Below are 57,553 nucleotides of genomic sequence, written 5' to 3' on the forward strand. Positions count from 1 at the left end.
GAATCAATAGTTGTGTACACGGCATAGTTTATCTGAAACTGATAGGTGATGAGGTGCGTACATATCGGCTTTAACCGTCAAAGCGAAAGATGGTAAAATCCCGAATTCCTATCGTTCCATTATCACCCGCCGTGCAACCGCGGCGCATCCAAAATTTCATCATGTCTTTTCCACACTGTTCATCACGACATTTATTGACGCTGGCCGCCCTGTTGCTGACCGCCTGCGCGGAAACCCGCCAGATTGCGGTAGACGGGCCGGCAATGACCGCTCAGCCTTTGGAGCCGCTGGCCGGATTTCAAGCCATTGACGGCGACGACTACTACGTTCGGCTGGTTTCCGAATTCTCCGGCCAGGGCGACAATTTTCTGAAAGGCGGCTGTTCCGATCTCGCGCCCTACCAAAAAGGCGATCTGTCGGCCGCCCTGGTTTACCGAGTCCGGAACGACACGATCAGGTTTCAGGGCGAGGCCTCCGGCTTTCTGTACCAGGCCACAACCGGCAAGTGCAACTTCAGGTTCGACGCAAAAAAACTGTATCTGACGCCCTGGCTCCGCCTCGATACCGGCAGACAAACGCAGATGGATTACGATTTCTATACCAATGCGAACAGCGATCTGGACGTATCGAGCCTGGTCGGCGACGTGAATGCGGCAAGCGGCATTCTGGCCTTGACCGGCGCGGGGCTCGGCGTCGCGATCATGGGACAGATGGCCGGGCAATGGGTACAGAACAACCAACAAGCCGTTCCGGCGCAGACTCAATCCTCCGCCAAGCAAAGCTCCGAATCGCACTCGCTGCCGGCGCTGACCGCCTACGCCGGCAAAACCGGCAAACTGAATCAGGCCGTATTCGACGTTTTCGAGATCGACGAAGGCGGGCTTAACCCGTTCAAACTCGAAACCAGAACGCTGGGCAAACTGAAGGTTTATCCCGAAATCGCGCCGACCCTGCTCCTGCGCACCGGGTCCGACGGCGTGCCCGACGCCCGCGATATGTCCTTCGAAGAACTCAACCGGTCGACGATCAAATCCGCATCGGGCGACATCAGCCTGGCACAATTACTCGACCAGTCGCAGCCGCTCGACAAACCCAATCTGAAGCCGGACTGGAAAAATTACGCGGAGGTGGAAAACAACTGCCGGAAGCTGAAACTGACCATGAAGGCGCTGGGCTTCAACAAGTTCGACCGCAACGCGCTGCTGTATTACTTCCTCGCCAACAGCGGCGACTGGAAAAACTACAACACCGACCGGCGCCGGGCAACGGACAGCGGACTCCGCCCGAGAGCGATCGCCGAATACCGCGCAAAGAATTTCGACGCCTGCCTTGCGGAAGACGATTATACGGTGATGAAAACGATGGGCCTGGCGGTTAATACGCGGGCCGACTGGGATCAGCTCGGCGCCACGAGCCTCCAGCAGGAACAACTGTTCTCGCCGCTGCAATCGATCGAGCGGCAATTGCTGGCGGTGCTGCGAAATACCTCGGCCGCCGAAATGGAGCGGCAGCTGTATCCGCTGTTGATGACCGGCGACAAGGTGAACGGCAAGGTCTTGCTGCAAAACCATCTGGGCGATTTCGGGCTGGAAAAACTGCTGAATCCGCCGGCGGCGGCCGTTCCTGCCGCACCAGCATTGATCGATACCGCCCTCCCGCCGGCGCCTCCCGCACCACAGACCGTGCCATCCGTTCCGCCCGTTTCGCCAATTCCCGGGGAAGGAACTCAGGTCAGCGCGGCGCAGCTGACCCAGGTATTTCAAGGCCTGAAAATCGGCGAATTGAGCTGTGCGCGTCCGGCGCCGGGCCTGCAAGGCAAAGGCGTCGGCATCCTGCTCTTCACCACCCGCGAAGGCAGCCCGAGAGCCAAAGGCGGCGCGCTGGAATTCGAATTCGCGGACGGAAAAATCAGCCGGATCGCATTTCAGCTGCCGACGTTCCGCGATTTCGAACAAGACATTGCCGACCGCCCCGAAGTCGGCGGCTGCAGAATCGATCCGGCCTGGCTGACGAAACTGCATTAACCTCCACGCAGGGTTTGGCGGCCCGGTCGACCAAAATCCGGGCCGTTTTACCCTATCCGCTAAGGCACAGAAATGCGCATTTCGCCGTTATCCTGCGCAATCTTGAAATGGCGGAGAATGTTCATCCCCAGCAAGGGCTGGCCCAAATTCGGCACGATCATGCTCTCGGCGTTCTTGATCAGGAAATGCCCGAACCGGAGTTCCGGAATCACTGCCGTACAAGCTTCGGTCAGGCCGTTGGCCGTTTCCATCAGCGCCGTTTTTCTGCAGGCGATGCCGGCCGCCGATGCTTCATTGCTAGGCAACGATACGACCGATGCCCCGGTATCGATCACGAAAACCAGCGCCTTGCCGTTGATTGCGCCGTCGACAAAATAATGTCCGCTGCCGTGCTGCTTGACTAACAGCGGCGCCGACCCGGACTTGGCATCGGCTGATGGTGAAAGCGGAGCCTTATAAGTTTGTGTCCAGGAAGAAAGCGTTTCGGCAGTCGCGACGCAGGGTGTTTTCTGATACAGCAAACGGCCTTCCGCGTTTTTGCATTTGTAAATCTGATCGCCGAAAGACGCCTGTGAGGCTGTTACCAGCAACGCCGCCGACAAAGGGATAATGAATTTGCGCATAACTCCTCCTGATCAAGCGGATTCTCTGATGCGGTTGCAGTGTGTAAAGATCATCCGACACTATAGCCTTTCTTGCGAGAAATACCATGCCCCAATTCGTTTTTCCGGCAAACGCGAAGATAACGCGGCGTCAGCCCCAGGGCAGCCCAAAAAACGCGGCACCGCCGTTACCGTACAAGGTGTTCTGTTTCCGCTTCTGCAAATGTGTCTGTCCGACATTAACGCCGATGTGTTGCTGCAGTGGCTATCCCGTGAGAGCAAGACCCGAGCGACCGTCACCAAAAACGGATATATTCTGTTTCGGGCGTTCTGGCATTGGTGCGCCGGGCATAAGACCTACAAAAATGTGATCGATACCGACGCACTGACCAAACAGGTTAAAAAATCAGTTCCCAAAGCCGGGACCAAAAAAACGGACCTTCTCCATAAAGGCCAGCTAAAAGACTGGTTTGCCGCCGTGCGCAACCTGAGCAATCCGGTGGTATCCGCCTACTTGCAAGGATTGATATTGACCGGCGCCCGCCGTGAAGAGCTGGCCGGGCTGAAATGGGACGACATCGATTTTAAATTGGGCGCTCTCTGGATCAAAGATAAGGTGGAAGCCGAGGGTAGCGTGATTCCCTTAACCCCTTATTTACACAGCCTGATCGTGCAACTGCCACGGCGTAATCAATGGGTATTCTCAAGCCCCACAGCCGCCGACGGCAAACTGGCGGAGCCCAGGAAAGGCCATACCCGGGCGTTAACTGCGGCCGGACTGGAACATGTTACTGTACACGGCTTACGCCGCACATTCGCCAGCCTGGCCGAATGGGTGGAAATGCCGGTAGGCGTAGTCGCGCAAATCATGGGACATCGGCCAAACGCCACCGCCGAACGCCATTACAAGAGCCGGCCGCTCGAACTGCTAGCCATCTGGCATGGAAAATATGAAGCTTGGATATTGGAACAGGCCGGCGTCGAGTTTGCCGAAACCACGCAAGCGCACGGCTTACGTGTCGTTAAGTAATACCTACTGCTTGACATGCGTATTCCTTGAGATAGATTAAAACGATAGATGAAACTAACGACATTCCGGAAAAGTTCCGAAATCGAGTCATTGAGCAGGCGAGACAGGGCACATGCCCACTCCGTCCAAATACAACCCTTACGAGACCAGCCCCCATGCAAACCCTACTCATCAGCGACCAAGCCGCCGAACAACTCAACCTTATGGCTGCAAAAGAGCACATTTCAAGCCGCGATTTGATCGAGCGCTTGATCGTAAAGCATCGGCAAGAAATGGAAGCGCGAGCCACCGAGCAAGAACGGCAACAATCATTAAAGGCGTTCTTCGCGCCATACCGTAAAGACCTGGGCGGTTTTAAGTTCGACCGGGACGAAGCCAATGCCCGGTGAGTTCATCGATACCAACGTCGTGATTTACAGCTTGGCCAAGCAATCGACGGCCGGCTTGTGATCGCCAATCCGTTTTTGCAACCCATTTAAAATCATTTAAATATGAAGCCATCCGAAGCTTTCCACCATCACCGCGAAGAAATTCGTGCCATTGCGCTGCGCCACCGCGTGCAGAATGTACGGGTTTTCGGATCGGTTTTACATGGCGTCGACAACGACGAAAGCGACCTTGACTTGTTGGTCGACCCCACGGATCAAACTACGCTGCTCGACGTTGCCGCTATTCAGTACGAAATCGCGCAATTGCTCGGCGTTTCGGTCGATGTGCTCACCCCAAAAGCTTTGCCGGAAAAGTTCCGAAACCGGGTTATCGCCGAAGCGGTGCCTGTATGAGCAAGCAGGACATACTTCGCATTCCCGATTATCTCGAACACATCCTGGAAGCGATCGAACGCATCGAGCGCTATACCGAGGACGTTGACGACTTGGGTTTTCTCAACGACGAGAAGACGCCGTCATCCGCAATTTTGAAATCATCGGCGAGGCCTCGAACAATATTCAACGCCATCATCCCGAATTTGCAGACAGGCCCCCCGATGTGCCTTGGTCTCTGATGTACACCATGCGCAACCGGGTTGCTCACGGCTATTTTGCGGTCGATTTTGAGCTGGTTTGGAAAACCATTCAGCACGATTTGCCCGGACTCTACCAACTGATACGCCGCGCACTGGAGCAGTTATAATCTTTTTGCCAAGTCTAGGATGGCCCCCGAAAACCGGTTTCCTTCACCGGCTGGCTTGGCAACCCTTTGAAAGATAATGCTTTGAAGGAAAGCGAAAAATGGAGCGTGACTATTATCCGTTGGAAGATGCCGCCAAGATTTTGAATTGTTCCGTTGATGACATTATTCATCAGGGTGTCAAAGGCAATATTGAAATTCATATTCTTTTGGCAAATTGGAACACTCAAGTTTTTGAGGGGTTAGGCTTTGATGTAATCGATATTTCTGTGCTCTATAGCCCGCATTCCCGCAAAATAAGCAAGTCTTGCCTTGCTCGATTTGAAGCTGGCCCTGCTACAGCCGTGGTATCACTTGATCCTGAAGTGAGATACACCCACAATTACCGGCATCCACTGGCTTTGGTTGGTGAGTGTTGGGAATACGACGCCCAAGCGGAACAATGGAGGTATCCCATCTTTAATCATGTTGTGCTCTATCGGCCAAATGTTCGTTACCCGACTGAGAATATGTTGCAAGAACATCGGCAACGCGGCGGAAATATTGATGACATTATGCCGCCCCCCATCCTGTTATCAGAATGCAAAATGGTTGTATTGGCTGGAGAACTGGAACGACTCAAGCTGTCGCAACCAAAAACCACCACAGCGTCTTCAAGCTCTAAAACAGAACTTGTATATCAAGAAAGAGAGGAAGACTTTGATAACTGGCGCAACCAGACCGGCGTCGCTCTCGATGTGTTAAAGGTCGAAGAAACCCTTCAGCAAGTCCGTCAGTGGTCAAAAAATAAAAAACTTTGGAATATAAAGGCAACGTCATTCAGGCGGGGTTTCTGGTTGCCGAAGGTGCGTAATCATGAGTAATATCATTGAACTGCACGCCATCAAAAACGAAGCAAGGATTGATAGCCGCTTATTGGCTGACCGTCTCGGCAACCGGCATAAGAACGTTATCGCGTTAATAGATCAGTACCGTAGCGACTTCGAAGAATTGGGAAGGGTCGCGTTTCAAACGCGACCCTTTGAAACAAACGACGGACAGCAGAAACAGCGCGTTGCTCTGCTTAACGAAGATCAAGCTTATCTACTGCTGACGTATTCCAGAAACACGCCAATCGTCAGAGCGCTAAAGGTGGAATTAGTCAAAGCCTTTTCCAGATTCCGCCGGCATCGGCAGACCGAAGCCGATTACCTGCCGTTTTACCATGAACTGCATGATCAGATCAGCATTTTGGCCGAACGTGCGCGTCAGGCCGGCAGTTCGACAGATGAAAGGTGGTTTCATGTCAATTTCAACCGACTGATCAATCACACCTTCGGATTGGAAGCCGATCGGCGGGACCAGATCCCGGATGCGCTACGCGTTAAAATGACGGCCGCGCATGTGCTGGCCGGCGAATTACTCAAAGAAGCGCTGGCTTGCAATCTCGATCATAAAGCCGCTTTTTCGCATGTTAAGCAAGGATTGGCGGCATTCTGTAATGCAAGCGCGAAGCGGTTGGAAATGGCCAGAATGACTCATCAGACGACTTCTTCAAACCCAGCCCCATTAAAAAACGCCGCCGAAAAAAGAAATGGCGCGTTCAAAGTTTGACATCGATCACTCCGGCGGTTATGACTCGCTTGCACTCGCCAAAGGCGGGTGTCGGGATTTGCACCCCGCGCAACCAAGCCCCGCCCCCAAAGGCCACGTTCAACCGTGGTTTTTTTATGCCCATCAAAAACAGCGGCCGAATTGCGCCGTATTGATTCTGTTATGGTGGATTGTATTGGACAGCCCCTCAAGGAGGAGTCGGGCCTCGTGCCCGGCTTTTCCCTTCCTTCCAAACGATTTCGCTATCCGTGCCTAGCCGTTAGAAAGCCTGGACAGACAAAATGCTGGTTTCTCGCGGCCGTAATCACTCGCCACCGCGACAATGAGGCGTAGAGTCCGTCAAGAGTCACAATGCACTCCAGAAAACCGGGGCAACGCGTTTTTTTGTGCCGATCGGGCGTCCGGTCGCCGAACGGTTCGCCATCACGAGCGGAAAATATAAAAGACGCCACCGCCCCGCAAAACCGGCCGAGAAGCAGCCACCCCGCGGCCGGCCGAGCCGTTTGGCCGTTACCCCTTCGGCGTACCGAGCCGGGCGCAGGGAAGGATGGTTTTTTGCGAAATCTGCCTAATGCTGATGTGCTCAATAAAGGGCAAGAAAATGGAATCGATGGAAGTTAAAAAAGCGGCAGTTGAGCTAAATGTTGAACGATCGGTTACATGCGGGTTACATAAAACTTCAGCGCAATAAAAAAGGCCTTACGATTTCTCGTAAGGCCTTGAATTCGTGGTGGCGATGGGTGGGATCGAACCACCGGCCTTGGGGTTATGAATCCCACGCTCTAACCGGCTGAGCTACATCGCCTGCTTGATAGCTTCAATAGAAGCGGAATTATAAATAGGGTAAGACTCTTTGTCAAACGTTGAATCGAAAATGCATCACGTCGCCGTCCTTGACGATGTAGTCTTTCCCTTCGAGTCGCCATTTACCCGCGTCCTTTGCCCCTTGCTCGCCCTTGTAGGCAATAAAATCTTCGTAGGCGATCACTTCGGCGCGGATGAAGCCGCGCTCAAAATCGGTGTGAATCACGCCGGCCGCTTGCGGAGCGGTTGCACCGATCGGGATGGTCCAGGCGCGGACTTCCTTCACGCCGGCGGTAAAATAGGTCGCCAGGTTCAATAACTTGTAGCCGGCGCGGACCACCCGGTTCAGGCCCGGCTCTTCGAGGCCCAGATCTTCCAGAAACTCCTGCTTCTCTTCGTCTTCAAGCTGGGCGATTTCGGCTTCGATCGCCGCGCAGATCGGGACGACCGTCGCGCCTTCCTGCGCGGCAAACGCCTGCACGGCATCGAGCAGCGGATTGTTCTCGAACCCGTCGTCCTGCACGTTCGCGATGTACATGGTCGGCTTAATCGTCAACAGGCACAGTTCCTTGACCAAGGCTTTTTCGTCGTCGGACAACCCCATCGCGCGCGCCGGCTGCCCCGCATCCAGGTGCTGATAGATTTTTTCGAGCACCTCTTTCTTGGCCAGTTCGTCCTTATTTCCGGATTTGGAGGCTTTCGCAGCCCGGGTCAGCGCTTTCTCGACGGTCGCCATGTCGGCCAGCGCCAGTTCGGTGTTGATCACTTCGATATCGGAAACCGGATCGACCTTGCCCGCAACGTGCACGACATTCTCGTCATGGAAGCAGCGCACGACATGCGCGATCGCATCGGTTTCGCGGATATTGCCGAGAAACTGGTTGCCAAGCCCCTCCCCTTTCGAGGCGCCGGCGACCAGGCCCGCGATATCAACGAATTCGATCGTAGTCGGCAGCACGCGTTCGGGCTTCACGATCGCCGCCAGCTTGTCCATCCGTCCGTCCGGCACCGGCACGACGCCGACGTTCGGGTCGATCGTACAGAAAGGGTAGTTTTCGGCCGCGATCTTGGCCCGGGTCAACGCGTTAAACAGGGTCGATTTGCCGACGTTCGGCAGCCCGACGATTCCACAATACAATGCCATAGGTTGCTATTTTTCGAATCAGAGAGGGTATTTAAGGGCGGCAATTATACAGCAAACGGTTATTCAGGCGGCCGAGATTTTCAGCTTCACGGTCAAGCGGCGGAATTCGGTATCGGGCATCGCATCCTTTACGATCAGCAGCGCTTTCTTGCGGGCCGAGCGCGGCTCGTAGTGCAGCCAGATCGCAAACGGCGCCAGAACGGATGACGGGAGTATCTCCACCGGTTCGCCATCGATGACCCAACCCGAACCCTCCAGATAGCCGATCGCGACTTGACGGCTTCCCGCATCCCTCGCCGCAAAGTAAAAATGCACGGGAAGCGCAAGGCTCAGCAAGAGTTTTCCGGGCCAGGGCAAGGCGCTGATCAGGCAGGCGACCATCGCCAGGCCGTGCCCGGCCAATAAGGCATACTGCAACCAGCGGGACGGCCCGACCGCAAACCGGGCGGGATGAAGAGCATGATGATGGGGCACAACTGATCTCCTGAAAACCCGGCCCGGAATGATTGCACAGGAAAATGGAAACGACCGGATCATAGAATTATATACGGCAATGACTGTTCGCGGATTAGGATGAACCGTTATCAAAAGGAACTTCATGTTGCGGCCGGGTCCCTAATAAAACAATTCTTATAGATTTATAAGAAGAGCGCTAGGTGAATTTATACAGTAAATAAGGGAGGCGTTATGGCAAGAGCAAATCCTATTCAAGTGCAAGAGTGCTTATCCGGCATGGATTACCCTGCCGATAAAGAAGAGATTATCAACCACGCCAAAGATCAGGGCGCGGATGAGGATGTGATGCAGACACTCCAACAGTTGCCGGAACAAGATTACCGGACCGCTGCCGACGTGAGCCGGGCTATCGGTCAAATTCAATAATTATTGATCGACCGGACTCATTGCGATGAATCAGATATACAGCATTTTAGATCGAACTCCGCTTCGGTTTGAGATGCTGTTTTTTTACGGCGGAAAATCAAACAGGCTTAGGCAAAGCTACTTCGGTGTAGTTCTACATCTTCGCCCAGCCCATCATACATGTAAGTGTCCAGTTCCCCTTTGAAAAAAAGGGGGTGGAGAGATTTTTTGAATAAATCCCCCTCGATCCCCCTTTTTCAAAGGGGGAAGTTGTTTTTGACAAAATCCTCCTTTTTCAAAGGGGAAGGTGAATCCTCAAACCCCTTTTTTTTCAAAGAAGAGAGATGAACACTTACCCTATCTCAAAACCTTTCTTATCTAAGAATTACGCCTGACGCCAAATATATAAACGGGCGTTAATAAAGCGCAGGCCGTTAAAAAGATCGACCTAAGCTCGCTGACGTACATACGGGGAAATGATTATTAATAGAATAAGGAACGAGAATAATATTCAGGAGATACTGTATGGCCATCTCAGAAAATATCCAGAAAACCGACGATACCCCCTCGAAATGCGCCAATCCCGCCTGCAGCTGCAACGTCTCTCCCGACCAGAAATACTGCAGCGAACATTGTGCCAGCATGGCTACGATGGATAGCTGCGACTGCGGCCATCTCGAATGCGAAGCTTACACGGAGCAGGAGCGATGAAAGGCAACGTCAGCGATTTTCTCGTGCGGCGCTTGTCGGAATGGGGCGTCAAACGCATTTACGGTTATCCGGGCGACGGCATCAACGGCGTGTTCGGCGCGCTGAACCGGGCCTCCGGCCTGATCGACTATATCCAGGTGCGGCACGAGGAAATGGCCGCCTTCATGGCCTGCGCGCACGCCAAATTCACCGGCGAAGTCGGCGTCTGCATCGCCACCTCGGGGCCCGGCGCGATCCATTTGTTGAACGGCCTGTACGACGCCAAGCTGGATCATCAGCCCGTGGTCGCGATCGTGGGGCAACAGAAACGCGAATCGCTGGGCGGCAACTACCAGCAGGAAGTCGATCTGATTTCGCTGTTCAAGGATGTCGCCCATGAATATGTTCACATGGTCACCACGCCGTCGCAAATGCGCCATATCGTCGATCGCGCCATGCGCATCGCACAAGTCGAACGCAACGTCTGCTGCATCATCATTCCCAACGACGTGCAAGAAATGGATGCCGAAAAGCCGCCGCGCGAACACGGCAGCGTATTTTCCGGCATCGGTTACCAACCGCCGCGCACCGTGCCGCAAATCGAAGAACTCCAGCGTGCGGCCGACATTTTAAACGCCGGCGAAAAAGTCGCGATGCTGATCGGAGCCGGAGCCCTGCATGCCGCGGACGAAGTCCTGGAGGTGGCCGATCTGCTCGGTGCGGGCATAGCCAAAGCGCTTCTGGGCAAGGCCGCCGTACCCGACGATCTTCCCTTCGTAACCGGCTCCATCGGGCTGTTGGGCACCCGGCCCAGCTACGAGATGATGACCGATTGCGACACGCTGCTGATGGTCGGTTCGAGCTTCCCCTATTCCGAATTCCTGCCCGAAGAAGGCCAGGCGCGCGGCGTGCAGATCGATATCAACGGCCGGATGACCAGCCTGCGCTATCCGATGGAGGTGAACCTGATCGGCGACAGCGCGGAAACCCTGCGCTTGCTGATCCCACTCCTTAAACGCAAGGATGACCGCAGCTGGCGCGAAAAGATCGAAAAGAACGTCGCAAACTGGTGGGAAACCCTGGCGGACCGCGCTATGGAATCGGCCAATCCGATCAATCCGCAGCGGGTGTTCTGGGAGCTGTCGCCGCGCCTCCCCGATCACTGCATACTGACTTGCGATTCGGGTTCGGCGGCCAATTGGTATGCGCGCGACCTGAAAATCCGCACCGGCATGATGGCGTCTCTGTCAGGCGGCCTGGCGACGATGGGCTGCGGCGTGCCGTATGCGATTGCGGCCAAGTTCGCCCATCCCGACCGCGCCGTCATCGCGCTGGTCGGCGACGGCGCGATGCAGATGCTGGGCATGAACGAGCTGATCACGATCGGCAAATACTGGCAGCGCTGGAGCGATCCCCGATTAATCGTACTGGTTCTCAACAACCGCGACCTAAACCAGGTGACCTGGGAACAACGTGCCATGGCCGGCGATCCGAAATTCGAAGCCTCGCAGGATGTGCCCGATTTCCCTTATTCGCGCTTTGCCGAACTGGCCGGCCTGCAGGGGATTCGCGTCGACCAGCCGGACCAGCTGGCCGACGCCTGGGAGCGCGCGCTCGGCGCCGAACGGCCGGTCGTGCTGGAGGCTTATGTCGATCCCGACGTGCCGCCTTTGCCGCCGCACATCACCTTCAAGCAGGCGAAAGCCTACGCTTCGGCGATCCTGCAGGGCGACCCGGATTCGGTCGATGTGATCAAGGCTTCGATGAAGCAGATCTTTTGAGCGAAGATCATGCGCGCGGCAAACCGCCCCAACTTCAATGGCCCACCTATCGCCGGCCTGCACGGGTCGGCCTTCCTGATTCCGACCGCTTCGCCGGAATCCGACGGCACGTTCGCCTGGGAAGCGACCACGCTGGTGCTGGTCGAAGCCCGTGCGGCCGATAAGACCGGCATCGGCTTCAGTTATGCCGATACGGCGACGGCTAAACTGATCAACGACACGTTGGCCGGCCGGGTGATCGGCTGCGATGCGCTGGCGGTCGAGTATTGCTGGAACGCCATGACGGCAGCCGTCCGCAATCTGGGCCGGCCGGGCATCTGTTCAATGGCGATCGCGGCCGTCGATAACGCGCTGTGGGACTTGAAGGCGCGGCTTCTCGATCTGCCTCTGGTTTCGCTGTGGGGACAGGTGAGAACGGGCATCCCCGTGTACGGCAGCGGCGGCTTTACCTCCTATTCGATCGAGGAACTGCAGGCCCAGTTATCCGGCTGGGTCGAGCAAGGCATCCGGCGCGTCAAGATGAAAATCGGCCGCGAACCGAAGCAGGACGTGTACCGCGTCGCCGCCGCGCGCGAAACGATCGGGCCGGACGCGGAACTTTTCGTCGACGCCAACGGCGCCTATTCGCGCAAGCAGGCCCTGGCAATGGCACAGGCTTTTGCCGAAGCGGGCGTGTCCTGGTTCGAAGAACCCGTTCCGAGCGACGATTTGGAAGGGTTGCGGCTGCTTCGCGACCGGGCGCCGCCGGACATGGACATCAGCGCCGGGGAATACGGCTACGACTGCGTGTACTTCCGCCGCATGCTGGAAGCCGGCGCCGTCGACGTGCTGCAGGCCGACGCGACCCGTTGCGCAGGCATGACCGGTTTCCGGCAGGCGGCTGCCCTGTGCCGCGCTTTCAATCTTCCGCTTTCCAGCCATTGCGCGCCGTCGATGCATGTCCATGCCGGCTGCGCGGAGACGCCGGTACGGCATCTGGAATTTTTTTACGACCATGTGCGCATCGAGAAAATGCTGTTCGACGGCGCGCTCGAACCGGTGAACGGGGAGTTGAGGCCCGATCTTTCCCGGCCGGGTTCGGGGCTGATATTCAAGCATGCCGATGCTTTGCCTTATGCGATTTGACCGATGACGACCTCCAAACCGGATGCACAGGCCCTTGCCGCGGAACTCCGCCGAACACTCCAGGGCGAAGTGCGCTTCGACGACGGCAGCCGCGCGCTATATGCCACCGACGCCTCCAATTACCGGCAGGTGCCCATCGGGGTGGTCGTACCGCAATCGGTCGAAGACGTCGTCGCCACCGTTGCCGCCTGCCGCCGTTACGGCGCGCCGGTGGTCTCGCGCGGCGGCGGCACCAGCCTGGCCGGGCAATGCTGCAATGTGGCCGTGGTGCTGGATATGTCCAAATACCTCAACCGCATCCTCGAACTCGATCCCGTCGCCAAAACCGCATGGGTCGAACCCGGCTGCGTGCTCGACGATCTGCGCGATGCCGCCGAACGCCATCATTTGACGTTCGCGCCGGATCCTTCGACGCACTCTCACAATACGCTCGGCGGCATGATCGGCAACAACTCCTGCGGCGTGCATTCGTTGATGGGCGGCAAGACCGTCGATAACGTCATCGAGCTGGACGTGTTGCTCTACGACGGCACGCGCATGAAAGTCGGCAAAACCGATACGCAGGCGTTCGAGCGCATTGTGGCCGAGGGCGGACGGCGCGGCGAAATCCATGCGCGGCTGAAGGCATTGGCCGACCGACAGGCCGATCGGATCCGGCCACGCTACCCGAAAATCCCGCGCCGCGTCTCCGGCTATAACCTTGACGAACTGTTGCCCGAAAACGGCTTTCATGTAGCCCGCGCGCTGGTCGGCTCGGAAGGGACTTGCGTGGTCATTCTGGAAGCCACATTACGGCTGGTCGACAGTCCGCCTTCACGGTCGCTGCTGGTGCTCGGCTATCCGGACGTGTTCAGCGCCGGCGATCATGTGGCCGATATCCTCCGGCATCAGCCCATCGGCCTCGAAGGGCTTGATAACCTTTTGGTGGAGGACATGAAAGCCATCCACCTGCATCCCCGGGACGTTCGGTTACTGCCGGACGGCGGCGGCTGGCTGCTGGCCGAATTCGGCGGCAACAGTAAAAACGAGGCCGACGCCAAAGCCAAGGCCTGCATGGAAGCGCTCAAACAGTCGGACCACCCGCCGGCGATGAAATTGTTCGACAATCCCGCGGAAGAGAAAATGATCTGGTTGGTGCGCGAGTCCGGACTGGGGGCGACCGCGCATGTGCCCGGCAAAAAGATCACCTGGGAAGGTTGGGAGGATGCCGCCGTGCCACCCGACAAGGTGGGCGACTATCTGCGCGATTTCCGCAAATTGCTGGAAAAATTCGGCTATGCGTGCGATCTGTACGGCCATTTCGGTGAGGGCTGCATCCATACCCGCATCGATTTCGATCTTGAGACCGAAAGCGGGATACAAACATTTCACGCCTTTCTGAACGAAGCGGCAGAACTGGTTATAAGTTACGGCGGCTCGCTTTCCGGCGAGCATGGCGATGGACAATCCAAAGCCGAATTCCTGCCGCTTATGTTCGGCGACGAACTGGTGCAGGCGTTCAGGGAATTCAAATCGATCTGGGACCCGGACGGAAAAATGAATCCGGGCAAGATCGTCGATGCCTATCTGCCCACCGAGAACCTGCGCCTTGGCACCGGCTACAAACCGGAGCAGCCGGTCACGTATTTTCAGTATCCGAAAGACAAAGGGCTATTCAGCCGGGTCGCCCTGCGCTGCGTCGGCGTCGGCAATTGCCGGCAGCAGCATTCGCAGACCATGTGCCCCAGTTACCGGGTCACGCGCGAAGAAAAGCACTGCACGCGCGGCCGGGCGCGACTATTGTTCGAGATGCTGCGCGGCGACGTGATCACGGACCTTTGGCAAAGCGAAGCGGTGAAAGAATCGCTCGATCTGTGCCTGGCCTGCAAAGGCTGCAAGGGCGACTGCCCGGTCCATGTCGACATGGCGACTTACAAGGCCGAGTTTCTGGCGCATTACTACCGGCACAAACTCCGGCCGCGCCAGGCTTATGCGTTCGGCTGGCTCGACCGCTGGGCCGCGTTGGCCGCCTACGCGCCGGGAACGGTCAACTGGCTGGCGCAAGCCCCGGGGATCGGGTCATTGATCAAATTCGCGGGCGGGATATCATCCCAGCGCCGCTTGCCGCGCTTTGCGCCGGCAACCTTCCGACACTGGTTCAACGCGCGTGCGCCCGGCAGTCCCGGCCAGCCGGCCGTTCTGCTCTGGCCGGATACGTTCAACAATCATTTCCATCCCGAAACCGCCAAGGCGGCTGTCGCGGTACTGGAAGCTGCCGGGTTTCAGGTGCGCATTCCCGCGCGGCGCCTGTGCTGCGGACGGCCGCTGTACGACTTAGGGATGCTGGACCAGGCCAAGGAGCGGCTACAGCAGATTCTTGCCGAGCTGCGTCCCGCCATTGAAGGCGGCATGCCGCTGGTCGGACTGGAACCCGCCTGCGTCGCGGTTTTCCGCGACGAATTGGTAAACCTCTTTCCCGACGATGAACTGGCGCAGCGGTTGAGCCGGCAGACCTATTTCTTCAGCGAGTTCTGGATGCAGAAGGCGCCGGAATTCGCTTTCCCGAAGCTGGAGAAGAAAGCCCTTTTGCACGGGCATTGCCATCAGAAAGCGCTCGCGGACATCGCCTCCGAAAAGGCGCTGCTCGACAAGCTCGGGCTGGACGTACAGGTTCTCGACTCGGGCTGCTGCGGCATGGCCGGCTCGTTCGGTTTCGAACGGAATAAAGCCGACGTGGCGGCGCAAATCGGCGAGCTGGTGCTGTTGCCGGCGGTGCGCCAGGCCGGACCGGACACCCTGATCGTGACTGACGGCTACAGTTGCCGCGAACAAATCGCCCAGTTGACCGAAAGGCGCGCTCTGCATACGGCGGACGTCCTATTCATGGCGTTGCGGGAAGGAAGAAGCGAATCGGTTCCGGATTGAGGCGCAGCGGAAACCCGTCAATGCCTCGAAAACGCCGGCTTTAGACCATTTTTGTTTCGGGTTTATCGGCTATGACGAGGCTGCTAGGGATTTTGGAAAAATATCTCCCTCATTGCGCCCCCGTGTAGGAGCGGCTTCAGCCGCGATAGAGCCCTCATCGCGGCTGAAGCCGCTCCTACAGGGACAAGAACTGAATTGTCCGAGCTGATTTGAAGACGAACAAATTCGCGCCTTATACGCAATATGAAAATGTACTAGCGCCTAACGCATGCCACAATCTATCGGCGATAAATCCGGAGGAGGCTTTATGAACGACAGGCAACCGAAACAGGGCCGTATTTCCCGAACGCCGCGAGTCGTGGCGATCACCGGCGCGGGTGCCGGCGTCGGCCGCGCCACGGCGCGGCGGTTCGCCGAGGAAGGGGCCTGCATCGGCTTGATCGGGCGCGATGCGGTCCGCCTCGAACAGGCAGCCGAAGAAGTGCGGCGCCTGGGCGGGACGGCGGCGGTATGTCCGGCCGATGTTGCCGACGCGGCGCAGGTCGAAGCGGCGGCGGCTAACATGGAAGCGGCATTCGGGCGTATCGACGTCTGGATCAACAATGCAATGGCCACGATCTATTCCCCGTTCCACGAGATTTCCCCGGAGGATTACAAGCGAGCCACCGAAGTGACCTATCTGGGCGCCGTCTACGGCACGATGGCGGCGCTCCGGCGCATGCGGCCCCGTAATGAGGGTCTGATCCTTCAAGTCGGTTCGGCATTGGCTTACCGGGCGATTCCGCTGCAGGCGCCTTATTGCGGCGCCAAATTCGCGATCCGCGGCTTTACCGATGCCCTGCGCTGCGAATTGCAGCACGACCGCAGCCATGTCAGGGTAATGATGGTGCATATGCCGGCGCTCAATACCCCACAATTCGACTGGGGCAAAAATCACCTGCCAAAACGGCCGCAGCCGGTGCCGCCCATTTTTCAACCGGAAATGGCGGCCAGGGCCATATGCTGGGCCAGCCGCCACTACCGGCGCGAAGTCTATGTCGGCCTGCCGACCATCAAAGCCATCTGGGCGAATAAGTTCGTCCCCGGCCTGGCCGACCGCTATCTGGCGCGTACCGGCTATACCGCCCAGCAAAGCCGGCAGCCGGCCGAAGCCACGGATCCCGATAACCTATGGCAGCCCGTGGCAGGCGATTTTGCGGCCCGCGGCCGCTTCGCCGAACGGGCCGAAGACGGCACCCTGCAACTGTGGGCAAGCCTTTACCGCGGCCCGGTCGCCGCAGGTCTACTGGCGGCCGGCTGGTGGGCCTGCCGGCGGTGGCGGGACAGCCGCGATAAATCCGTCTGAGAGGGCTTTGAATAAATCGAATATCTCACTCTCCTTTTGGGCATAAGTGCCTACACATCGTTAAACGGACTTGGCGCAAGAGGCAGGCAGGAGCAATCGCCCGGAGCGTAGGATGGGTAGAGCGAAGCGAAAACCATCCTACAACTTCCATGCTTGGCAAGGCGAGAAGTTGTGTAAAGAGTGATTCATCCGTACCGGATCGAGGCTCGCCCGTACCGACGCTAAAATCCATCCGCAACCGAAGGAGGTCATCGCCATGAATATCGGCCACAAGCGCTGGATCATCGCCGACGGTTACATTCCGGCGGGCAGTACCGGCAGCGGGAGGGAATTGGTCAGCCACGATGCGATCTGTATCCTGAACTGCGGCCTGCGCGACGCGCGGATCGAAATCACGCTTTACTTTTCGGACCGCGAGCCCGCCGGACCGTACCGCTTTACGGTCGAGGCGGAGCGCACCCGGCATCTGCGTTTCAACGACTTCGCCGATCCCGAGCCCGTGCCGCACAATACCGATTACGCTAGCGTCATCGAAGCGGACGTACCGGTCATCGTCCAACATACGCGCCTCGATTCCCGGCAGCCGGCACTGGCGCTAATGACGACGATCGCCTACCCGGCGTGACGCGATGAAATCACCCGCCGGCCGAGTATAGTCCTGTGTCGGAGAACGGGAGCCTGCCGGTATAAGGTCGGTCAGAACTCCATGGACCAGGTAAAAATTACGCTGTGACCGCCGAACTGAGGACCTCCCCCGGAGTTTCGCAGGATGCCGAAATTGTAGCTATAGTCCAACGTCACTTCGGAATTGCCGGGCGCGCCGGAAATCAAACCGGCCCCCACGGAAGGCAACGCATCCATCTGATTCCCCACCTGTCCGTTGTCCTTGAAGCGCAGACGGTCGACCCAAGCCAAGGAGCCCCGTAAATAGGGATAAACGAAGAACAACGCTTCGTAACGATAACGCAGCTCTATCAGGCCATAACTGCGCGAATAGAATTCACCGATGCGGTACCCGGCAAATCCGGGATGGATAAGGCGTCCCACTCCCAAGCGGTTGGACGCGACGACAAGCGGAAGGCGGAAAAACGGTCCAAATTCTTGCCGATTCCGGCATAGGCACTGGCAATCAAACGGTGCCGATCACTCTTTACGCCTGGTATACCGTCTGCCGCCACCATGTAGGCGCTGGCAGCAAAATAGTCCTGCTGAGTGCCGGCATGAGACGAACCGAGTTGCGGTTCACCCCAGTTTTCCCAGTTATTTCGATGACCGTATACGAGGTCCACACCCGTAGACCATCCTTGGTGGGCAAGCTCTAAAAGATTGCGTTCCAAGGCATCGGCGCGCAGGCGGAAATGTACTCTACCCTCATAGGTATCTTGCGGTGTAATGAAATTCTGCGCGGTATCGCTGCCGCGCTCGAACCAAAGATAGCCCGGTTCGTATGTCAATGCCAACTCCAAAGCATTGTCCTGATGGCCGGGGCCAATCAGCGTACGATAGCCCAATCCCAGCCCGGCACGCGCGTAGTACCATTTCAATTCGACAGCATCAATGCTTTCTCCCTCGATATATTCGGGCCGTTCGACGGGAATCGTGAGGTTCTCGAAGGTGAAAACAAATTCCGGCCCGTGCATGAACTCCGGGGCGAAATTATAGCGTAGGTCGTTGTAGAGTCCTGAAATGACACCGCGGAAACGTTGTTTGTTATCCTCCGGATGGCGCCAGACGTAGAGCGCTCCGAGGGGCTGGAAGACATCCTCACCCTTGCTATGCTCGTTGGGAAACAGCAGTGCTCCGCCGAAAGGAATGATAACTGGGGTGTTCGGCCCATCCGGAATGTAAGTCAGCCCCAGCGTCAAAGCAGTCACCCGGCGGCGATCGCGCTTAGGCGCAGTCACCGGCATGCCGAATAACGCCGTACGATACTCTTCGCCGGCCCGTGGCGTGCGATAGTCATCCGCTTGCGCGCTTTCCGTCTGCATAGTGGCCAAAAATAGGCTGATCAACCAGGCTTTGCTATTCATATGCTTCCTTTCCATAGAGTTTATGAATTTTGGACTATTGAGCTATCCCGAATTTACCGGAGGCTGTTAGTTGTGAGTCATGCTGCAAGAGGAGACTCGAGAAGTTATTGATAATTCCTTGTTTCAGCTTCAGTCTGAAGACCGCATTCACAAGGTAGGCCCATAGGATGGGCTGACGAAGGAAGCCCATCGTTCGCGATAGATACCCTCAAAGACACTCGATGGGCTTCGTGCCTCAGCCCATCCTATCGTGCTCTGTCTGTTAATTTCAGACTTTATCTAAACCAAAGTTTGAAATTGTCATCAAGCCTGAACGCCTTTACATTATCCAACCCCTCCAATCCAATAGTTTGTTGTCTTCTTCGTTATGAAGACTTATCCCAAAGCAGTTAGCGGTTACATCGATTTTTTCATGCCACATCGTATCGAGTAGCTACATGCCTTATCCATTCTTTACCCTAAATAAACCGTTATTGTTTATTCAAATCTCCTGCCGATAGCTGTACGCTTCTAATTCAAGCGCTGTACCTGGCTTTCTTTTTGAATTGTTTCGGCATCGCTTCTTACGGGAGCTTGAAACTTTGATCCATCGTTCAAGGAGGATTTATGGGTTTACTCCCTCCATTTAACAAGTTGATCTCCAGGTCAATCTTCTGTGTATGGCCGCTTATGGATGGCTGTCTCCTTTTTAATCCAATAGCTGACAACGGAGAAAGGCAATGCAATCGAAGCCCGTTACCGACTTTATGTTTGCGGAACTTGCTGCGGTCGCGGCGCTGATATTTTCCGTCATCGGTTATAACGAAGTCGCAGGCACCTTCTCGCATCACATGATCGCCCATATCGTTTTGATGACGGTCATGTCACCGCTTTTGGCATGCACAATCGGAAAGTGCTGCATGCCGGTTTTCCGGAGGGCCGGCCTGAAATCGCTGCCCGCGGCTGCCGCGCTGCAGGCCGTTTTATTTTTCGCGTGGCATTCGCCGCCCGGATTGGCGGCAGGGCAAACCGGCGTTCCCGTATCCGCCATGCTGCTTTTTTCCTCTTTGTGGTTCTGGCTTGCCATATTCGATCAGGCGGGCGCACGTTTATGGGAAAAAGTCGCCGTCCTGCTGTTGACCGGCAAGCTGTTTTGCCTTTATGCCGTCCTGCTGACCTTTGCGCCGCGCGTGCTTTACGGCGAAGCCGCGTTCGGCTCGGCCGCGGGGATCGATCTTGCCGACCAGCAGCTGGCGGGGCTGCTGATGATCACGGCGTGTCCCCTGACGTACCTGCTCGCCGCGACCGTGCTGATTTACCGCTGGTTTTGGGAGCTGTGCGAATCGCAAAAGGAAACCGCGCCGCCTGTCATGGCTTCGGAAAACAGGTCATGACGGAGTGGATAGCCGCGCATTGGCGTTCCCTTCTGCTTTGGGCGCTCGGACTCTTCGCCGGCGGCGTCGCACTTGCCCTGCTGATCGCTTATTCCGGCATTTACAACGTAGCGGCGAGCGCGGGCCACCACCCCTGGCTCGAGGCGTTTCTGAAAATGGCCAAGGACCGGTCGGTGATTTTCAACAGCCGATCCGTCAAGGCCCCGGAACTGGAGTTTGCCGAACAGGTGCCGCTGGGAGCGGCGCATTTTCAAGGCACCTGCGCGGCCTGCCACGGCGCGCCGGGACAGGCGGTCAATCCGGTTTACGCGCACATGCTGCCCCATCCTCCCGATCTGCAGATCCATGCCGCGCATTGGACGCGCGCGCAACTGTTCTGGATTGCGCGCCACGGCATTCAGTTCACCGGCATGCCGGCGTGGAGCGGCACGGGCCGGGATGACGAAGTCTGGGCGGTCGTGGCATTTCTGGAAATGTTGCCGTCGATGACCGAGGCGGATTACCGCCACCATGCCGGCGGCCATAGCGAAGCCCGAAATTATTCCGCCAAGGAACTTGTCAGCGCGGGACGGCCCCGACTCGACCTGACAGCGTGCAGCCGCTGCCACGACACGACCGAAGCGGCGCCGACCAGTCCTTATATTCCGCGCCTTGGCGGCCAGGATCAGTCTTACCTGAAAAGGGCGCTGCAGGAGTACCGTGACGATTCGCGGCAGAGCGGCTTTATGGAACCGGTTGCCGACGACCTCGACGACGAACAGATCGACCGATTGTCGGCCTATTACGCCGCCTTGAGTCCTGCCTCTTCTCCCGTTTCGCGCTCCGCCTCAGTAGAAGAGCGCGAGCGGGGACGCCAACTGGCGGAACAGGGCGACCGGGCGCGCAAAATTCCTGCCTGCCTTTCCTGCCATACCGAGAAAGGCCGGGAGGATTACCCGCGTCTGGCCGGTCAGTCCGAACCGTATCTTAGGCAGCAATTGCAGGTGTTCCGGCGCGGCGTCCGCGATAAAACCCCGCATGGCGCCATGATGTCCGTGGTCGCCAAGCGCATGACCGAACAGCAGGTCTTGGCCGCGGCCTCGTTCTTTGCGAGCCGGCCGTGGCAGGCGGCCGCCTTTCCGGCCGGGGCGGAAAAAGAAAAGGATTCCCGGCCATGAAAACCGTAAGCCGCCGCTGGCCGAAACTGATTTTAGCGATCGCGCTGATAACGGCGGTGGCGGGCTGCAGCGGCGAACAATCGGCATTGGCCGGTTTCGGGCCGGTAGCGTCGCGCATCACTCTGCTGACCTGGATCATGTTCGCCGCCGCCGTGCTGATCACGGTTTTCATGGGCCTGTTGACCGGCCTGGCGATAGCAGGCCCCGCAGGCTGGCGGCGCAGGCTGGCCGGCGAAAAAAGCGTGATGTGGGGCGGCGTCGTTTTCCCGGTCGCGACCTTGAGCGTACTGCTGTTTTACGGTTTTTCGATATTAAATGCAGGAGAACGATTGGCCCGTGCCGAAAACCCGGTACATATCGCCGTGGTGGGGGAACAGTGGTGGTGGCGGGTCATCTACCTGCACGGCGACGGCCGGACGACCGAGAGCGCCAACGAGGTACGCATTCCGACCGGCCGTCCCGTCGAAATCGAGCTGACGACGGCGGACGTGATTCACAGCTTCTGGCTGCCGACTTATGCGGGCAAGGTCGATATGATTCCGGGGCGCACCAACCGTCTGCATTTCGCCGTCGACAAACCCGGCATCGTACGCGGCCAATGCGCGGAATACTGCGGCGGCGCCCATGCGCTGATGGCTTTTTATGCGGTCGCGATGGCGCCTGCCGACTATGACGCCTGGCTCGCCAAAGAAAAGGCGGACGCGCAGCCGGCGGCCCGGAAAGCCGGCGAAAGACTGTTTCTGGTCAGCGGCTGCGGGGGCTGCCATACCGTGCGCGGCACCTCGGCCGACGGCAAGGTGGGGCCGGACCTGACGCATGTGGGCGGCAGGGTTTCGCTCGGCGCGGGCATTTTGCCGAATACGCCGGACAGCTTTGCACAATGGATCGGCCGCCACCAAAAGCTAAAACCGGACAACCTGATGCTGCCTTTCGATTTTTTCTCCGAAAGCGAACTTCACGATTTATCGGCTTATTTGAAAGGGCTGGAGTAGCATGATGCCGAATTTTGCCGAATACGGCCTGACCATCAATCTTGCGGTTTTCGCGGCGGCCGCCGGCGCGGTCGGAATTGCCGGCACCAAGATCGCGGCCTATGCGGACGAGCTGGCCGAGCGGCTTCAGCTTAGCCGGGCGCTGCTCGGGCTGTTTCTGCTGGCCGGCGTGACTTCTTTGTCGGATATTGCCACCAGCCTGAGCGCGGCCTTCAATAACAATGCCACGCTTGCCGTCAATAACATGCTCGGCGGTATCGCGTTCCAGGTCGCGTTGTTGGCCATCGCCGACATTTTTACCGGCAAGCGGGCGCTAACCTCGGTCATCCCCAATCCCGTGGTCATGCTGCAGGGTGCGCTGGTGATTTGCCTGCTGACCTTTGTGACAATGGCCGTCATCGTCGGCGACGCACCGCTGTTCGGCGCCGGCATCTGGTCGTGGGGATTGTTGGGAGCTTCGCTGTTCAGTTTCGTCAAAATCAGCGAAGCCGAAGGGCGCTATCCCTGGATCGTGAACAATCCCGAGGATGAAGCGCTGGGCAAGGAAGACCGCAGCGGCCAGGACGAAAGCGAATTTCCCTTGCGGCGCGATCCGCTGGCCCGGCTTATCGCCAAAACCGCCGCCAGCGCACTGGTCATCCTGTGCGCCGGCTATGTGCTGGCCACCGTAGGCGACGTCATCGCCCGGCAGAGCGGGCTGGGCTCGTCATTCGTCGGGATGACCCTGATGTCCTTCGCGACCGCCCTGCCGGAAGCGAGCACGGTATTCGCCAGCATGTACCGGGGCCTTTATACGATGGCCATTTCCGACATTTTGGGCTCCAATATCATCAACGTGATGCTGCTGTTCGGCATCGATGCGATAACTCCGGGAGATCCGGTTTTGTCCCGGGTCGGCAATTTTTCCGCGATAGGAGCCTTGCTCGGCTTGGCCGTTACCGGCTTGTTCCTGATGGGGCTCGCCGAACGGGCCAACCGGACTTTTTTCCGCATGGGGCGGGATTCGGCCGCGGTGCTGGCCGTGTACGGCGGCGGCATGGTTTTGCTTTATTCGATGAGGGGGTCCGGTGGCGGATAGCATTCAAGAAAGGGGCATATTGCCCAACAGCCTGCCGCGGCCGGCCGGCGAGAAGGAACAACTGCTGCGCATCTGGTCAACCCCGCCCGGCTGGCGGTGGATTACGGCGGTCAACAACACGGTCGTAGGGCTGCTGTATCTCGGCGCCGCCTTCGCGTTTTTCGTGCTCGCCGGCCTCCTGGCGCTGGTGATGCGTACGCAACTGGCCGTGCCCGAAAACGATCTGGTCGGCCAGGATCTCTATAACCAAATCTTCACCGTGCACGGCACCACGATGATGTTCCTGTTCGCGGTGCCGGCCATGGAGGCCTTGGGCGTGCTGCTGCTGCCGCAGATGCTGGCCGCGCGCGACCTGCCGTTTCCGCGCCTCAGCGCGTTCGCGGTCTGGGCTTATATCATCGGCGGCGGGGTGTTTTTCTCGACCGTTTTTTACGGCCTGGCGCCCAAGGGCGGTTGGTTCATGTATCCGCCGTTGACGCTGACCGAATATTCGCCCGGCGACAACGCCGATTTCTGGCTCCTGGGCATCGGCTTCATCGAAATCTCCGCGATCGCCGGCGCGATCGAGATCATCGTCGGCATTTTACGGACCCGGCCGCCCGGCATGTCGCTCGACAAATTGCCCGTGTTCGGCTGGTCCATGCTGGTGTTCGCCGGCATGATCGTGCTGGCGTTCCCGGCCGTGATCCTCGCGACGATGTTCCTGGAAATCGAACGTTCCTTCGGATGGCCTTTTTTTACCGCTTCTTTGGGCGGTGACCCCCTCTTGTGGCAGCACTTGTTCTGGTTTTTCGGCCATCCGGAGGTATACATCATTTTTCTGCCCGCGGCCGGACTGGTGTCGATGATCGTGCCGACCATGGCACAGACGCCCTTAGTCGGTTACCGGCTGATCGTCGTGGCCCTGATCGCAACCGGTTTTTTCAGTTTCGGGCTGTGGGTGCACCACATGTTCGCCACCGGCATTCCTGCGCTGAGCACGGCTTTCTTTTCGGCGGCGAGCATGGCGGTCGCGGTGCCTTCCGGCATCCAGGTGTTTGCCTGGATCGCGACCATCGCCTCGGCCAAGGAACGGTTCCGGCTGACCACGCCTTCGCTGTTCGTGCTGGGCATGCTGTTCATTTTCACGGTCGGCGGACTGACCGGGGTGATGGTGGCCATGGTGCCGTTCGACTGGCAGGCGCACGATACCTATTTCATCGTCGCGCATCTGCATTACGTCCTGATCGGCGGGATGGTGTTCCCGCTGTTCGCGACGTTTTATTACTGGGCGCCGATGATCAGCACGCGCAGGCTGTCCGAGCGGCTGGGAAAATGGTCCTTCTGGCTGATCTTTATCGGCTTTAACGTTTCGTTCATGCCGATGCATGTTTCCGGGCTGCTGGGCATGCCCCGCCGGGTATGGACCTATTCCGAAGCGTCGGGTTGGGGTCCTTATAATCTGGTCTCCACACTGGGAGCTTACCTGATCGGCATCGGGGTAGTGGTTTTTATCATCGACCTGGTGCGTAATTTTCGGGTGGGGCCCTGCGGCGAACCCAATCCGTGGCAGGCCGGCACCCTCGAATGGCTGCCGACCGATCTTTATTCGACGCGCTCGATTCCGCACGTGACCAGCCGCGAACCGCTGTGGACGCAGCCCGATCTGCCCGAAGAGGTCGACGCCGGCCGGCATTATTTGCCGAATGCGCCGACCGGCGCCCGCGAGACGATCGTCACCTCGGTCATCGACGCCAAACCGCAATATGTGATCCAGATGCCCGGCAACGGCTGGGGGCATTTGCTTGCGGCGGTCTTTACCGCCGCTTGTTTTCTGCTGCTGACGATTAAAGTGGTCGTTCCGGCGCTGATATGCGGTGTGCTGGCAATCGCCTGCTGTCTGGTCTGGGTGTGGGAGCTCGATAAAGGGCCCGGCAAAGGGCCGGTGCCGATCGGCGCCGGCATTACGCTTCCCGTTTACGTGACCGGTCCGACCGGTCACGGCTGGTGGGCCATGGTGATTCTGATGCTGGTCGCCGGCTCGCTTTATCTGGCTTATTTGTTCTCCTATTTTTATCTGTGGACCGTTTCGCCCAAGGTTTGGCCAGCAAGCGCGCAAAGCCTGCCCGATTTAGAGTGGCCGGCGTTGAGCGCTTCTTTGTTCATTGCCGGCGCGGCGTTGTTCGCGCTCGCCCAAAAGACGCTGGCGGCGCCGGGCCGCAAGCCTTTCTGGACGCCGCTGCTGATCGGCTCGGGCGCGCTCTCGACGGCCTGTGCGGTGGGCGTGGCGATCGGCTGTCACTGGCAGGCCGGGCTCCGCCCCACCGCATCGAGCTACGGCGCGCTGGTCTATATGGATGGCGTATTGACCGGCCAGCTCGTGTTTGCGGTGCTGATCATGTCACTGTTCGTGATTGCGCGCCACTTCACCGGCAAACTCGACCGGGTGCGTTCGGCCACGCTGGAAAATACCAACCTGTTGGTTTATTACGCGGTGGCGCAGGGTCTGGTCGGCCTGCTGCTGATTCACGGCTTTCCGAGATGGCTTTTATGACGGCATCGAAATCGCCTTTTTCCGAAAAATCGGTCGGTACCGTGGCGATCGCTTTGGTCGGCCCTTCGTTCGTTTGGGGACTGCATTTCGCCGCGGTGTACGCGATCCAATCGCTCTTCTGCGATATCCTCGGCGGCAGCCGCGCCGCTGATCAAGCGCAGATGGCCGTCATCGCCGCGACCGTTGCGGCGCTGCTGATATTGCTGTTGCTGATCGCAAAACCCGCTGCGGTGCTGCGCATGAACCGGCCGGAAACATCATTGTCTTTTCTTGCCGGCGTGATGCGGCTGCTTGCTTTGCTGTCTTTTTTCGGCGTGCTTTGGGCCGGCAGTGCCGCCTTGCTGGTGCCGGCCTGCACGCAACTGTCGTGACCGCACGGGATAGCGTTTTTCGCCGAATCAGCGGCCGCGCGGCCGGATCGCGGCACGCTTATCGCGACGAGGCGAATGGCGGTGCAATCGGCCGTTAGTTAAAATCGTCCGTTATTGATAAAATTCAGGATTCGTTCCCTATAAAAATTATCGGGAAAGGCCGACTCAATCATTCCTTTCGACCTATGTTGCCGACGCCATCATGAACAGAGCCGTTTTTTGCGGAGGCGAAACTTTTACCTGACCCAATATTCAAACATTTACCCATTCCGGAATCCCCGTTTCAGTTTTTTAGAGTAGATCGACAATGTCAACAGCATGGGCAGGCGGAACAGACGCCATACTTGAACGCATGGAGCAGATGACCAATATTTTTATCGAGGAACAACGCAAATCGATGTATGCGGGCGAATCGGCCACGCATTGCGAAGAATGCGGCGAACCGATACCGGAAAGCCGGCGCAAGGCGATTCCCTGCAAATATTGCCTGGCTTGCCAAAGCGAGCTGGAAAAGCATTCGCGATAGTTTCCGGCCCGGTATGTATTTCGATCAACGATCCGCATCCTCCCCTTTACCCGGCCCGAAGGGCTTGCCGCTTCTCGGCAATCTGCTGCAGATCGATCTGTCGAAGCTGCATCTGATCCTGGAAGAATGGGCAGAACTTTACGGCCCCCTCTATCGATTCAAGCTGATCAACAAACCGCTCGTCGTAGTCAGCGACAGCGAGCTGATCCAGCGGATTTTACGCGACCGTCCGCACACTTACCGCCGGGCAAGCCTGCTCGAACGCATCATGAAAGAGCTCGGCACGCACGGCGTGTTCGCGGCGGAAGGCGAACAATGGCAACGGCAGCGCGCATTGACGATGCAGGCGTTCCGCCAGGAGAATCTGCGGCGCTTCTTCCCCACTCTCCGCCGCATTACCGAACGGCTGCACAACCGCTGGCAAATCTCCGCCGGCCAACCGGTTCCCCTGCCCCAGGAATGGATGCTGTTCACGGTCGATGTGACCACCCAATTCGCGTTCGGCTTTGACATCAATCTGCTCGAAAATCAAAACCCCGACTTTCAGCGGCATCTGGAGCGCCAGTTGCCCGGTTTCAACCGTTGGGCGAATTCCCCGTTCCCCTACTGGCATTTCGTCAAGCTGCCCGGCGACCGCGAAATGCTGGATTCGCTCGCGATCATTAAAGACACGATCAACGGCTTTATTCGCCAAACCCGCGATCGCCTCGAAAAGCAGCCGGCAACGGATCGGCAACCGGCGAATTTTCTCGAAACCCTGCTGCTGGCGCGGGACGAAAATGGCGCCGGCTTAGCCGACGGCGAGATTCAGGGCAACATCCTGACGATGCTGCTGGCCGGCGAAGATACGACCGCCCATACCTTGTCCTGGCTGCTCTATCTGATCGCCGAACATCCTGAAGTCCAGCAACGGATGCAACAGGAAGCCGATTCGATGTTAGCCGACGAGCCTTTACCGTCCGACTTTGCGACCCTCGAGAAACTGCCTTATATCGAAGCGGTCATCCAGGAGACGCTGCGCTTGAAAAGCGTCGCGCCGATGCTGTACCTGGAACCGATCAAGGATGTCGAGCTGAACGGGACGCGGATTCCGAAGGGAACGATGCTGGTCCTGTTGAGCCGATACGGTACATTGCAGGAACAAAACTTCGGCAAAGCCTCGACCTTCAAACCCGAGCGCTGGCTGGCTCCCGCGGCTGTCTGCCCCCACAACCGGAATGCCTTCGTGCCTTTCGGATCCGGCCCCCGCTTTTGCCCGGGCCGCAGCCTGGCCATGTTCGAAATCAAAATGGCGGTGGCGATGCTGTGCCGGAACTTCACCGTGAGCCGCAATCAAAGCGGGCCGCCGGTTCGGGAGCTTTTTTCTTTTACGATGATGCCGGAGAATTTGAGCGTCGAATTTACTCCAAGATAAAGTTGCGCCGCGGAAAACCCAAACTTCGTCACTTTCAACGGCAAGTCTTCGATTATTAGCAATTGATTTGAATACAAGGAGGCAACAATGAAAACGCTGAATCTTTCCTTTATCCCCATGGCCTTCATAATGGCCTGCTCTTATTCCGCAAGCGCCTTTTCGGCGGGTGAACCGGGCGCCAAAGTTCAAATGGCGCTCACCTCTTCCGCCTTTCCTCATCAGGGCGCAATTCCGAAACAGTTTACCTGCGACGGCTCGGACGTCTCGCCCGAACTGGCCTGGTCCGATATTCCGGCGGACGCCAAAAGCCTCGCCTTGATCGTCGACGACCCGGATGCGCCAACACCCATCACGCCGGTGATGACCTGGGTCCATTGGGTGCTGTACAACATTCCCACCTCAGCTACTAAGCTATTTCCGAACATCGGCCCGGAAAACCTGCCCCAAGGCACCCTGCAGGGCAGGAACGACTGGAAGAAAACCGGCTACAAAGGCCCCTGCCCGACTTTCGGGACGCACCGCTATTTTTTCAAACTGTATGCGCTGGACACGCTTCTGCCCGACCTGGATGAACCGGACAAAGCCGCGCTAATGAAGGCAATGGACGGGCATATTCTCGACCATGCGGAATTGGTCGGGACTTATAAGCGCTGAATAAAAGTTTATAAAATAAAGGCCGAATCTTGTATACCGCACCAAAGCTAATGATGAATTAAAGTTCATAAGGAACACGGTGCGGTATCAGCTCGGCTAATCGATACATTACAGTTATAATGGCAGAAAAAACAAAAATTTAATTATATCTAAATCGATTATTTTTACTTATCCATAGACGAACTATTAATGGGCCAACCTAAGCCTCGATCTTCAAGCCGTTTTCTTACCCGTGTCGTATTGCGCAATTATAAAAGCATCGCCTCTTGCGATGTCCGTTTGGGCGAACTTACTTACCTGATTGGTCTTAACAGCTCCGGAAAAAGCAATTTTATCGATGCTTTACACTTTGTTCGGGACGCACTAGTCGGCTCGCTCGATAATGCATTGAATGAACGCGGTGGATTATCCGAGGTGAGAAGAAGGTCTAGCGGACATCCTACCCATTTCGGTGTCCGCCTGGAATTCCGCCTCCGAACCGGGGAACAGGGCCATTATGCATTTAACATTAGAGCATTAAAAGATAGAGGCTATGAGGTACAGACCGAGGAATGCTGTCTTTATGGAATCGGAAAAGGACCGTTCTTCAGGCTCGAAGGGGGTAAGCTCAAAGATACCAGCGAGGATACATTTCCGGCAGTAACTTCCGACCGTCTTGCATTAGTCAGTGCATCAGGCTTGCCGGTATTTAGGCCAGTCTTTGACGCACTGACAGCAATGGGCTTTTACAACCTCAATCCAAAATTGATACGCGAACTACAAAAACCTCAAGACGGCCGCCTTCTTAAATCAGCCGGAGAAAACATAGCCAGCGTTTTAGGCCACCTCGAACGCAATGCTCCTGAAGCTATAGAAGTAATAGAAGAATATCTACATACAGTGGTGCCTATGGTTCACGGGGTGAAACGAACTGCAATCGGACCGATGGAAACTGTCGCTTTCAGGCAGGACATGGCCGGTTCGAAGTATCCCTGGGAATTTCTGGGGATGAATATGTCGGATGGAACATTACGGGCATTCGGCGTATTAACGGCCTTATTTCAAGGCAACCGGGATTATACCCCTTCGCTGATTGGCATTGAAGAGCCGGAAACAGCCTTGCATCCTGCTGCGTCATCTGCACTGAGGGAGGCGTTGCAGCGCGCTTCAGAGCATACTCAGGTCATTATCACTAGCCATAGCCCGGATTTATTGGATGATGCATCCATAACTTCAGAAGCATTACTCGCCGTAGTAGCGAATGGAGGTGAAACCAAAATCGCTCCCATTGATGAAGCATCTCGCAATGCCATACGCAACCATTTATTTTCCGCAGGGGAACTTTTGCGTCTTGATCAACTGGCCCCAGATCCAAAATTACTCGCTGAAACGGGGTCGTATCAAGTCGATTTGTTTGGGGATCAGCAGTGATAATCGCATCAATTGTTGAGGGCGATGGCGAAGTCGCTGCCCTCCCCTTGCTTTTGCGGCGCATGGGGCAATGGCTGACTCCTGAAAATCACGTTGAAATCCCGAAGCCTATTCGAGTTCGTCGTGATCGTTTTCTGAATAAGGATGAAGAGTTTCGACGCATGGTTTTACTCGCCGCCGACAAATGCGGGATAAACGGATGGCTTCTTATTTTGCTGGATGCTGATGATGATTGCCCTGCAGAATTAGGCAGACAAATTCAACTACGTGCCCGGAACATAGCACCAGATAGAAAAATATCGGTTGTCCTTGCCAATCGCGAATATGAGGCTTGGTTTATCGCCTCCGCCAAATCGTTGAACGGACAACGAGGATTTTCAATGACAACTGGAGATATCGCCGATGCCGAACGCATCCGCGACGCGAAAAATTGGCTCAGTAGCCGAATAAGAGATGGGAAATATCGTGAAACCACCGACCAACCTGCCTTTTCATCACTAATGGATATGCAGCAAGCAAAAGATAATAGTCGTTCTTTTCTAAAACTGTGCATGGAATGGCAGAAACATATCATCCTTTAAAGACAAATTACCAGACAATTCCTCCAAGTAATACTTCTCAAAAACCTGCCCTTGGCCTAAATGATAAGCAAAGATTCTATTCCTAAGCTATCAATTACCGATCAAAACGAGCAATCGCAAGGCAGGTCCGGCAAGTCGCAGCTCGAGTGTTCGCAGGCGTCCGCTTTTTTGAAGCGGCAGGCCTCTGAACAATCGCAGTCGCAATCCGGACACTCGTCGCAATCGTTTCGGCCGCGCCGGCGTTGTCCGCTTCCGATCAGGGTTTCGTTGGCCTCCTTGCATGCCTGAAAACGGGCGCGGATGTCCCGATAGCCGCCGAAAGGGCCTTTGTCGCGCACGATAGTCTTGACCGCTTCGGAACAGGAATCGCCGCCGTGCAGCACCGCATAAGCGCAACGGAAGCCCTTGTGGGGCGAGATGAATTTCTGGTAGAAAACGATCAGCAGGATGGCAAGGTATTTCACAGGCGTATGCTTTGGGAAGGAGAATCGTAACAGCTGCCGCAGCGGCTGCGGTCACGATCCTTAAGCATAGCAAATTCTCGTCATCGGGCTGAGTATGAACCAACCCGCCTCAGCGTCCAAAAACCCATGCCGAAAAGCGTGTAGGAATTACGACCATCACGGAGGGGGGCGGGAGATCACGTCAGGAACAAGTGATCGAGAGCACCGCAGGAGTAGTTGCCGAGAGCGAAGCGAAAACCATCATCAGGCTGCGGCGTGTTTTGATCGATGAGCTTCGGCTGACGCCTCTCGGCAACTGCTCCTGCGTTGCCCTACCTCTGTCCATAGACCACCCTTTAGTGGTGGCATCCGTGCAGTCGTACCCATCCTACGGTGACAGCTTGTAGGATGTGCTGAACGAAGTGAAGCGCATCTAAGTACCTTTCAATGTATCATTCGCGACTGATACCCTGAAGGGCACTCGATGCGCCTCCTGACGTCGGCACATCCTACGGTTATAGAAGGTTAGTCCGTCAGCCTTTCACAAACCGCAGCAGTCCCTCTTCCAGCTCGACCTTGACCGTATCCCCCGGCGCGAACCGGCCGGCCAGGATTTCCTGCGCGAGCGGGTTTTCGAGCTGGTGCTGGATCGCCCGCTTCAAAGGCCGCGCACCGTAGACCGGATCGAAGCCGGCTTCGCCCAGCCGGTCGAGGGCCGCTTCGCTGATCTCGAAGCCGATTTCGCGATCCGCCAGGCGTTTCTGCAGATTGGCGATTTGAATCTTGGCAATCGCGCGGATCTGTTCGCGTTCGAGCGGATGGAACACCACCACTTCGTCGATCCGGTTGATGAACTCGGGCCTGAAATGCCCGCCCACGATGTCCATCACTTCGTTCTTCATTTCCTGGTAATTCGCCTCACCCGCCAGCTCCTGGATCCGGCTCGAACCGAGGTTCGAAGTCATCACCACCACCGTATTGCGAAAATCGACCGTACGACCCTGCCCGTCGGTCAGGCGTCCGTCGTCCAGCACCTGCAGCAGTACGTTGAACACGTCCGGATGCGCCTTTTCGACCTCGTCCATCAGGATCACCGAATACGGTTTCCGGCGCACAGCCTCGGTCAGATAGCCGCCTTCCTCGTAGCCGACATAGCCCGGCGGCGCGCCGATCAGACGCGCGACCGAATGTTTCTCCATGAACTCGGACATATCGATCCGCACCAGCGCATCGGCCGTATCGAACAGGAACTCGGCCAGCGCCTTGCACAGCTCGGTTTTGCCGACGCCGGTCGGCCCCAGGAACAGGAAAGAGCCGTTCGGCCGGTTCGGATCGGACAGTCCCGCCCGCGAGCGGCGGATCGCATTGCTGACCGCTTTCAGCGCTTCTTCCTGGCCAACCACGCGCTTGCTGATCTCCTCCTCCATCCTGAGCAGCTTGTCGCGCTCGCCTTCCATCATTTTCGAGACCGGAATCCCTGTCCATTTGGAGACGACTTCGGCGATTTCCTCGTCGGTCACCTTGTTGCGGAGCAGAGTCATCTTCTTCGTTTCGCCGGCGCCCGCCTGCGCCAGCTGCTTTTCGAGATCGGGAATCACTCCGTATTGCAGCTCCGCCATCCGGTTCAGATCGCCCGCGCGCCGCGCCGATTCGAGCTCGACCTTGGCATGGTCGAGTTTTTCCTTGATCGACGCCGAACCTTGCAGGGAGGCCTTCTCGGCCTTCCAGATTTCCTCCAGATCCGAATAGTCCTTTTCGACTTCGGCGATTTCTTCTTCCAGAATTTCGAGCCGCTTTTTCGAGGCCGGGTCCGATTCTTTCTTCAACGCGACCTGTTCGATCTTCAGCTGAATCAGGCGGCGGTCCAGCCTGTCCATTTCTTCGGGCTTCGAGTCCTGTTCCATCCGGATCCGGCTGGCGGCCTCGTCGATCAGGTCGATCGCCTTGTCCGGCAGTTGACGGTCGGAAATGTAACGGTACGACAGCCCCGCCGCGGCGACGATCGCGGGGTCGGTAATCTCGACACCATGATGCACCTCGTACTTTTCCTTCAGGCCGCGCAGAATCGCGATCGTATCCTCGACCGAAGGCTCGTCGACCAGCACCTTCTGGAACCGGCGTTCGAGCGCCGCATCCTTCTCGACATACTTGCGGTATTCATCGAGGGTCGTCGCGCCCACGCAGTGCAGCTCGCCGCGCGCCAAGGCCGGTTTCAGCATGTTGCCCGCGTCCATCGCGCCTTCGGCCTTGCCTGCGCCGACCATCGTGTGCAGCTCGTCGATGAACAGGATTACTTGCCCTTCCTGCTTGGCCAGATCGTTCAGCACTGCTTTCAGGCGCTCTTCGAATTCGCCGCGGAATTTTGCGCCCGCGATCAGCGCCGCCATGTCCAGCGCCAGCACCCGCTTGCCTTTGATCCCTTCCGGCACTTCGCCGTTCACGATCCGTTGCGCCAACCCTTCGACGATCGCGGTCTTGCCGACGCCGGGTTCGCCGATCAGCACCGGATTGTTCTTGGTGCGGCGCTGCAGCACCTGGATCGTGCGGCGGATCTCGTCGTCGCGGCCGATCACCGGATCGAGTTTGCCGGCTTCGGCGCGTTCGGTCAAGTCGATCGTGTATTTTTTCAACGCCTGGCGCTGATCCTCGGCATTCGGATCATCGACCTGCTGGCCGCCGCGCATCGCCTCGATCGCTTTTTCGATCGCCTGCCTGCTCGCGCCGGCTTTTTTCAGCAGGTCCTGCAACGTTCCCCTTTCCTCGAACGCGGCCAATAGAAACAGTTCGCTGGCGATGAACTTGTCGCCGCGCTTCTGGGCAAGCTTGTCGGTCAGGTTCAGCAGGCGCGCCAGCTCGCTCGAAATCTGCACGTCGCCGCCCGTGCCCGACACGGTCGGGAACCGGTTCAGCGCCTGGCCGAGTTCCGTGCGCAAACCGGCGGTATTGGCGCCGATCTGCGCCAGCAACGGCTTGACGGTGCCGCCTTCCTGATCCATCAACGCGATCATCAGATGCACGGGCTCGATGAACTGGTGATCCTTGCCCAAAGCCAGGCTCTGGGCATCCGACAACGCTTCCTGAAACTTGCCGGTCAATTTATCCATTCGCATATAGGTTTACCTCTTGATGAGAGAATTTCTAAGTTGCGGGGGATATGGGGAGCGAATGGAGGATTTTCAATAACGGATGGGGAAATTCGCCAAGTGCTTTGCAAAAGTCCTCGGTAAGTCTATATTGGGACCAGTTTGGGTATGTTTTTAAATCCCCCAAATGCCGTCATCCCGGCAGGGATTGCCGGGATCCAGTATACATGGATGTGGTAGCGCTCAAGGTATAACAAATGGAAAAACATCCCTGTGTTTATATTCTTGCCAGCGGCAAGAATGGGACTCTCTATGTGGGTGTTACTTCGGACTTAATTGGACGTATATATCAACATCGCCAGAAACTGATAGGAGGATTTACTGCACGTTATGGAGTTACCCAATTAGTTTGGTATGAAGTTCATGGACAGATGGAGAGTGCAATTCTGAGGGAAAAGCAGATAAAAAAATGGCCCCGTATCGCTAAAAAACGTCTGATTGAACTTAGCAACTCTACATGGCAAGATTTATGGCCAGATTTAGTGTCGCCTTCCTTGGCCACTGGATCCCGGCAATCCCTGCCGGGATGACGGCTTAGCTTAGCCGCACTTGGCAAACAGAATAAGTTTTATAAAACAAGCTCCCCGGCAATATCCGCCGCCAGAAACGCCGTAATATCCTGCGGCTCCCGAAAATTCCCATACGCCAGCGCCAGTTTCACGTAAGCTGCTTCGAGCGACATGTTCCAAATCATCTCCGCGCCCGCATCGAGCAGAAACCGGGTGCTTTCATACGTATCCGGCGATTTTCGGGCCGGCGCCAGATACACTTTCACGCCCTGCTGACGGCAGCGTTTGATGAACGCGAGCAGCGAATGATTTTCGCCCCATTGCGGAGTGCTGCAGGCGGTGCCGGAATGGTAAAGATCGTGCAGGACCGCCTCGACGCCGTCCAGGGAGAAATGAGTGTAATCGAGCCCCGGATAAGGCCGGATCATCAGGATCCGCTCCGAAAACCGCGCTTTGACCCCAGCCGTCTCCGCCCGCGCCGATAATGCCGGCAATCCCTGGCTCAAAAACCGGCCGTCGCGATATTCCAGGTAACTTTGCCCCTGCACGCTGAAAAAATCGCCGCTCAGCTGCAATGACGATGCCAGCCGCGTGCCTCGGTGCACCTGCATGGTCTGGCCTTGATTGCGGTAAGGCACGAATGCGCCGGATTCTTTCACGTCCAGGATAAAATCGACCGCGCAGCGGAAATTGTCCAGTCCGTTCGCCTGCGGATGATCGAGCGGATGGTCGCTCGATACCAGCAGCAGCGGCACCTTCAGCCCGTGGAAATAAAAAGCGAGCGCCGCCGCGGTATAGGCCAGAGTATCGGTGCCGTGCGTCACGATCACGCCGTCGTAACGTTCCGGCTGCTTGGCTGCGATCGCCTCGATGATGATCGGCCAGGCGGGGGGGGCGAGATTTTCGCTGAGCAGCCGAATCGGTTCGACCGATTCAAACGCAATCTCGTCGGCCTTTTCGGGAAATCGGCGTCGAAATTCGCCGAGCAGTTTGAAAGGCGCCGCTTCGGACGGCTTGATCGTGCCTTCGCCGGCGGCCGACCCGATCGTACCGCCGGTGAATACAACCAGAATCTGTTTCATAGTATGATGTCCGTTTTGTCCTGAACCTGAATCGCCCCCGATTTTAAACCACCCCTGCATGAAAATCTCACTCATCGTCGCGATGGCGAGCAACCGGGCCATCGGCCTGAACAACAAAATGCCCTGGCACCTCTCCGCCGACCTGAAACACTTCAAAAAGATCACGATGGGCTCGCCGATCCTGATGGGCCGCAAGACTTTTGAATCGATCGGCCGGCCCCTGCCCGGCCGCACCAACATCATCCTGACCCGCAATCCGGCCTATGCGCCGGAAGGCTGCGTGGTCGTGCACGATCTCGACACCGCGATCCGGACCGGCTGCCGAGAGCACGGCGAGATTTTCGTGATCGGCGGAGCCGATCTGTATGAAGCCCTGCTGCCGCGGGCCGAGACGATTTACCTGACCCAAATCAAAAAGGCATTTCCGGGAGATACTTTCTTTCCTGAGCTGGATATGAGCGAGTGGTCCGAAGTGGACCGGGAAGATGTCGAGAATGATGCGGACGCGGGTTTCAGCTACAGTTTTTTGCGGCTGGACAGAATAAAAACGTAGGATGTGCTGAACGAAGGGAAACGCATCGTTCGCGTTATATTTCGACCGATGCGCCTCGTTCCTCGGCACATCCTACACATACGGCGCATCTTACGGAGGTTTAGCCTTTGTAGCGGATTCGCCGCTAGGCAATCCGCCATCGCTTTGAAGCCTGTTGGCGTTTTGCTATCGCGAAAACGCCCTTGTATCTTTATCCAGGTCGTGATTAGCTATCATGACCTGAGGCAGAATGAGCTTGTAACCGCCCTTAAGGTTCGACCTTGTGCTGTAGATCAAGCCTTCTGTCTCGCTCCTGATGCCAACTCAGACACTGAACGGTAGCCAAGGGCGTTGACCCTGTATGCACAAGGCAAGTGGGCTCAGTTGGTTTGTTTTATCGTCTGTCATTGTGTCAAAGCTAATGTTTTTTATTGGGATCGATGTTTCTAAAGCTAAACTGGATTGTAGTTTATTGCTGGAGGTCGCCCGCAGCAAGCGCCGTGCCAAAACCGTAGCTAACTCAAAGGCCGGCATTACCGATTTGCTGGCCTGGTGTACCAAGCAGCAGGTGGCCAACCACGAACTCCACGCCATCCTGGAAGGCACCGGCGTCTACCACGAGCAGGCCGCCTCGGCGCTCACCGAGGCCGGGGTCACGGTTTCCATCGTCAATCCGGCGCAAGTCAAAGACTTCGGCCGCAGCCTCGGCATCCGCACCAAAACCGACGGGGTCGACAGCCTGATTCTGGCCCGTTATGGCGCTTTGTTGAATCCCAGACCTTGGCAGCCGCCTAGCCGGGAAGCCCGTATCCTGCAAGCCCTGCTGTCACGCCGCGAAGCCATTGCCCAGGATTTACAACGCGAGCGCAACCGCCTGGAAAAAGCCGACGCCACCGAGACCTGTCAGCTGATTCATCAATCCCTGACAGATTCGATTGCCTTTCTGGAAACCCAGCTCGCCAAACTCCAGCAAGACATCGACGATCATATCCAGCAGCATCCCGGCCTGAAAGACGACCGGGAGCTGTTGACCAGCATTCCGGCGGTGGGACCGCAAGTCGGTAATCACCTGCTTTCGATCATGCACAATCACCGCTTTCAGTCCGCCGAGCAATTGGCCGCCTATCTCGGCTTGGTGCCGGTAGAGCGTCAATCCGGCACCTCGATTCTGGGACGGCCCCGCTTGTCGAAAGCCGGACCTGCCCGTATCCGTGCGATTCTCTTTATGGCCGCGGTCGTCGGCACTCGACACAACCCTCACCTCAAAGACCTCTACCAGCGCCTGCAAGAGCGCGGCAAAACCAAAATGTCCGCCTTGGGTGCCGTCATGCGCAAATGAGTCCATTTGTGCTTCGGCGTGCTGAAAACTCGTCAACCTTATCAACCTGATTATGGAAGGTTGTCTTGACTTTTAAGACGGTATCTACAGCTTTATTCCCAAAAGGTACTGCGCCAATTTATTCCGTAGGGTACGCTGGGCGTACTTTATGGTTTTTTGTTAAAACTCTTTGAAAACGGTACGAATAAGACCGTAGGATGGGCTGAGGCACGAAGCCCATCGAGTGCCCTTTAGGGTATCGCTCGCGATTGATGCGCTTCGTACCTCGATCGCTTGTTCCGACGCGATCTATCTCCTGCATCCCTGCAGTCGTCAGCACATCCTACTCTACGGCTCCCGAAAAGGTACGCACAGCGTACCCTACGATCATCGCCTCCCTACAACTCGCGCGTCGCGCTGAACTTGATGTCCGGCCAGCGTTCTTCGGTCAATTGCAGATTGACCCGGCTGGTCGCGAGATACACCAGGAACCCGCCGCCGTCTTCGGCCAGGTTGTCGAACACCTTCTTCCTGAACTCTTCCAGCTTGGCCGGCTTGTCCGACGATACCCAGCGGACGGTCGACACGTTCACCGCATCGTAAACGCATTCGACGTTGTATTCGTTCTTGAGCCGGTGCGCGGTCACGTCGAACTGCAGCACGCCGACCGCGCCGAGAATCAGGTCGTTATTCTTCAGCGGCCGGAACAGCTGGGTCGCGCCTTCTTCGGTCAGCTGCACCAACCCCTTCTGCAGCGCCTTCGCGCGCAGAGGATCTTTCAGCACGACCCGGCGGAACAGTTCCGGGGCGAAATATGGGATCCCGCCGAACTTCAGCGTTTCGCCCATCGTAAACGTGTCGCCGACCTGAATCGTACCGTGATTGTGCAGACCGATAATGTCGCCCGGATAGGCTTCCTCGACCGCTTTGCGGGTGTCCGCCTGGAACGTGATCGCGTTGGCCACCTGAATGGGCTTGCCGATCCGGACGTGGTGGAGCTTCATGCCCTTGTCGAACTTGCCCGAACAGATCCGCATGAAGGCGACCCGGTCGCGGTGCGCGGGGTCCATGTTCGCCTGAATCTTGAATACGAAGCCGGTGAATTTTTCCTCTTCCGGATGCACGGTGCGCTGCTCGGCCTGGCGTGGCAGGGGCGGCGGCGCGAATTCGGCAAATGCGTCGAGCAGCTCGAGAATCCCGAAGTTGTTGATCGCGGAACCGAAGAAGACGGGCGTCTGCGCCCCGGCCTGATAGGCGTCCAGGCTGAACTCGTGGCTCGCGCCTTTGACCAGGTCGATGTCGATCCGGAGCTCCTCGGCCTGATCGCCGAGCAATTCGTCCAGCTTCGGATTGTCCAGCCCCTTGATTACTTCGGCTTCCGCGATGCGGCCGCCGTGCTGCGGGCTGAACAGGTGGATTTCGTCCTTATAGAGGTGATAGACGCCCTTGAAGCGCTTGCCCATCCCGATCGGCCAGGTCATCGGCGCGCATTGGATCTTCAATACATGCTCGACTTCGTCCAGGAGTTCGATCGGTTCGCGCCCTTCGCGGTCCAGCTTGTTGATGAAGGTCAGGATCGGCGTCGTGCGCAAACGGCAGACTTCCATCAGGTTGATCGTCCGCTCCTCGACGCCTTTCGCGGAGTCGATCACCATCAGCGCCGAGTCGACCGCAGTCAGCGTCCGGTAGGTATCTTCGGAGAAGTCCTCGTGGCCGGGCGTGTCGAGGAGGTTGATGATCGCGTTCTTGTGCTCGAACTGCATCACCGAGGTCGTGACCGAAATCCCCCGCTCCTTTTCCATCTCCATCCAGTCGGAGGTCGCATGCCGGGCGGCCTTCCGCCCTTTCACCGAGCCCGCCAGCTGAATCGCGCCGCCGAACAGGAGTAGCTTTTCGGTGATCGTGGTCTTACCCGCGTCCGGGTGCGAAATGATCGCGAACGTGCGCCGGCGGTTAAGTTCTGAGAGGACTTCGGACATACTCTGGACTGACTGCAAAACCGCGTATTATAACGGAAACTTATCGACAAGGGATAATAGGCATCACCGGATGGTCTCTGCTCGGCGTGGGCTGAAAAGCGAAAACCGGCCCCGCTTCAGGATAGAGGCAGACATTCGGATAAAATCGCATTGAGATATCAGGCTTGCTGGGCTGCTGGCGATTCCGTACGCTACCGCACAGACGGCATCTTCCCGGGAAATTAATTTTAGAGCTGCTTGTTTTAAACCCGACCTCCGGTTTGAATAGACGAAGGTTGGACGAAGATTGACCGCCACGACAAAAAAAGCGAGTATTTGCCATTGTCCGCTCAGAAGGACAACCAGACTATGCCAGGCGGCGAACGGAAGCGAAGAAACAAGGCATTTTATGAGGGAGATTGTCTCCATGATCGACAGGAACAGGATTTCAACCGTATGGCTCGGCAAGCCTTACCCTTTGGGCGCAACCTGGGACGGCAAAGGCGTCAATTTCGCCCTGTTTTCCGAACACGCCGAAAAAGTCGAACTGTGCTTGTTCGAACCCAAAGGGCGCCGCGAGTTCCAGCGCATTCCGATGCCGGAGCAGACCGGCCATATTTGGCATTGTTACCTTCCCGAGGCCCGTCCCGGCCTTTTGTACGGTTACCGCGTTTACGGAAAATATGCCCCATTGGAAGGCGCCCGTTTCAACCACTATAAACTGCTTCTCGATCCTTATGCCAAGACGATCGTCGGTCCGCTGCACTGGAGCGATACCCTGTTCGGCTACCGGATCGGCCATAAAAAGGAAGACTTGTCATTCGACCGACGGGACAGCGCCTCGCATATGCCGAGATGCCGGGTCATCGATCCCGCCTTCAGTTGGGGATACGATCAGCCGCCGCAGATTCCCTGGCAGGATACGATCATTTACGAGCTGCACGTCAAAGGCTTTACCAAACTCCATCCGCTGATTCCCTCCGCTTTACGCGGGACCTATGCCGGACTTGCTTCCGAACCCGTGATAAACCATCTGAGAAAACTCGGCGTGACCGCCGTGGAGCTGATGCCTGTCCATGCCTTCATCGACGAACGCCATCTGGTGGATAAGGGCCTGCGCAATTACTGGGGCTACAGTTCGATCGGTTATTTTGCACCGGAAAGCCGCTACGGGTATGTCGATCCGATCAACGAATTCAAAAACCTGGTCAAGACCCTGCACCGCAACGATATCGAGGTCATTCTGGACGTGGTCTACAACCATACCGTCGAAGGCAACCAGTTCGGACCGACTCTGGCATTCCGGGGCATCGATAACGCCGCGTATTACCGTTTGACCGGCGACAACTGCGCACGCTATTACATGGATTATACGGGCTGCGGCAATACGCTCAACATGGGGCATCCGCGCGTGCTGCAGATGATCATGGACAGCCTGCGCTATTGGGTAACTGAAATGCATGTAGACGGCTTCCGCTTCGACCTGGCCTCCACGCTCGCCCGCGAAACGAATGAAGTGGACCGCCGCAGCGCTTTCTTCGACATCATTCATCAGGACCCGATACTTTCGCAAGTCAAGCTGATTGCCGAGCCCTGGGATTTGGCCGAAGGCGGCTACCAGGTCGGCAATTTTCCGGTCGGCTGGGCCGAATGGAACGATAAATACCGGGACGGAGTACGCGCCTACTGGAAAGGCGAAGAAGGACTGATCGACAATCTGGCCTACCGTCTGACGGGTTCGAGCGACCTTTACGGCCACAGCGGCCGCAAGCCTTATTCCAGCATCAATTTTCTGGCCGCGCACGATGGCTTTACGCTGCACGACCTGGTCAGCTATGACGGCAAACATAACGAAGCGAATCTCGACGATAACCACGACGGCACCGACAACAATAAATCCTGGAATTGTGGCGTCGAAGGCCCGACCCACGATCCCGGCGTGCGCAGTTTACGCGCCAAACAGAAGCGTAATCTTCTGAGTACCCTGCTTCTTTCCCAGGGCGTTCCGATGCTGCTGGCCGGAGACGAGATGGGCCGCACCCAGCAGGGCAACAATAATGCCTACTGCCAGGATAATCCGCTTAGCTGGATTGACTGGGATTTACGTCCGGAAGACCGGGAACTGAGCGATTTCGTCCGGAAATTGATCCATTTGCGCAAACAGCATCCGGTTTTCCGCCGGCGCAATTTCTTTCAGGGACGCCCGATCTCCGGCGCGGACGACAAGGACATACTCTGGCTGAATCCGAACGGCCAGGAAATGAACGGCAACGAATGGAATCAGACCTACGTGCGCTGCCTGGGGGTCTATCTGTCAGGCAAGGCGATCACCGAACGGGACGAACATGGCCAGCCCATTCCGGATAACGATTTTCTGCTGCTGTTGAACAGCTACGACGGCGAAATTCCGTTTCGTCTTCCGGAAGACGAAACGGATGCCTGTTGGTATACCGCCGTGAATACCGCGCAACCGGATACACTGGATTGGGAATGCCTTGCCGGCGAGAATTTCGTATTGCAAGGACGTTCGTTGGCGTTACTGATCAAGACGGGGGCGAAGGATGATCCGGCTGCGTCCCATTCCTTGCTGCTCGGAGCCTTAGGCATAAGAACTCCTTTTCCTCGGCACCGCTCCCCAGGCTGAACCGCTGCATTCAAAACACCGTTTTCCCCTATTCCTTAATTCATAAAGGATAACGGCTCCCTGAAGGGCGCCACCCGAACGACAGCTATCCGGTAAAGCCGGCCCCTCAGCCAGGATCGACTACCCGGAACTCCGTTATTTTTACATTGCATTACAAGCTGAAACTTCCGGTCAGGCAGCAGCTCGCAATGCGATGCATCTTCAAGGGTTATTTACCCATGCCCTCCTTGATGACAAGTTCGCTTTCCACCGCTTTCACATCCGTGACGCTTTGCGCAATGGCTTTGACCCTATCGATACTTTGCTGGGAACCGACGGCTCCGGAAAGCTTAACTACGCCATTTTCGGTTTCCACATCGATTTGAGAAGCCTTAAGCAGAGGATCGCTCAGAATGTCCTGCTTGATTTTAGCCGTAATGACCGAATCGTCCATATAGTCGCTGGCCTCTTCCAGCCCGGTTCTTGGCTCGCCGGCCCCTGGCGCACTTCCCTCGCCCATGCCCGTTCCGCTGCCCGACCTTGCCGTCCCGGAGGTATCCGGCCCTGCTCCCGGGCCTTCCGGACTTCCGGTCCCCGAGGCTCCTTCGCCTCCCGCCCTGGTCGGGTCGGCAACACTCCCTGTTGCCGTACGTTCCGATCCCTGCGTCGAGCTCATCCTTGTGTCGGAACGTCCTGTTTCCGGCGTCGGAGGTTGCCCCGTCCTATCGCCCGAGCCGTCTTTTTCACACCCGGCCACAGACAGGAGGGAACTCAAAAAAATCGTCATAAAAATTCTGTTTAAGCTCATTTTCATGCCTCTCGTGCAGGTGGGTTACAGGCTCTTTAGGGTGTACCAGTGCCCGAGCCTGAACTTGTTCCGCCAGTTGAACCTGTCCCGCCGCTTGAACCGGTTCCGCTACCCGAACTGGTTCCGCTTGACCCCGTTCCGGTGCCTGAGCCTGGCGTTCCCGTAGATCCCGAACCCTGAGTCGAGCTCGTACCGGTGCCGGAGCTTTGCGTTCCTTGGCCCGACTTGCTGCCCGAGCCGTCTTTTTGACATCCGGTCAAAGCCAGAAAGAAACTCAAAAAAATCGTCATAAAAATTTTATTCGTATTCATCTTTCATGCTCCTCATGTTTTTTGCCTTGGAATTTGGCAGAATCATTAGCACCGGCTGTTTACCGGCACCAACTATAAGACCTCGCCTAAGGTCCCGGAACGGATCAGGGTACTAACTGTAGGCTTTTTCCCAATCCTTGATTTGTTTGTCAGCTTCCCTTTTAGCGATCTTGTACTTCCTTTGGGTCTTCTTGAGGGGAGTATCCGATTTGCCTGAAAATCGTCCAGATTCATCATCGGCAAACCTGCGCCTTTTCTCCTTCGATTTACCTTTAAACTGGCTGTCACCATTCTCTATCAAGCTATATCTCATACCGTTTACCTTAATTTTGTATATTGAATTCCCTCCTGAAGAAAACCGATTCCATGTCTTTTACCGTTATTCTTCAGGAATAAAAATTAATTTATTTAAAAACAAGAATAAGTCTGTACACTAACAAACATAAGACTAAAGCGGAGTAGTTCAGGAGGGATTAATATGAATCAGTCTTTAGATAAATCCTGTCCTTTATTGCTGATTCTCCATCATAAGGTTTTTATACTCATTTTCTTCCAGTTGAGCATCCTTATTGGCATCGGCGCGGTCAAAATGCTTAAGTAAAGAAGGAGAATCGGCTAGCTCGCTTTTGGTTACATAATTGTCGCCATTCTTATCCACGCTTTGGAAAGGCTGAATTTTGCCCATTCCCTGCGAACTGCCCATACTGCTCGAACCGCCTTGTTGCATACCAGAGGCTCCACCGGATGTCCCTGAAGTGCCTGAGCCTCTTGAAATTCCCTGCGAACCGCCGCTGCCGGTAGTACCCTGAGAACTACCGGAGCCTCCCATCGAACCGCTTGAACCGCCCTGTGAAGTACCGGAGGAGGTGCCCGTGCGCTCTTGTGGGCTGATGGATTCCGATCCGCCCATGGCACCCGCCTGAGCGATGCCCGCCAGGCCAAGGCAAAAACCGATCGTTAACCAGAACTTTTTACTTAAACAATTAGAAATACGCATATCGATTCTCCTTATTAGTATCCACATACCTTTCTTCATTGCGAAGTTCCTGAGCCTCCTGAAGAGCCTGAGGCGCCCGAGCCTTCTTCCTGCATGGTGCCTGATGTGCCCGAACCGCCCTGCGAAGTGCCGTACGAACCGCTGGAACCACCTGAAGTACCTGAACGACCGGAAGTTCCTGAGCTTCCCGAAGTTCCTGAGCTTCCGGAAGTTCCTGAATTCCCCGAAGAGGTGCCCGAATCTTCCGGCGATGTGCCGCGCGATGTGCCGGAGCTTCCTTCCGGACTTCCGGTGATGCCTTGCGATGAACCGGTGGTGCCTCGGTAAGTTCCGGAGCTGCCCTGCGAACTACCGCTGCCGGTAGTGCCCTGAGAACTGCCGGAGCTTCCCATCGAGCCTCCGGACGTTCCCGTGTTTTCTTGCGAAGTGCCGGAACCCGCGCCGGTATCGCGCATCGTACCCGCCTGAGCGATGCCCGCCAGGCCAAGGCAAAAGCCGATCGTTAACCAGAGCTTTTTACTTAAACAATTAGAAATACGCATATTGATTCTCCCTATTGGATTAATAGTCATATATCATTCTTTACGCCCTTTCCCGTCCGAACGATCAAAATCGGATAAACCGGAATTCGAGTAACGCGTAAAGGCGTTGAAAATATAGAGTTAACTTCAATTATTGTCAGTACGATATCCAACAGAAATATTATTAATTCAATAGCGGCCTGAAAATGGCGAGAATATCTTTTCGGTTTGCCGAATACCAAAGATTACCCAAATGACCGCCATGAGGATAAATAATGGCGCGGTCGCCGAATGTTTTTTCCAGAAAGGCGATGTCTTGATCGGTAAGCAGAAAATCATCCAGATTGTGCATTAAAAAAAAGTTCTCATTATTTTCCAGCATCGTTTTGATGGCCGGAAGGCTATTCCGGGCATTGACTTCATCCGGGTCAATCCGTGTGTTCCCCATCTGCCGCAGCCGGTTAATAAGAATTTTTTTTAGATACTCGGTCAGCGTATAAGAGTGGGCCTCGCGAAACCGCTGAGTGCGATCCCCCCAACTGATCGGAGTTCTCAAAATACCCAGATTCAAGGCCAGATCGGCTGCGTAAATGGCATCACCAACCGCCCTTTGCATCCGCTCTCCGATCAAGTACCCGATTTCCCTGTCCGTAAGTCCAATTCTGCGATCCCATCCCAGGAAATAATCCGGACTATCGGGATCGTTGCGCAATGCCTCGCCCAGCAGGCCTAGCGCATAACTTTCTAGGTAATCGCGCTGATTTTCGCTATACACATCGCCGAGGCTGGCCATGTGGTCGATACGCCTGACCGATTGCAACAGATTGACGGGAGGATTGATCAAAAGGTAAGTCGAAATGCCGATTTTATGTTGAGCGGTATCCAGTTCGCCGATGTATGCCGCATCCAGCGCCCCAACGCTCAATCCCAACATCCCGGTCTTGCCGATTTTGGCCCGCCATCGCAGCTTGACTTCGTTCAGGATTAATTGCATCGACCGGTAAAGATCTTCGGCATCTTTCCCGGTCAGGCCGGGCAGACCGGAGCGGCTTACCGCCAAAGCGAAATTCCAATGGAACGGGGAAGGCAGAACCAGCACATGAAACCCGTACCCGGCCAAAAATTCCGCCATTTGCCTGGCCGAGCCGGCGTATGCCGAGCTGCCTACTCCGGGCAGGATGAAAACAAGCGGAGCCGAAGCCTTTTGCTGATAAAACCGGTAAAGCAATTCTCCTTTCCCTTCCAGGTAAGGATGATTGCGACCCTCCAGAATCTTGATCTGAAGATCGCGGATATCGCCGTCCGGAATGGTTTCCTTCCCCTGCATCAGGGAAACGGTAGAGGTTGCGATCCAGGGATCCTTATAGGGATAGCGGTAAGCCTCTTCACTGACTCGTTTCGCCAACGCATCCGGAAGACCGCTCATCAGCAGAAAGAAAGCAGCCGCTGCGCAAACAACTCGTCGGGAATGCATGTCATCCTCCGGAACAACCTGATACGCTAGAATTCGCCGCTTTATTTTCCGAAATGAAGAATCCAAAGAATTTAGGTTCGGTCATTGCAGGAAATAAGGGCTATATCAACAAAAGACAGAGCAATAATATAAAAAGTTGCACCCGGACTGTCAGCTTGATTCAGAAATGGTCGGTATTGATAATGTATCTCGCCTGCCCTCTATAGGGCTCTATTTTTTTGCCGATTTCAAAGGCTCCGGATTGATAGCCCTCAGGATTGTTTCCGGATTTCATCAATACTCCCGCTTCTTCGACAGAAGCATGTGGATAATAATGCACAATAGCTTCGACGATTAGACTCGGCGGAGAAAGATTATTTTTTTCCGCGTCATTTGCCTGATTATTTACTCGAAACAATACCGCCAGCATGATACCGATTATCATTATTCGAATTTTCATGGCTTCTACATTATTGTTTTATTATTTATATTTAAAAGCCGAAAACGTCAGCCGCCTTTTTCTTTGCGCCGCATATCGATTTCCTTATGGTGGCTGGCTCGAAATGCAGCCCTCTCCTCCTTCGTCTTCATACCGTCGAGCTTCAGCAAATAATTGCATCTTTCTTGCTCGGTCATAAAATCGGCGCCGTAGATATGAGAATATACCGGAACATCTCCCGCCCTTCCCGTCAATTCCTGAACAGGCTCGCTAAACGACTCTTCCTGCTGCTGTTCTTCTTCACTGGTACCGGCTGCATGCGCCAGCGGGGCAACGGAAAATAAAACCAGAATAAAAGCCGCGAAAAACTCTATCGATATCTCTTGCTTAACCATAATTCATCACCCTCATTACAATTAATAACAGCTGTTCTTTTTATTTTTTAATTAATTAAATTTACAACAGAACAAGTAAATGTAAACATTAAATAACAGGCAATTAATGATAAGAAATGGATAGAATAGATATCCTATTTTTTAATAAACCGAGAGGGGATTTTCAAGCTGAAATGCCACGCAAGCGCCATGGCTTTTTACGTTTAAAGTCAGTCGACATAGGGCGCGAAGCAGAGCGCTGCGGTACAAACAAAGGCTTAATTCCCGCGGGAGCATTTACCGAGACAAACAGATTTATCGTTCCAATCAAAGAACGAGCCGGCCGAACCTAATTCTGAAGAGAAACAAAAGAAAGAGAGGAAAGAAGACTAATAAGCCCGCGCATGATTCTTCCGATACAGGAAGAATCATGCGCCTGAACCCGTCGGAGCCGGGATTCAATTTTCTTCTAGAAGCAGGCTTTGATCGGCGTGTGAGATCTCTTCATGCAGGGACATCAAATAGCCGGTCAGATTCAATGAACGGCTGTTCAATCCCAATTTTTTGCGGATGTGCTTTCGGTGGATGTTGACCGTTCCCGGTGAGAGCTTCAGCATCGAAGCAATCACTTTTGTCGGCATGGCCTGCCTGATCATCGACGCCACCTGGATTTCGACCGGGGTCAGCTTCATATAGGCGGCCGGCAGGCTTTCCGAAACGCCGTACGAATCCAGCAAATGCTTTAAGTTGACCTCCAGAATGCCGATCAAGCGGATTTCGTTTTTATCGCGGGTATGCTCTTTCAGCTTTTTCAGAAAAGGCAGCACCGTTCTTTCCGCTTCCTGCGAAAGCGAGAACTGGGCCTTGGAAAGCTCCGCCTGTTGCTGCTTGAGCATCACTTGCAAAGCGGTGTTTATTTCGGAAGTTTCCTTATTGGCTTTCCCGAGGTCCGAATGCATGATTTTGATCTGCTTTTCGAGGAAGGCCTTTTTGTTCAGCAGAACTTTTTCAGCTTCCTTTTGCAAGGTAATGTCCGAAAAACAGATCACATAATGGCTGATGCGACCTTCGGGTCCAAGTACTTGGGTGATGCTGAGCGAGACGGGAAAAACCTCGCCGTTCTTGCGCCGCTCGCAGGCTTCGCCTTGCCAGTAGCCGTCGCGCACCATGGAGATCCACAAAAATTCCGCAAACGAGTCGTCCTGCAGGCCGCATTGAAAGAATGAAGGCGTCTGACCGACAATTTCTTTCGCACTGTAACCGGTAATCCGGGTGAAGGCTTTATTGGAGCGCAGAATAAGCTTGTCCGCGTTGGTGATCAGGATGGCTTCCTGGGTCTCGAAAGCCGCGGCAGCCACGCGCAGGCATTGTTCGGCCTGCTTGAGTGAAGAAATGTCGCTGAGCGTCAAACGGAAAATCGGCAGTTCGCCGTCAATCTCGATGCGCAGGCAGTCGACCTGCACATAAAAAACGGAACCGTCGGCGCGCCGAATCTGCGTTTCGCAGCTCTGTCTATCCGCATTCTGGCGAGCCTGGCAAAAAAACCGGTGCCATTGGTCTTTTTCTTCATCGGCAATAAACTGCGCAAACAGCCGATTGATCAGCTTTCTGCGGGGCGTATCGAACAATTTCGCGCCGGTGAGGTTGCATTCGAGAATCACGCCGCCCCAAGTAATCGTACAATAACTGACCGGCGCAAAATCGTAAAGGTCGGCGTACCGGTCGCGCGAGGCAGTCAGTTCGGCCTGCGAACGCCGCAGTTCCTCATTTTGCATCTCCAGTTCGATCTGGTGGACCCGCAATTCGTGCAACAGTTTGTCGGGACTTAAAACCTCCCGGTCTTTTATGGCGACACGGGCAATTCGAGCTTCGGCTTTTTCGCGTAACTCTAACTGCCTTTGTAGCTGATCGAAGAGTAGATCGGTCTTCATAGTCATCAGTTGAGCTCCATCGAAATTTGAACTGTCAACAGCATATTAATTTTGGATACAATTTACTACAGATTCCGTCTGCTCGAAAACCGGCAGATTCTTACCGCGAAACTCAGGCAACAGCTCTACATGAGGGGAATGCTAATTAAGCTCATCAGCATATTCTACCTATATAATTGTAATTAGATTTCATGCTCGGCGAATTGTTCATAATGATCGAAATCAGCTTAAATTCAAAAACTTCCCGATAATGACATGGAGCTTGACAAAACCGAATCGGTCAACGGAAAACGGCTTTCATCTTCCAAAACCGAAATAATCTCATCGCAATCAATGATGAGCTTGTCATCAGCCAGAATATGATCCGCCAGCCTGTTGATGGCGCTCCAGTTTGAGTAATCGCTGACGAAGGCGAATGCAGCCAGGAAGAATTCATTAATTTTTCTTTTTTTCAGGTCTTCGTTATCAAAAAAACATTCAAAATATTCCCTGACAACATCCAATTCATATGACCCGTCATAGTACTGCAGCGCCTTGACGTTGATCCGGTCCGAATTGACCAGTTCGTTATCGCGCATGGCTACATCCTTGGCTTCAGCCACCGGCCCCGCCAGCAAATTGATGATGTCCGCTTCGAAAGCGGTTTCATAGGCGATTTTCTGGGCAGCGGAAAAGTCCTTTGTCGCTGCAGCAAGTGACGTAGGCAGATTCTGAACCAGGCGACCGCCTTCCATTTTGGCAATATAGGTATCATAAGGATCGCCGAGAAGACGTTTTGATTGGCTACCGCTTTGCACTATACCATTGATCGTAATCCGAAAATAGACCGGCGGCAAACCTTTTTGCTTGTTGCCCAGATAAATGGCGGCAGCATGTCCGGCCTCATGGATGGCGTTTCTTCTACTGAGCTCTTTATGAGCCAGACGCGATGCCTTTATTAAGTTGTGGGAGTACTGATTCATAAAATGTTCCTAATTGCCATCGATTTTTCATCCGCATAACACCAAACGAAAACCGGCAAAAATCAAGCCCTTTCGTTCGGCGCACCTTAAAATGACATTTTCCATTGTTTTTTATTATCTAAACCAAGTAGGGCATCCGGCCGGGCAGGCATAGCGCTAGCTACACAAAGGTCCCTGCGCCAATCAATTTACAACGCCTTACACGCAACACAGATTGACTATTTTTCCTCGATAGCATAAGGAAGATACCGCTATCTCCGCCCTAGCCCCGGGTAGGATGCCCGCGCCTGCCGGAGCCGATCGTGTCATATTCCGATCTTCCTGTAGCTTGCCCGGCCGTTTTTCATCAGCACGTCAAAGCCAATCCGCACTGACTCGAGCCGCTGACAAAACCGCATTTTTAGATGATTTAATTTCAAAAATTCGGCTCCTCATGCGTTCTTTTGGCTTCCCTGGATAGCACGAGCCAAACCGGATTCTCATGCCATCGATCCGAATGTTTATAAAATTTTGTATCGGTTCCGGGGAATTTCCCTCTCTAGCAATGCCGTTAAAAACTACCTCATTCCGGCAAAAATCGCCGGCCGACGGTCCAACTTAACGACATTGCCCTTTTCGCCGACGGATGCTAGTTTATATTTATATCTAGAAAACTGTAAATATACAAATAATGAGGGGCTAAGGATATTAAATGGATATACAAAGTATCAATTCCCGAAAAGCTACGACTCTAGCCCTGGCTAAGCCTTTAGAATATAAAAGAATTAAAGATTGGCACCGCAGTTCGACTTCAGCATTAGGCAGGCACTTTTTAAAAAAAATTGAGGCTTTATTAAGGGTATTTTAAGTCACTCACAATCACTTTATGCAATGCCTCTTTCTGTACCAGCAACTCGTCGATTGCCCTTAGCTAAACCTAAAAAAATCAAGAACAAAACCCGGAAATATCGAATATATAAACAACTTAATTAATCAATTAATGATTATAAATCATTATATTATTACAAGTTATTCTTATTTTTTGATTAATGCACTTAATTTATACTTATTTCGCATTCGAACAAAATTGGAACTTGAATAACGGCCCTTGTCTCTAACAAATTATTCAAAAACAAGAATCCGCGAACAAAAATCATTTACAACCAATTTAGTTAAACTAAAAATCCAGGCATTCATAAATAATCCTACTTGCTAAGAAATTTTAGCAAACAGGTAAATTTCATGTTTCGGAAAAATACCGGCGCACCATTTTGCGCGATTACCGGGGGAGTTAATCCTAATGAATGCGGCAAATGACCAAACCCAAACCGATATTCCGCGGTTTGTCTTTAAAGATTGCGCATTAATCGCGATTGCCACTCACAAACGCGCGGCGACCTTGAAAGAATTCCGCGACCATATCGAAACACTGAGCCCGGACAGTCTTTATTACCATTTCTGGGGCAATCTGTTGTTGCCTCACTTTGAAGAGGCGGAATATATCAACGATTTTGCGAGCTGGGTACGCCACAGCCTGCACGATACGAAACTGGCCGAACAATTGGCCGTTCTTGACCCGACCTTTTACAATAATCCCGAAGACCTGCGCTACCGCTTGCTGGAGTACATCGACGACCGGCTCGAAGAAAGCGAATACCTGCAATGGTCCCAAGCCTCGCAGCGTTTTCAATTCATCCGCTCGCAGATTGTCGTATTCGAGTCGCGCACCTCGGTGGCCACGCCGCAAGAGATGGTGGAAATGATTCCTCTCCTGTCGGCCAACAGCATTTTTTATCATTTCATCGACTCGCGCCGCCGTACCGAAAGCAATATCGACGATTTCCGCCAATGGCTGGGCTTTTTCGGCGAGACTTACCGACCTTTGATCGATCAATTATCGAAAATCGATCCGTATTTCATCACTTTGACCCAGTTGCGCCAACAACTGGCCACCACTTTTCAAAACTATATTACGGAGGCCGTGTCATGACCTCCATGCTGGAATCCTATGCCGCGGTGACCGGCGAGGACGTGATCCGCCATTTGCAGCAGTTGTCTCGATCGCTGCAAGGAAAAACCGTGGTTCATGTAAATTCGACACGCCTCGGCGGCGGCGTCGCCGAAATCCTGGAAAAAATGGTGCCGTTAGGCCGTGAGCTGGGAATCGACATGCGCTGGGAAGTCATTACCGGAGACAGCGAGTTTTATCAATGCACCAAGAGCCTGCACAATGCGATCCAGGGCAACCAGATCGGCATACCCGAAGCGCAATTGAACCATTTCCGCGAAGTAAACGAACAGAATGCAAATCAATTGCGGCCCATTCTCGAAGAGGCGGATTTTGTTTTTATCCATGACCCGCAACCGGCGGCGCTGCTGCAATATTGCAAGGGACGGAAAGGCAAATGGATCTGGCGCTGCCACATCGATGCCAGCCATCCGTACCGGCGTCCCTGGCGTTTCATCGAACAGTTCGTGCGCGGCTACGATGCGAGCATTTTTTCCTTGCCGCAGTTCGTCCAGCCAATGCCGCATCCGTCCTATATCATTTCGCCAAGCATCGACCCGTTGAGCGACAAGAATATCGACTTGCCGCAGGAAGAACTGGATTCGGTGCGCGGGCATTTCGGCATCGACCCGGACGCGCCGATGATCGTTCAGGTTTCGCGCTTCGACCGCTTCAAAGACCCGGTCGGGGTAATCGAAGCATACAAAATGGCCAAGTGTTATATCCCGAACCTGCAAATGGTGCTGGCCGGCGGGAGCGCCACCGACGACCCGGAAGGCGAAGCCGTCCTGAACGAGGTGCGCTGCGCAGCCGGCGATGACCCCAGTATCAAAATTCTGCTGCTCCCGCCCGACGCGCACCGGACGATCAATGCGTTACAGCGGCTCGCCGATATCGTGCTGCAAAAATCCACCAAGGAGGGTTTCGGCCTGACGGTGACCGAGGCACTTTGGAAAGGAAAACCGGTGATCGGCGGCGATACCGGCGGCATTCGCCTGCAGGTGATCAATTTCCATACCGGGTTTCTGGTCAATACCCCGGAAGGCGCCTCCTTGCGAATCCGCTATCTTTTGAATCAAAGGCAGAAAATGGAAGAAATGGGGGTTAAAGGCAAAGCGTTCGTGCGCGAAAACTTTCTTCTGACCCGCCAGTTGCGCGAACACCTGACCTTGATGGTCGCACTGCAGCATCATGCGAACGATCGAATCGAAGTGAGCGGATGACGACGCATGGCAGGAATAAAAAGATCACATCTGATGCCTTTCGGAACCCGGTTGCTCGACGACGGCCGAGTGAATTTTCGCCTGTGGGCTCCCGGAGCGGATAAAGTTGAGCTATGCCTGCAGGGCGATGCGCCCGAAGTCAGGCTGCACATGGCCGCCGAAGACGAAGGCTGGTACGGCATTACGACCGAACTGGCCGGTACCGGATTTTATTACCAGTACCTGATCGATGGTAAACATCATGTGCCGGATCCCGGCTCCCGCTATCAGCCTCAGGACGTGCACGGTTCGAGCCAAGTAATCGACCCCGCGGCCTGGCAATGGCAGGACCACCACTGGAAGGGCCGGACCTGGGAAAGCGCGGTGTTCTATCAACTGCATGTCGGGACTTTTTCCGGAGAAGGCAATTTTGCCGGGGTCAGGAAACAGCTGGATTATCTGATCGATCTGGGCGTCACCGCGATTCAGCTGATGCCGATCGCCGATTTTTTCGGCCGGCGCAACTGGGGCTATGACGGAGTGCTGCCGTTCGCGCCGGCGAGCTGCTACGGAACGCCCGACGAACTGAAAGAGCTGGTCGACGCCGCGCACGCGAAAGGCCTGATGATTTTCAACGATGTGGTTTATAACCATTTCGGGCCCGAAGGGAATTATCTCCGCCTTTACGCGCCGGAGTTCTTTACCCCGGACCATGATACCTCCTGGGGCGATGCGATCAATTTCGGGCAAAGCCACTGGGTACGCCAGTACTTTATCCACAATGCCCTGTATTGGCTCGAAGAATACCATTTCGACGGCTTGCGTTTCGATGCCGCACACAGCATTTTCGATTCCAGAAAACCCCACTTTCTGGAGGAACTGGCCGATGCGGTCCGCCAGGGGCCGGGCTACGACCGCCATGTCTACCTGATCCTGGAAAACGACAACAATGCCGGCCATTATCTAAGGCGCGGCAAGAACAACCCGACCCAGTATTTCGATGCCCAGTGGAACGACGACATGCATCATGTCTTGCACGTGCTGCTGACCGGGGAAACCTTCGGATTCTACCGGGACTACCGCGACCAAGCGATGCATCTGCTGGGGCGGTGCCTGACGCAGGGGTTCGCCTATCAGGGAGAAACCTCGCCCTATCGGGCCGGGCTAGCCCGGGGCGAGCCCAGCCCGGATCTGCCGCTCACCGCCTTCATCTCTTTCCTGCAGAATCATGACCAGATCGGCAACCGGCCGCAAGGCCGGCGGATTACCGAACTCTGCCCGGCCGAAGCCGTGCGCGCGGCAACCGCGATCGTTTTGCTGGCGCCCTCGATCCCGCTGCTGTTCATGGGCGAGGAATGGGCATGCACGCAGCCTTTCCCTTATTTTGTCGATTTTCCGGAGGAACTCGGCCGGCAAGTGGCGGAAGGGCGCCGGCAGGAATTTGCCGATTTTCCGGAGTTCGGAGGCGAAACGGCGCCCAGCGCCAGCGCCCTGCCTTCGCCGAATGTGCTGTCAACCTATCAGTCGGCGATCCTGCGCTGGGAAGAAATCACGCTGCTGCCGCACCGGCAATGGCTGGATTTTCACCGGGAATTGCTGCGCATCCGTAAGCGTGAAATCATCCCAAGACTGCACGGCGTCACCGGAAAACAGGCCGGTTACCGGCTGATCGCCGACCGTTCCATACAGGTGCAGTGGCAGTTGAACGGCGGCGCGATGCTGACGTTGACCGCCAACCTGGGCGCTACCGAGGCGGAAGCGGAATGCCCTACCGCCGGCAGAGTGCTGTATGCCACTCCCGGCGAGCTGCCGGAAACGCTGCGGCAAGGGAAATTACCGCCGTGGTCGATTCTGTTCTGCCTGGAGGAACCTGATGATGATCGAGTCGACAGCCGGCTATCCGCTTCCCCGCGAAAGTGAGGAGCATACCGCCGAATCCGCGCTTCTGCGCCAAAAAGCGGCGATTCCGGTATCGACTTACCGCCTGCAATTGAATAAAGATTTTACGTTTGCGAAAGCAACCCGGCTGGTGCCGTATTTGCGCCGCCTCGGCATCAGCCATTGTTACGTATCGCCTTACCTGAAGGCCCGCCCCGGCAGCGCACACGGCTACGATATTGTCGACCACAGCGAAATCAACCCGGAAATCGGCAGCGCCGAAGCGTTCGACCGGTTCGTCGCCGAACTGCAGCGCCACGGCATGGGCCTGATCGCCGACATCGTGCCGAATCACATGGGCGTGATGGGCAGCGACAATCTCTGGTGGCAGGACATACTGGAGAACGGCCAAGCTTCCGGCTATGCCGATTTTTTCGACATCGAATGGCATCCCGTCAACCAGGCGCTGCAGAACAAGCTGCTGATTCCGGTGCTCGGCGGCCTGTACGGCGAGATCCTGGAACAGCAGCAACTGACGCTGGAATTCGACGCCACCCTCGGCGAATTCGGCATTTACTATTTCCAGCACCGTTTTCCGATCGATCCGCAGACTTATCCGCTGATCCTGAACTCGCAGCACGAGCAGTTGACGAAGGCTTTCGCGCCGGACGACCCGGTGTTTCCGGAATACCAGACCCTCGACAACAGTTTCAGCAAACTGCCGCTGCGCACCGAAACCACGGAAGAGAAAAAAGAAGAACGCCGGCGGGACAAGGAAGTTTTCAAGAAACACCTCGCCCGGCTCTGCGCGGACAATCCGCCGATCCTGCGCTTCATCGCCTACCGCGTAGCGGAAATCAACCGGAACGGCGGCGAGAGCAGCGAAATGCACGCCCTTCTGGAAAAACAGGTTTACCGCCTGGCTTACTGGCGCGTAGCCGGGGACGAAATCAATTACCGCCGGTTCTTCGATATCAACGATCTGGCCGGGTTGCGCATCGAAGACGAAAAAGTGTTCGATGCCACCCATCAATTGATTCTGTCCCAGCTCGGGCAGGGCAAGATTCAAGGGCTCCGGATCGATCATGCGGACGGACTGTACGATCCGGTCGCCTATTACGAACGCCTGAATAAAAAGATGGCGGCCATCCTCTTGAATATCGAAACCGAACCGAAAGACATGCCCCCGGTTTATGTGGTGGCCGAAAAAATCGTCGCCAATTACGAATACCTGTCCAGCGACTGGCCGATTCACGGCACCACCGGCTACGAGTTCGCCAATATCGTGAACGGCGTGTTCATCGACAACAATGCACAAGCGCAACTGACGCGTTGTTACGGCCGTTTCGCCCGAAAGCGCCAGGATTTCGGCGAATTGGTCTATCAGTCCAAAAAACTGGTGATGAAGACGCTGATGGGAGGCGAATTGAATGTACTTGCCAACCAGCTCAGTAAAATTGCCAATGCGAACCCGAAAACCCGCGATTACACGCTGAACGCCCTGCGCGAAGCCTTATCGGAAATGATCGCCTGCTTTCCGGTCTACCGGACCTATATCAACAGCAACAGCATCGGCAAAAAGGACAGCCAGTACATCAACTGGGCAATTGAGCAGGCCAAGCAGCGCAGCCGCGCCGCCGACAAGACCGTGTTCGAGTTCATCCGGAACATCCTGCTCCTGGAACAACATTCGCCGGTTTCGGAAAGGGAGCGGCTCAAGTTCGCGATGAAGCTGCAGCAATACACCGCGCCGGTCATGGCGAAAGGCTATGAGGATACCGCCTGCTACCGTTACAACCGGCTCATTTCGGTGAATGAGGTGGGCGGCGATCCGGGCCATCTGGGCTATTCGGTGAATGCCTTCCATTACTTCAACCAGGAACGGCTCAAAAAATGGCCGCACAGCATGCTGTCGCTGTCCACGCACGACAG

53 protein-coding genes, 1 tRNA gene and 1 pseudogene (1 of these 55 cut by a window edge) are annotated in these 57,553 nt (G+C 55.6%); 37 read left to right on the forward strand and 18 right to left on the reverse strand.

What is annotated here, in order from left to right:
* Window positions 1–161: 161 nt before the first annotated feature.
* On the forward strand, window positions 162–2,024 hold the full coding sequence (locus JJL52_RS05070; protein ID WP_202051325.1) for a hypothetical protein: 1,863 nt from the start codon (window positions 162–164) through the stop codon (window positions 2,022–2,024).
* Between the two features lie 59 nt (window positions 2,025–2,083).
* On the opposite strand, the gene JJL52_RS05075 is transcribed toward JJL52_RS05070, so the two are convergent.
* Window positions 2,084–2,647, reverse strand: a complete 564-nt coding sequence (locus JJL52_RS05075; RefSeq protein ID WP_202051326.1) for a retropepsin-like aspartic protease family protein — start codon at window positions 2,645–2,647, stop codon at window positions 2,084–2,086.
* Between the two features lie 28 nt (window positions 2,648–2,675).
* Between JJL52_RS05075 and JJL52_RS05080 the strand changes: the two genes are divergently transcribed.
* From JJL52_RS05080 to JJL52_RS05110, 7 genes are all read left to right on the forward strand, one after another.
* Entirely contained in the window at window positions 2,676–3,656 is a 981-nt protein-coding gene (locus tag JJL52_RS05080; protein ID WP_202051327.1) for a tyrosine-type recombinase/integrase, read from the forward strand.
* Window positions 3,657–3,811: 155 nt separating this feature from the next.
* Window positions 3,812–4,045, forward strand: coding sequence for a hypothetical protein (locus JJL52_RS05085; protein WP_202051328.1), 234 nt, complete (start codon window positions 3,812–3,814; stop codon window positions 4,043–4,045).
* Window positions 4,046–4,147: 102 nt separating this feature from the next.
* Entirely contained in the window at window positions 4,148–4,438 is a 291-nt protein-coding gene (locus tag JJL52_RS05090; RefSeq protein WP_202051329.1) for a nucleotidyltransferase family protein, read from the forward strand.
* Window positions 4,435–4,659, forward strand: coding sequence for a ribonuclease HepT family protein (locus tag JJL52_RS05095; RefSeq protein WP_202051330.1), 225 nt, complete (start codon window positions 4,435–4,437; stop codon window positions 4,657–4,659). The genes JJL52_RS05090 and JJL52_RS05095 overlap by 4 nt, the downstream gene beginning before the upstream one ends.
* A complete protein-coding gene (locus JJL52_RS05100) occupies window positions 4,602–4,787 on the forward strand; it encodes a HepT-like ribonuclease domain-containing protein (protein ID WP_336885045.1) in 186 nt (61 codons plus the stop codon). Before JJL52_RS05095 ends, JJL52_RS05100 begins: the two co-directional genes overlap by 58 nt.
* Before the next feature lie 98 nt (window positions 4,788–4,885).
* On the forward strand, window positions 4,886–5,647 hold the full coding sequence (locus JJL52_RS05105; RefSeq protein WP_202051331.1) for a hypothetical protein: 762 nt from the start codon (window positions 4,886–4,888) through the stop codon (window positions 5,645–5,647).
* Window positions 5,640–6,377: a Rha family transcriptional regulator gene (locus JJL52_RS05110; RefSeq protein WP_202051332.1), complete on the forward strand. Its 738-nt coding sequence runs from the start codon at window positions 5,640–5,642 to the stop codon at window positions 6,375–6,377. The genes JJL52_RS05105 and JJL52_RS05110 overlap by 8 nt, the downstream gene beginning before the upstream one ends.
* Window positions 6,378–7,105: 728 nt before the next feature.
* On the opposite strand, the gene JJL52_RS05115 is transcribed toward JJL52_RS05110, so the two are convergent.
* The 3 genes from JJL52_RS05115 to JJL52_RS05125 form a co-directional block, all read right to left on the reverse strand.
* A tRNA-Met gene (locus JJL52_RS05115) sits at window positions 7,106–7,182 on the reverse strand.
* Window positions 7,183–7,233: 51 nt separating this feature from the next.
* Window positions 7,234–8,325: a redox-regulated ATPase YchF gene (gene ychF, locus JJL52_RS05120; RefSeq protein ID WP_202051333.1), complete on the reverse strand. Its 1,092-nt coding sequence runs from the start codon at window positions 8,323–8,325 to the stop codon at window positions 7,234–7,236.
* 63 nt (window positions 8,326–8,388) lie between these two features.
* A complete protein-coding gene (locus JJL52_RS05125; protein WP_202051334.1) occupies window positions 8,389–8,799 on the reverse strand; it encodes a protein YgfX in 411 nt (136 codons plus the stop codon).
* A gap of 213 nt (window positions 8,800–9,012) precedes the next feature.
* Here JJL52_RS05125 and JJL52_RS05130 point away from each other — a divergent pair, with 213 nt between their 5' ends.
* The 7 genes from JJL52_RS05130 to JJL52_RS05160 all read left to right on the forward strand — a co-directional run bounded on the left by JJL52_RS05130 (window position 9,013) and on the right by JJL52_RS05160 (window position 17,656).
* On the forward strand, window positions 9,013–9,207 hold the full coding sequence (locus tag JJL52_RS05130) for a DUF2795 domain-containing protein (RefSeq protein ID WP_202051335.1): 195 nt from the start codon (window positions 9,013–9,015) through the stop codon (window positions 9,205–9,207).
* Window positions 9,208–9,711: 504 nt separating this feature from the next.
* On the forward strand, window positions 9,712–9,897 hold the full coding sequence (locus JJL52_RS05135) for a hypothetical protein (RefSeq protein ID WP_202051336.1): 186 nt from the start codon (window positions 9,712–9,714) through the stop codon (window positions 9,895–9,897).
* Complete coding sequence (locus tag JJL52_RS05140; RefSeq protein WP_202051337.1) at window positions 9,894–11,657, forward strand: thiamine pyrophosphate-requiring protein; 1,764 nt, start codon at window positions 9,894–9,896, stop codon at window positions 11,655–11,657. Before JJL52_RS05135 ends, JJL52_RS05140 begins: the two co-directional genes overlap by 4 nt.
* Window positions 11,658–11,666: 9 nt before the next feature.
* Window positions 11,667–12,782 (forward strand): enolase C-terminal domain-like protein, encoded by a 1,116-nt coding sequence (locus tag JJL52_RS05145; protein ID WP_202051338.1) that lies wholly within the window; start codon window positions 11,667–11,669, stop codon window positions 12,780–12,782.
* 3 nt (window positions 12,783–12,785) lie between these two features.
* Entirely contained in the window at window positions 12,786–15,686 is a 2,901-nt protein-coding gene (locus JJL52_RS05150) for an FAD-binding and (Fe-S)-binding domain-containing protein (protein WP_202051339.1), read from the forward strand.
* Window positions 15,687–15,993: 307 nt separating this feature from the next.
* On the forward strand, window positions 15,994–17,031 hold the full coding sequence (locus JJL52_RS05155) for an SDR family oxidoreductase (protein WP_202051340.1): 1,038 nt from the start codon (window positions 15,994–15,996) through the stop codon (window positions 17,029–17,031).
* Window positions 17,032–17,287: 256 nt separating this feature from the next.
* Window positions 17,288–17,656, forward strand: a complete 369-nt coding sequence (locus JJL52_RS05160; protein WP_202051341.1) for a sensory rhodopsin transducer — start codon at window positions 17,288–17,290, stop codon at window positions 17,654–17,656.
* A 71-nt stretch (window positions 17,657–17,727) separates the two neighbouring features.
* On the opposite strand, the gene JJL52_RS05165 is transcribed toward JJL52_RS05160, so the two are convergent.
* Together JJL52_RS05165 and JJL52_RS05170 are read right to left on the reverse strand one after the other, a co-directional pair.
* Window positions 17,728–17,946, reverse strand: a complete 219-nt coding sequence (locus JJL52_RS05165) for a hypothetical protein (RefSeq protein ID WP_202051342.1) — start codon at window positions 17,944–17,946, stop codon at window positions 17,728–17,730.
* A gap of 59 nt (window positions 17,947–18,005) precedes the next feature.
* The gene (locus JJL52_RS05170) at window positions 18,006–19,061 is read right to left on the reverse strand and encodes a hypothetical protein (protein ID WP_202051343.1); all 1,056 of its coding nucleotides are present in this window, start codon (window positions 19,059–19,061) and stop codon (window positions 18,006–18,008) included.
* Between the two features lie 719 nt (window positions 19,062–19,780).
* Between JJL52_RS05170 and JJL52_RS05175 the strand changes: the two genes are divergently transcribed.
* The 11 genes from JJL52_RS05175 (at window position 19,781) to JJL52_RS05225 (ending at window position 31,150) form a co-directional block, all read left to right on the forward strand.
* Window positions 19,781–20,434, forward strand: coding sequence for a cytochrome c oxidase assembly protein (locus JJL52_RS05175; protein ID WP_202051344.1), 654 nt, complete (start codon window positions 19,781–19,783; stop codon window positions 20,432–20,434).
* Window positions 20,431–21,591, forward strand: coding sequence for a c-type cytochrome (locus tag JJL52_RS05180; RefSeq protein WP_202051345.1), 1,161 nt, complete (start codon window positions 20,431–20,433; stop codon window positions 21,589–21,591). The genes JJL52_RS05175 and JJL52_RS05180 overlap by 4 nt, the downstream gene beginning before the upstream one ends.
* Window positions 21,588–22,583 (forward strand): cytochrome c oxidase subunit II, encoded by a 996-nt coding sequence (locus tag JJL52_RS05185; RefSeq protein ID WP_202051346.1) that lies wholly within the window; start codon window positions 21,588–21,590, stop codon window positions 22,581–22,583. The genes JJL52_RS05180 and JJL52_RS05185 overlap by 4 nt, the downstream gene beginning before the upstream one ends.
* A 1-nt stretch (window position 22,584) precedes the next feature.
* Window positions 22,585–23,661 (forward strand): sodium:calcium antiporter, encoded by a 1,077-nt coding sequence (locus tag JJL52_RS05190; protein ID WP_236994065.1) that lies wholly within the window; start codon window positions 22,585–22,587, stop codon window positions 23,659–23,661.
* Window positions 23,651–26,194, forward strand: coding sequence for a cytochrome c oxidase subunit I (gene ctaD / locus JJL52_RS05195; RefSeq protein WP_202051347.1), 2,544 nt, complete (start codon window positions 23,651–23,653; stop codon window positions 26,192–26,194). The genes JJL52_RS05190 and ctaD overlap by 11 nt, the downstream gene beginning before the upstream one ends.
* Window positions 26,191–26,565: a hypothetical protein gene (locus JJL52_RS05200; RefSeq protein ID WP_202051348.1), complete on the forward strand. Its 375-nt coding sequence runs from the start codon at window positions 26,191–26,193 to the stop codon at window positions 26,563–26,565. Before ctaD ends, JJL52_RS05200 begins: the two co-directional genes overlap by 4 nt.
* Before the next feature lie 307 nt (window positions 26,566–26,872).
* Window positions 26,873–27,091, forward strand: coding sequence for a TraR/DksA C4-type zinc finger protein (locus tag JJL52_RS05205; protein WP_202051349.1), 219 nt, complete (start codon window positions 26,873–26,875; stop codon window positions 27,089–27,091).
* A gap of 13 nt (window positions 27,092–27,104) precedes the next feature.
* Window positions 27,105–28,505, forward strand: a complete 1,401-nt coding sequence (locus tag JJL52_RS05210) for a cytochrome P450 (RefSeq protein ID WP_202051350.1) — start codon at window positions 27,105–27,107, stop codon at window positions 28,503–28,505.
* A gap of 87 nt (window positions 28,506–28,592) precedes the next feature.
* Window positions 28,593–29,159, forward strand: coding sequence for a YbhB/YbcL family Raf kinase inhibitor-like protein (locus JJL52_RS05215; RefSeq protein WP_202051351.1), 567 nt, complete (start codon window positions 28,593–28,595; stop codon window positions 29,157–29,159).
* A 240-nt stretch (window positions 29,160–29,399) separates the two neighbouring features.
* Entirely contained in the window at window positions 29,400–30,569 is a 1,170-nt protein-coding gene (locus JJL52_RS05220; protein ID WP_236994066.1) for an AAA family ATPase, read from the forward strand.
* Window positions 30,566–31,150: a DUF4276 family protein gene (locus tag JJL52_RS05225; RefSeq protein ID WP_202051353.1), complete on the forward strand. Its 585-nt coding sequence runs from the start codon at window positions 30,566–30,568 to the stop codon at window positions 31,148–31,150. Before JJL52_RS05220 ends, JJL52_RS05225 begins: the two co-directional genes overlap by 4 nt.
* A 101-nt stretch (window positions 31,151–31,251) precedes the next feature.
* On the opposite strand, the gene yidD is transcribed toward JJL52_RS05225, so the two are convergent.
* Window positions 31,252–31,614, reverse strand: coding sequence for a membrane protein insertion efficiency factor YidD (gene yidD / locus JJL52_RS05230; RefSeq protein ID WP_202051354.1), 363 nt, complete (start codon window positions 31,612–31,614; stop codon window positions 31,252–31,254).
* A 512-nt stretch (window positions 31,615–32,126) separates the two neighbouring features.
* Window positions 32,127–34,703 carry an ATP-dependent chaperone ClpB gene (gene clpB, locus JJL52_RS05235; protein WP_202051355.1) on the reverse strand — a complete coding sequence of 859 codons (2,577 nt, stop codon included), beginning with the start codon at window positions 34,701–34,703 and terminating at the stop codon, window positions 32,127–32,129.
* 230 nt (window positions 34,704–34,933) lie between these two features.
* On the opposite strand from clpB, the gene JJL52_RS05240 reads away from it, so the two are divergent.
* Entirely contained in the window at window positions 34,934–35,266 is a 333-nt protein-coding gene (locus JJL52_RS05240; RefSeq protein ID WP_202051356.1) for a GIY-YIG nuclease family protein, read from the forward strand.
* 38 nt (window positions 35,267–35,304) lie between these two features.
* Here the strand turns inward: JJL52_RS05240 and JJL52_RS05245 are convergent, their stop codons facing one another.
* Window positions 35,305–36,327: an asparaginase domain-containing protein gene (locus JJL52_RS05245; protein ID WP_202051357.1), complete on the reverse strand. Its 1,023-nt coding sequence runs from the start codon at window positions 36,325–36,327 to the stop codon at window positions 35,305–35,307.
* Between the two features lie 58 nt (window positions 36,328–36,385).
* On the opposite strand from JJL52_RS05245, the gene JJL52_RS05250 reads away from it, so the two are divergent.
* Window positions 36,386–36,880 carry a dihydrofolate reductase gene (locus JJL52_RS05250; RefSeq protein WP_202051358.1) on the forward strand — a complete coding sequence of 165 codons (495 nt, stop codon included), beginning with the start codon at window positions 36,386–36,388 and terminating at the stop codon, window positions 36,878–36,880.
* 400 nt (window positions 36,881–37,280) lie between these two features.
* Window positions 37,281–38,195 (forward strand): annotated as a pseudogene (locus tag JJL52_RS05255) (IS110 family RNA-guided transposase); the annotation flags it as partial.
* Window positions 38,196–38,575: 380 nt separating this feature from the next.
* On the opposite strand, the gene JJL52_RS05260 reads toward JJL52_RS05255, so the two are convergent.
* Entirely contained in the window at window positions 38,576–40,156 is a 1,581-nt protein-coding gene (locus JJL52_RS05260) for a peptide chain release factor 3 (RefSeq protein WP_202051360.1), read from the reverse strand.
* Between the two features lie 406 nt (window positions 40,157–40,562).
* Here JJL52_RS05260 and glgX point away from each other — a divergent pair, with 406 nt between their 5' ends.
* A complete protein-coding gene (glgX, locus tag JJL52_RS05265; RefSeq protein WP_236994068.1) occupies window positions 40,563–42,779 on the forward strand; it encodes a glycogen debranching protein GlgX in 2,217 nt (738 codons plus the stop codon).
* A 208-nt stretch (window positions 42,780–42,987) separates the two neighbouring features.
* On the opposite strand, the gene JJL52_RS05270 is transcribed toward glgX, so the two are convergent.
* From JJL52_RS05270 to JJL52_RS21250, 3 genes are all read right to left on the reverse strand, one after another.
* Window positions 42,988–43,278 carry a BON domain-containing protein gene (locus JJL52_RS05270; RefSeq protein ID WP_202051361.1) on the reverse strand — a complete coding sequence of 97 codons (291 nt, stop codon included), beginning with the start codon at window positions 43,276–43,278 and terminating at the stop codon, window positions 42,988–42,990.
* 711 nt (window positions 43,279–43,989) lie between these two features.
* Complete coding sequence (locus JJL52_RS05275; protein WP_202051362.1) at window positions 43,990–44,190, reverse strand: CsbD family protein; 201 nt, start codon at window positions 44,188–44,190, stop codon at window positions 43,990–43,992.
* Between the two features lie 195 nt (window positions 44,191–44,385).
* Window positions 44,386–44,874, reverse strand: coding sequence for an EF-hand domain-containing protein (locus tag JJL52_RS21250; protein WP_236994069.1), 489 nt, complete (start codon window positions 44,872–44,874; stop codon window positions 44,386–44,388).
* A gap of 105 nt (window positions 44,875–44,979) precedes the next feature.
* On the opposite strand from JJL52_RS21250, the gene JJL52_RS05285 reads away from it, so the two are divergent.
* The gene (locus tag JJL52_RS05285; protein ID WP_202051363.1) at window positions 44,980–45,201 is read left to right on the forward strand and encodes a hypothetical protein; all 222 of its coding nucleotides are present in this window, start codon (window positions 44,980–44,982) and stop codon (window positions 45,199–45,201) included.
* 378 nt (window positions 45,202–45,579) lie between these two features.
* Here JJL52_RS05285 and JJL52_RS05290 read toward each other — a convergent pair whose 3' ends face one another.
* From JJL52_RS05290 to JJL52_RS05300, 3 genes are all read right to left on the reverse strand, one after another.
* Window positions 45,580–46,869: an alpha/beta hydrolase gene (locus JJL52_RS05290; RefSeq protein ID WP_202051364.1), complete on the reverse strand. Its 1,290-nt coding sequence runs from the start codon at window positions 46,867–46,869 to the stop codon at window positions 45,580–45,582.
* Window positions 46,870–47,029: 160 nt separating this feature from the next.
* Entirely contained in the window at window positions 47,030–47,308 is a 279-nt protein-coding gene (locus tag JJL52_RS05295; protein WP_202051365.1) for a hypothetical protein, read from the reverse strand.
* A gap of 47 nt (window positions 47,309–47,355) precedes the next feature.
* Entirely contained in the window at window positions 47,356–47,682 is a 327-nt protein-coding gene (locus tag JJL52_RS05300; RefSeq protein WP_202051366.1) for a hypothetical protein, read from the reverse strand.
* A gap of 116 nt (window positions 47,683–47,798) precedes the next feature.
* On the opposite strand from JJL52_RS05300, the gene JJL52_RS05305 reads away from it, so the two are divergent.
* The gene (locus JJL52_RS05305; protein WP_202051367.1) at window positions 47,799–48,014 is read left to right on the forward strand and encodes a hypothetical protein; all 216 of its coding nucleotides are present in this window, start codon (window positions 47,799–47,801) and stop codon (window positions 48,012–48,014) included.
* 105 nt (window positions 48,015–48,119) lie between these two features.
* Here JJL52_RS05305 and JJL52_RS05310 read toward each other — a convergent pair whose 3' ends face one another.
* A complete protein-coding gene (locus JJL52_RS05310) occupies window positions 48,120–49,598 on the reverse strand; it encodes a PAS domain S-box protein (RefSeq protein WP_202051368.1) in 1,479 nt (492 codons plus the stop codon).
* A gap of 227 nt (window positions 49,599–49,825) precedes the next feature.
* Complete coding sequence (locus JJL52_RS05315; RefSeq protein ID WP_202051369.1) at window positions 49,826–50,554, reverse strand: hypothetical protein; 729 nt, start codon at window positions 50,552–50,554, stop codon at window positions 49,826–49,828.
* 691 nt (window positions 50,555–51,245) lie between these two features.
* On the opposite strand from JJL52_RS05315, the gene JJL52_RS05320 reads away from it, so the two are divergent.
* From JJL52_RS05320 to treY, 5 genes are all read left to right on the forward strand, one after another.
* Window positions 51,246–51,401 (forward strand): hypothetical protein, encoded by a 156-nt coding sequence (locus JJL52_RS05320; RefSeq protein ID WP_202051370.1) that lies wholly within the window; start codon window positions 51,246–51,248, stop codon window positions 51,399–51,401.
* Between the two features lie 432 nt (window positions 51,402–51,833).
* A complete protein-coding gene (locus JJL52_RS05325; RefSeq protein ID WP_202051371.1) occupies window positions 51,834–52,523 on the forward strand; it encodes a DUF5752 family protein in 690 nt (229 codons plus the stop codon).
* Window positions 52,520–53,764, forward strand: a complete 1,245-nt coding sequence (locus tag JJL52_RS05330; protein ID WP_202051372.1) for a glycosyltransferase — start codon at window positions 52,520–52,522, stop codon at window positions 53,762–53,764. Before JJL52_RS05325 ends, JJL52_RS05330 begins: the two co-directional genes overlap by 4 nt.
* Window positions 53,765–53,797: 33 nt before the next feature.
* Window positions 53,798–55,663 carry a malto-oligosyltrehalose trehalohydrolase gene (treZ, locus tag JJL52_RS05335; protein ID WP_236994070.1) on the forward strand — a complete coding sequence of 622 codons (1,866 nt, stop codon included), beginning with the start codon at window positions 53,798–53,800 and terminating at the stop codon, window positions 55,661–55,663.
* Window positions 55,620–57,553, forward strand: partial view of a malto-oligosyltrehalose synthase gene (gene treY / locus JJL52_RS05340; RefSeq protein WP_236994071.1) — the 5' portion only. It continues 1,033 nt past the right edge of the window; 1,934 of the gene's 2,967 nt are visible here — the first part of the coding sequence; it begins with the start codon at window positions 55,620–55,622; its stop codon lies off the right edge, out of view. Before treZ ends, treY begins: the two co-directional genes overlap by 44 nt.

This window comes from Candidatus Methylomicrobium oryzae, assembly GCF_016745425.1.
GTDB classification, from domain to species: Bacteria; Pseudomonadota; Gammaproteobacteria; order Methylococcales; family Methylomonadaceae; genus Methylomicrobium; species Methylomicrobium oryzae.

Excerpts from the sequence above, each read along its gene's own strand:
- JJL52_RS05070 (WP_202051325.1), top strand. The coding sequence starts at position 162 with ATGTCTTTTCCACACTGTTCATCACGACATTTATTGACGCTGGCCGCC.
- JJL52_RS05075 (WP_202051326.1), bottom strand. The coding sequence starts at position 2,647 with ATGCGCAAATTCATTATCCCTTTGTCGGCGGCGTTGCTGGTAACAGCC.
- JJL52_RS05080 (WP_202051327.1), top strand. The coding sequence starts at position 2,676 with ATGCGGTTGCAGTGTGTAAAGATCATCCGACACTATAGCCTTTCTTGC.
- JJL52_RS05085 (WP_202051328.1), top strand. The coding sequence starts at position 3,812 with ATGCAAACCCTACTCATCAGCGACCAAGCCGCCGAACAACTCAACCTT.
- JJL52_RS05090 (WP_202051329.1), top strand. The coding sequence starts at position 4,148 with ATGAAGCCATCCGAAGCTTTCCACCATCACCGCGAAGAAATTCGTGCC.
- JJL52_RS05095 (WP_202051330.1), top strand. The coding sequence starts at position 4,435 with ATGAGCAAGCAGGACATACTTCGCATTCCCGATTATCTCGAACACATC.
- JJL52_RS05105 (WP_202051331.1), top strand. The coding sequence starts at position 4,886 with ATGGAGCGTGACTATTATCCGTTGGAAGATGCCGCCAAGATTTTGAAT.
- JJL52_RS05110 (WP_202051332.1), top strand. The coding sequence starts at position 5,640 with ATGAGTAATATCATTGAACTGCACGCCATCAAAAACGAAGCAAGGATT.
- ychF (WP_202051333.1), bottom strand. The coding sequence starts at position 8,325 with ATGGCATTGTATTGTGGAATCGTCGGGCTGCCGAACGTCGGCAAATCG.
- JJL52_RS05130 (WP_202051335.1), top strand. The coding sequence starts at position 9,013 with ATGGCAAGAGCAAATCCTATTCAAGTGCAAGAGTGCTTATCCGGCATG.
- JJL52_RS05135 (WP_202051336.1), top strand. The coding sequence starts at position 9,712 with ATGGCCATCTCAGAAAATATCCAGAAAACCGACGATACCCCCTCGAAA.
- JJL52_RS05140 (WP_202051337.1), top strand. The coding sequence starts at position 9,894 with ATGAAAGGCAACGTCAGCGATTTTCTCGTGCGGCGCTTGTCGGAATGG.
- JJL52_RS05145 (WP_202051338.1), top strand. The coding sequence starts at position 11,667 with ATGCGCGCGGCAAACCGCCCCAACTTCAATGGCCCACCTATCGCCGGC.
- JJL52_RS05150 (WP_202051339.1), top strand. The coding sequence starts at position 12,786 with ATGACGACCTCCAAACCGGATGCACAGGCCCTTGCCGCGGAACTCCGC.
- JJL52_RS05155 (WP_202051340.1), top strand. The coding sequence starts at position 15,994 with ATGAACGACAGGCAACCGAAACAGGGCCGTATTTCCCGAACGCCGCGA.
- JJL52_RS05160 (WP_202051341.1), top strand. The coding sequence starts at position 17,288 with ATGAATATCGGCCACAAGCGCTGGATCATCGCCGACGGTTACATTCCG.
- JJL52_RS05170 (WP_202051343.1), bottom strand. The coding sequence starts at position 19,061 with ATGAATAGCAAAGCCTGGTTGATCAGCCTATTTTTGGCCACTATGCAG.
- JJL52_RS05175 (WP_202051344.1), top strand. The coding sequence starts at position 19,781 with ATGCAATCGAAGCCCGTTACCGACTTTATGTTTGCGGAACTTGCTGCG.
- JJL52_RS05180 (WP_202051345.1), top strand. The coding sequence starts at position 20,431 with ATGACGGAGTGGATAGCCGCGCATTGGCGTTCCCTTCTGCTTTGGGCG.
- JJL52_RS05185 (WP_202051346.1), top strand. The coding sequence starts at position 21,588 with ATGAAAACCGTAAGCCGCCGCTGGCCGAAACTGATTTTAGCGATCGCG.
- JJL52_RS05190 (WP_236994065.1), top strand. The coding sequence starts at position 22,585 with ATGATGCCGAATTTTGCCGAATACGGCCTGACCATCAATCTTGCGGTT.
- JJL52_RS05200 (WP_202051348.1), top strand. The coding sequence starts at position 26,191 with ATGACGGCATCGAAATCGCCTTTTTCCGAAAAATCGGTCGGTACCGTG.
- JJL52_RS05205 (WP_202051349.1), top strand. The coding sequence starts at position 26,873 with ATGTCAACAGCATGGGCAGGCGGAACAGACGCCATACTTGAACGCATG.
- JJL52_RS05210 (WP_202051350.1), top strand. The coding sequence starts at position 27,105 with ATGTATTTCGATCAACGATCCGCATCCTCCCCTTTACCCGGCCCGAAG.
- JJL52_RS05215 (WP_202051351.1), top strand. The coding sequence starts at position 28,593 with ATGAAAACGCTGAATCTTTCCTTTATCCCCATGGCCTTCATAATGGCC.
- clpB (WP_202051355.1), bottom strand. The coding sequence starts at position 34,703 with ATGCGAATGGATAAATTGACCGGCAAGTTTCAGGAAGCGTTGTCGGAT.
- JJL52_RS05240 (WP_202051356.1), top strand. The coding sequence starts at position 34,934 with ATGGAAAAACATCCCTGTGTTTATATTCTTGCCAGCGGCAAGAATGGG.
- JJL52_RS05245 (WP_202051357.1), bottom strand. The coding sequence starts at position 36,327 with ATGAAACAGATTCTGGTTGTATTCACCGGCGGTACGATCGGGTCGGCC.
- JJL52_RS05250 (WP_202051358.1), top strand. The coding sequence starts at position 36,386 with ATGAAAATCTCACTCATCGTCGCGATGGCGAGCAACCGGGCCATCGGC.
- JJL52_RS05260 (WP_202051360.1), bottom strand. The coding sequence starts at position 40,156 with ATGTCCGAAGTCCTCTCAGAACTTAACCGCCGGCGCACGTTCGCGATC.
- glgX (WP_236994068.1), top strand. The coding sequence starts at position 40,563 with ATGATCGACAGGAACAGGATTTCAACCGTATGGCTCGGCAAGCCTTAC.
- JJL52_RS05270 (WP_202051361.1), bottom strand. The coding sequence starts at position 43,278 with ATGGGCGAGGGAAGTGCGCCAGGGGCCGGCGAGCCAAGAACCGGGCTG.
- JJL52_RS05275 (WP_202051362.1), bottom strand. The coding sequence starts at position 44,190 with ATGAGATATAGCTTGATAGAGAATGGTGACAGCCAGTTTAAAGGTAAA.
- JJL52_RS21250 (WP_236994069.1), bottom strand. The coding sequence starts at position 44,874 with ATGCGTATTTCTAATTGTTTAAGTAAAAAGTTCTGGTTAACGATCGGT.
- JJL52_RS05290 (WP_202051364.1), bottom strand. The coding sequence starts at position 46,869 with ATGCATTCCCGACGAGTTGTTTGCGCAGCGGCTGCTTTCTTTCTGCTG.
- JJL52_RS05295 (WP_202051365.1), bottom strand. The coding sequence starts at position 47,308 with ATGAAAATTCGAATAATGATAATCGGTATCATGCTGGCGGTATTGTTT.
- JJL52_RS05300 (WP_202051366.1), bottom strand. The coding sequence starts at position 47,682 with ATGGTTAAGCAAGAGATATCGATAGAGTTTTTCGCGGCTTTTATTCTG.
- JJL52_RS05305 (WP_202051367.1), top strand. The coding sequence starts at position 47,799 with ATGGATAGAATAGATATCCTATTTTTTAATAAACCGAGAGGGGATTTT.
- JJL52_RS05310 (WP_202051368.1), bottom strand. The coding sequence starts at position 49,598 with ATGACTATGAAGACCGATCTACTCTTCGATCAGCTACAAAGGCAGTTA.
- JJL52_RS05315 (WP_202051369.1), bottom strand. The coding sequence starts at position 50,554 with ATGAATCAGTACTCCCACAACTTAATAAAGGCATCGCGTCTGGCTCAT.
- JJL52_RS05320 (WP_202051370.1), top strand. The coding sequence starts at position 51,246 with ATGGATATACAAAGTATCAATTCCCGAAAAGCTACGACTCTAGCCCTG.
- JJL52_RS05325 (WP_202051371.1), top strand. The coding sequence starts at position 51,834 with ATGAATGCGGCAAATGACCAAACCCAAACCGATATTCCGCGGTTTGTC.
- JJL52_RS05330 (WP_202051372.1), top strand. The coding sequence starts at position 52,520 with ATGACCTCCATGCTGGAATCCTATGCCGCGGTGACCGGCGAGGACGTG.
- treZ (WP_236994070.1), top strand. The coding sequence starts at position 53,798 with ATGCCTTTCGGAACCCGGTTGCTCGACGACGGCCGAGTGAATTTTCGC.